At 45.6% G+C, this 57,671-nt stretch carries 58 protein-coding genes and 2 riboswitches (1 of these 60 running past the window's edge); of the genes, 17 read left to right on the top strand and 41 right to left on the bottom strand.

Annotation, left to right across the window (positions count from 1 at the left end):
• The 18 genes from ACHUFZ_RS16495 to ACHUFZ_RS16410 form a co-directional block, all read right to left on the bottom strand.
• Positions 1–157, bottom strand: the start of a protein-coding gene (locus ACHUFZ_RS16495; protein WP_394128000.1) for a DUF6701 domain-containing protein. It extends 3,767 nt beyond the left edge of the window; only the first 157 of its 3,924 coding nucleotides appear in the window; its start codon is at positions 155–157; the stop codon falls past the left edge of the window.
• Positions 154–588 carry an MSHA biogenesis protein MshP gene (locus tag ACHUFZ_RS16490; RefSeq protein ID WP_394127999.1) on the bottom strand — a complete coding sequence of 145 codons (435 nt, stop codon included), beginning with the start codon at positions 586–588 and terminating at the stop codon, positions 154–156. The genes ACHUFZ_RS16495 and ACHUFZ_RS16490 overlap by 4 nt, the downstream gene beginning before the upstream one ends.
• Positions 578–1,306, bottom strand: a complete 729-nt coding sequence (locus ACHUFZ_RS16485) for a PilW family protein (RefSeq protein WP_394127998.1) — start codon at positions 1,304–1,306, stop codon at positions 578–580. Before ACHUFZ_RS16485 ends, ACHUFZ_RS16490 begins: the two co-directional genes overlap by 11 nt.
• Positions 1,306–1,848, bottom strand: a complete 543-nt coding sequence (locus ACHUFZ_RS16480) for a type IV pilus modification PilV family protein (protein WP_394127997.1) — start codon at positions 1,846–1,848, stop codon at positions 1,306–1,308. Before ACHUFZ_RS16480 ends, ACHUFZ_RS16485 begins: the two co-directional genes overlap by 1 nt.
• Positions 1,848–2,303, bottom strand: coding sequence for a type II secretion system protein (locus tag ACHUFZ_RS16475; RefSeq protein ID WP_394127996.1), 456 nt, complete (start codon positions 2,301–2,303; stop codon positions 1,848–1,850). Before ACHUFZ_RS16475 ends, ACHUFZ_RS16480 begins: the two co-directional genes overlap by 1 nt.
• 145 nt (positions 2,304–2,448) lie before the next feature.
• Positions 2,449–2,913: a type II secretion system protein gene (locus ACHUFZ_RS16470; RefSeq protein ID WP_394127995.1), complete on the bottom strand. Its 465-nt coding sequence runs from the start codon at positions 2,911–2,913 to the stop codon at positions 2,449–2,451.
• A gap of 34 nt (positions 2,914–2,947) precedes the next feature.
• Complete coding sequence (locus ACHUFZ_RS16465; protein WP_394127994.1) at positions 2,948–3,514, bottom strand: prepilin-type N-terminal cleavage/methylation domain-containing protein; 567 nt, start codon at positions 3,512–3,514, stop codon at positions 2,948–2,950.
• A 79-nt stretch (positions 3,515–3,593) separates the two neighbouring features.
• Entirely contained in the window at positions 3,594–4,055 is a 462-nt protein-coding gene (locus tag ACHUFZ_RS16460; protein WP_394127993.1) for an MSHA biogenesis protein MshF, read from the bottom strand.
• Position 4,056: 1 nt separating this feature from the next.
• Positions 4,057–5,277, bottom strand: a complete 1,221-nt coding sequence (locus ACHUFZ_RS16455) for a type II secretion system F family protein (protein ID WP_394127992.1) — start codon at positions 5,275–5,277, stop codon at positions 4,057–4,059.
• Between the two features lie 9 nt (positions 5,278–5,286).
• Positions 5,287–7,011: a GspE/PulE family protein gene (locus ACHUFZ_RS16450; RefSeq protein ID WP_394127991.1), complete on the bottom strand. Its 1,725-nt coding sequence runs from the start codon at positions 7,009–7,011 to the stop codon at positions 5,287–5,289.
• Positions 7,001–8,080 carry a tetratricopeptide repeat protein gene (locus ACHUFZ_RS16445; RefSeq protein WP_394127990.1) on the bottom strand — a complete coding sequence of 360 codons (1,080 nt, stop codon included), beginning with the start codon at positions 8,078–8,080 and terminating at the stop codon, positions 7,001–7,003. Before ACHUFZ_RS16445 ends, ACHUFZ_RS16450 begins: the two co-directional genes overlap by 11 nt.
• A gap of 3 nt (positions 8,081–8,083) precedes the next feature.
• The gene (locus tag ACHUFZ_RS16440; protein WP_394127989.1) at positions 8,084–8,923 is read right to left on the bottom strand and encodes an ExeA family protein; all 840 of its coding nucleotides are present in this window, start codon (positions 8,921–8,923) and stop codon (positions 8,084–8,086) included.
• Positions 8,924–8,928: 5 nt separating this feature from the next.
• Positions 8,929–10,587: a pilus (MSHA type) biogenesis protein MshL gene (mshL, locus tag ACHUFZ_RS16435; protein ID WP_394127988.1), complete on the bottom strand. Its 1,659-nt coding sequence runs from the start codon at positions 10,585–10,587 to the stop codon at positions 8,929–8,931.
• Positions 10,588–10,602: 15 nt separating this feature from the next.
• Positions 10,603–10,929 (bottom strand): MSHA biogenesis protein MshK, encoded by a 327-nt coding sequence (locus ACHUFZ_RS16430; RefSeq protein ID WP_394127987.1) that lies wholly within the window; start codon positions 10,927–10,929, stop codon positions 10,603–10,605.
• Positions 10,922–11,572 (bottom strand): type II secretion system protein GspM, encoded by a 651-nt coding sequence (gene gspM / locus ACHUFZ_RS16425; protein ID WP_394127986.1) that lies wholly within the window; start codon positions 11,570–11,572, stop codon positions 10,922–10,924. Before gspM ends, ACHUFZ_RS16430 begins: the two co-directional genes overlap by 8 nt.
• On the bottom strand, positions 11,572–13,011 hold the full coding sequence (locus tag ACHUFZ_RS16420) for an MSHA biogenesis protein MshI (RefSeq protein ID WP_394127985.1): 1,440 nt from the start codon (positions 13,009–13,011) through the stop codon (positions 11,572–11,574). The genes gspM and ACHUFZ_RS16420 overlap by 1 nt, the downstream gene beginning before the upstream one ends.
• Positions 13,012–13,019: 8 nt before the next feature.
• The gene (gene csrD, locus ACHUFZ_RS16415; protein ID WP_394127984.1) at positions 13,020–15,029 is read right to left on the bottom strand and encodes an RNase E specificity factor CsrD; all 2,010 of its coding nucleotides are present in this window, start codon (positions 15,027–15,029) and stop codon (positions 13,020–13,022) included.
• A 173-nt stretch (positions 15,030–15,202) separates the two neighbouring features.
• Positions 15,203–15,739, bottom strand: coding sequence for a single-stranded DNA-binding protein (locus ACHUFZ_RS16410; RefSeq protein ID WP_394127983.1), 537 nt, complete (start codon positions 15,737–15,739; stop codon positions 15,203–15,205).
• Positions 15,740–16,021: 282 nt separating this feature from the next.
• Between ACHUFZ_RS16410 and ACHUFZ_RS16405 the strand changes: the two genes are divergently transcribed.
• From ACHUFZ_RS16405 to ACHUFZ_RS16390, 4 genes are all read left to right on the top strand, one after another.
• Entirely contained in the window at positions 16,022–16,669 is a 648-nt protein-coding gene (locus tag ACHUFZ_RS16405) for a LuxR C-terminal-related transcriptional regulator (protein WP_394127982.1), read from the top strand.
• A gap of 113 nt (positions 16,670–16,782) precedes the next feature.
• Complete coding sequence (galU, locus tag ACHUFZ_RS16400; RefSeq protein WP_394127981.1) at positions 16,783–17,658, top strand: UTP--glucose-1-phosphate uridylyltransferase GalU; 876 nt, start codon at positions 16,783–16,785, stop codon at positions 17,656–17,658.
• Between the two features lie 132 nt (positions 17,659–17,790).
• Entirely contained in the window at positions 17,791–20,613 is a 2,823-nt protein-coding gene (gene uvrA, locus ACHUFZ_RS16395) for an excinuclease ABC subunit UvrA (RefSeq protein ID WP_394127980.1), read from the top strand.
• Between the two features lie 68 nt (positions 20,614–20,681).
• On the top strand, positions 20,682–22,454 hold the full coding sequence (locus ACHUFZ_RS16390; protein ID WP_394127979.1) for a PglL family O-oligosaccharyltransferase: 1,773 nt from the start codon (positions 20,682–20,684) through the stop codon (positions 22,452–22,454).
• Positions 22,455–22,499: 45 nt separating this feature from the next.
• On the opposite strand, the gene ACHUFZ_RS16385 is transcribed toward ACHUFZ_RS16390, so the two are convergent.
• On the bottom strand, positions 22,500–23,621 hold the full coding sequence (locus ACHUFZ_RS16385; protein ID WP_394127978.1) for a pyridoxal-phosphate-dependent aminotransferase family protein: 1,122 nt from the start codon (positions 23,619–23,621) through the stop codon (positions 22,500–22,502).
• A gap of 224 nt (positions 23,622–23,845) precedes the next feature.
• Positions 23,846–24,022, top strand: a riboswitch (Lysine riboswitch).
• Between the two features lie 114 nt (positions 24,023–24,136).
• Between ACHUFZ_RS16385 and lysC the strand changes: the two genes are divergently transcribed.
• Positions 24,137–25,489, top strand: a complete 1,353-nt coding sequence (gene lysC / locus ACHUFZ_RS16380; RefSeq protein ID WP_394127977.1) for a lysine-sensitive aspartokinase 3 — start codon at positions 24,137–24,139, stop codon at positions 25,487–25,489.
• Between the two features lie 129 nt (positions 25,490–25,618).
• On the opposite strand, the gene pmbA is transcribed toward lysC, so the two are convergent.
• Positions 25,619–26,962 carry a metalloprotease PmbA gene (gene pmbA / locus ACHUFZ_RS16375; protein WP_394127976.1) on the bottom strand — a complete coding sequence of 448 codons (1,344 nt, stop codon included), beginning with the start codon at positions 26,960–26,962 and terminating at the stop codon, positions 25,619–25,621.
• A 108-nt stretch (positions 26,963–27,070) separates the two neighbouring features.
• Between pmbA and yjgA the strand changes: the two genes are divergently transcribed.
• The gene (gene yjgA / locus ACHUFZ_RS16370; RefSeq protein ID WP_394127975.1) at positions 27,071–27,598 is read left to right on the top strand and encodes a ribosome biogenesis factor YjgA; all 528 of its coding nucleotides are present in this window, start codon (positions 27,071–27,073) and stop codon (positions 27,596–27,598) included.
• Between the two features lie 231 nt (positions 27,599–27,829).
• On the opposite strand, the gene thiQ is transcribed toward yjgA, so the two are convergent.
• The 5 genes from thiQ to mpl form a co-directional block, all read right to left on the bottom strand.
• Positions 27,830–28,534 carry a thiamine ABC transporter ATP-binding protein gene (gene thiQ, locus ACHUFZ_RS16365; protein ID WP_394127974.1) on the bottom strand — a complete coding sequence of 235 codons (705 nt, stop codon included), beginning with the start codon at positions 28,532–28,534 and terminating at the stop codon, positions 27,830–27,832.
• Complete coding sequence (gene thiP, locus ACHUFZ_RS16360; protein ID WP_394127973.1) at positions 28,518–30,122, bottom strand: thiamine/thiamine pyrophosphate ABC transporter permease ThiP; 1,605 nt, start codon at positions 30,120–30,122, stop codon at positions 28,518–28,520. The genes thiQ and thiP overlap by 17 nt, the downstream gene beginning before the upstream one ends.
• A 9-nt stretch (positions 30,123–30,131) precedes the next feature.
• Positions 30,132–31,139, bottom strand: a complete 1,008-nt coding sequence (thiB, locus tag ACHUFZ_RS16355; RefSeq protein ID WP_394127972.1) for a thiamine ABC transporter substrate binding subunit — start codon at positions 31,137–31,139, stop codon at positions 30,132–30,134.
• A 54-nt stretch (positions 31,140–31,193) separates the two neighbouring features.
• Positions 31,194–31,307, bottom strand: a riboswitch (TPP riboswitch).
• A gap of 142 nt (positions 31,308–31,449) precedes the next feature.
• The gene (locus ACHUFZ_RS16350; protein WP_134835073.1) at positions 31,450–32,076 is read right to left on the bottom strand and encodes a flavin prenyltransferase UbiX; all 627 of its coding nucleotides are present in this window, start codon (positions 32,074–32,076) and stop codon (positions 31,450–31,452) included.
• Positions 32,077–32,084: 8 nt separating this feature from the next.
• Positions 32,085–33,440: a UDP-N-acetylmuramate:L-alanyl-gamma-D-glutamyl-meso-diaminopimelate ligase gene (gene mpl / locus ACHUFZ_RS16345; protein WP_394127971.1), complete on the bottom strand. Its 1,356-nt coding sequence runs from the start codon at positions 33,438–33,440 to the stop codon at positions 32,085–32,087.
• A 311-nt stretch (positions 33,441–33,751) separates the two neighbouring features.
• Between mpl and fbp the strand changes: the two genes are divergently transcribed.
• A complete protein-coding gene (fbp, locus tag ACHUFZ_RS16340) occupies positions 33,752–34,768 on the top strand; it encodes a class 1 fructose-bisphosphatase (RefSeq protein WP_394127970.1) in 1,017 nt (338 codons plus the stop codon).
• Between the two features lie 79 nt (positions 34,769–34,847).
• Here the strand turns inward: fbp and ACHUFZ_RS16335 are convergent, their stop codons facing one another.
• The 4 genes from ACHUFZ_RS16335 to tamA are packed head-to-tail and all read right to left on the bottom strand — an operon-like array spanning position 34,848 to position 41,096.
• Entirely contained in the window at positions 34,848–35,207 is a 360-nt protein-coding gene (locus ACHUFZ_RS16335; RefSeq protein ID WP_394127969.1) for a DUF2799 domain-containing protein, read from the bottom strand.
• Positions 35,208–35,256: 49 nt separating this feature from the next.
• Entirely contained in the window at positions 35,257–35,604 is a 348-nt protein-coding gene (locus ACHUFZ_RS16330) for a gamma-glutamylcyclotransferase family protein (protein WP_394127968.1), read from the bottom strand.
• A gap of 15 nt (positions 35,605–35,619) precedes the next feature.
• On the bottom strand, positions 35,620–39,384 hold the full coding sequence (gene tamB, locus ACHUFZ_RS16325; RefSeq protein ID WP_394127967.1) for an autotransporter assembly complex protein TamB: 3,765 nt from the start codon (positions 39,382–39,384) through the stop codon (positions 35,620–35,622).
• Positions 39,381–41,096: an autotransporter assembly complex protein TamA gene (tamA, locus tag ACHUFZ_RS16320; protein WP_394127966.1), complete on the bottom strand. Its 1,716-nt coding sequence runs from the start codon at positions 41,094–41,096 to the stop codon at positions 39,381–39,383. The genes tamB and tamA overlap by 4 nt, the downstream gene beginning before the upstream one ends.
• 117 nt (positions 41,097–41,213) lie before the next feature.
• On the opposite strand from tamA, the gene msrA reads away from it, so the two are divergent.
• Entirely contained in the window at positions 41,214–41,840 is a 627-nt protein-coding gene (gene msrA, locus ACHUFZ_RS16315; RefSeq protein ID WP_394127965.1) for a peptide-methionine (S)-S-oxide reductase MsrA, read from the top strand.
• A 65-nt stretch (positions 41,841–41,905) separates the two neighbouring features.
• Here msrA and ACHUFZ_RS16310 read toward each other — a convergent pair whose 3' ends face one another.
• Entirely contained in the window at positions 41,906–42,106 is a 201-nt protein-coding gene (locus ACHUFZ_RS16310; RefSeq protein WP_394128039.1) for a DUF1107 family protein, read from the bottom strand.
• Between the two features lie 203 nt (positions 42,107–42,309).
• On the opposite strand from ACHUFZ_RS16310, the gene ACHUFZ_RS16305 reads away from it, so the two are divergent.
• The 7 genes from ACHUFZ_RS16305 (at position 42,310) to ACHUFZ_RS16275 (ending at position 47,755) form a co-directional block, all read left to right on the top strand.
• The gene (locus ACHUFZ_RS16305; RefSeq protein WP_394127964.1) at positions 42,310–42,861 is read left to right on the top strand and encodes a YtfJ family protein; all 552 of its coding nucleotides are present in this window, start codon (positions 42,310–42,312) and stop codon (positions 42,859–42,861) included.
• Between the two features lie 80 nt (positions 42,862–42,941).
• Positions 42,942–43,223: a DUF2607 family protein gene (locus tag ACHUFZ_RS16300; RefSeq protein WP_394127963.1), complete on the top strand. Its 282-nt coding sequence runs from the start codon at positions 42,942–42,944 to the stop codon at positions 43,221–43,223.
• A gap of 82 nt (positions 43,224–43,305) precedes the next feature.
• Positions 43,306–44,037: a zinc uptake protein ZrgA gene (zrgA, locus tag ACHUFZ_RS16295; protein WP_394127962.1), complete on the top strand. Its 732-nt coding sequence runs from the start codon at positions 43,306–43,308 to the stop codon at positions 44,035–44,037.
• A 56-nt stretch (positions 44,038–44,093) separates the two neighbouring features.
• On the top strand, positions 44,094–44,801 hold the full coding sequence (locus ACHUFZ_RS16290; protein WP_394127961.1) for an ABC transporter ATP-binding protein: 708 nt from the start codon (positions 44,094–44,096) through the stop codon (positions 44,799–44,801).
• Positions 44,798–46,057, top strand: coding sequence for an ABC transporter permease (locus ACHUFZ_RS16285; RefSeq protein WP_394127960.1), 1,260 nt, complete (start codon positions 44,798–44,800; stop codon positions 46,055–46,057). The genes ACHUFZ_RS16290 and ACHUFZ_RS16285 overlap by 4 nt, the downstream gene beginning before the upstream one ends.
• Before the next feature lie 2 nt (positions 46,058–46,059).
• Positions 46,060–46,557 carry a DUF3299 domain-containing protein gene (locus ACHUFZ_RS16280; protein WP_394127959.1) on the top strand — a complete coding sequence of 166 codons (498 nt, stop codon included), beginning with the start codon at positions 46,060–46,062 and terminating at the stop codon, positions 46,555–46,557.
• A gap of 301 nt (positions 46,558–46,858) precedes the next feature.
• Positions 46,859–47,755: a TIGR03899 family protein gene (locus ACHUFZ_RS16275; RefSeq protein ID WP_394127958.1), complete on the top strand. Its 897-nt coding sequence runs from the start codon at positions 46,859–46,861 to the stop codon at positions 47,753–47,755.
• 63 nt (positions 47,756–47,818) lie between these two features.
• Here the strand turns inward: ACHUFZ_RS16275 and pgi are convergent, their stop codons facing one another.
• Entirely contained in the window at positions 47,819–49,471 is a 1,653-nt protein-coding gene (pgi, locus tag ACHUFZ_RS16270) for a glucose-6-phosphate isomerase (RefSeq protein WP_394127957.1), read from the bottom strand.
• A gap of 294 nt (positions 49,472–49,765) precedes the next feature.
• Between pgi and ACHUFZ_RS16265 the strand changes: the two genes are divergently transcribed.
• Entirely contained in the window at positions 49,766–50,185 is a 420-nt protein-coding gene (locus ACHUFZ_RS16265; protein ID WP_394127956.1) for a secondary thiamine-phosphate synthase enzyme YjbQ, read from the top strand.
• 45 nt (positions 50,186–50,230) lie between these two features.
• Here the strand turns inward: ACHUFZ_RS16265 and ACHUFZ_RS16260 are convergent, their stop codons facing one another.
• Genes ACHUFZ_RS16260 through ACHUFZ_RS16250 form a run of 3 tightly spaced genes read right to left on the bottom strand, consistent with a single transcriptional unit; the run spans position 50,231 to position 53,912 of the window.
• Positions 50,231–51,409, bottom strand: a complete 1,179-nt coding sequence (locus ACHUFZ_RS16260; protein WP_394127955.1) for a BamA/TamA family outer membrane protein — start codon at positions 51,407–51,409, stop codon at positions 50,231–50,233.
• Positions 51,410–52,486, bottom strand: a complete 1,077-nt coding sequence (gene alr / locus ACHUFZ_RS16255; protein WP_394128038.1) for an alanine racemase — start codon at positions 52,484–52,486, stop codon at positions 51,410–51,412.
• Between the two features lie 13 nt (positions 52,487–52,499).
• Positions 52,500–53,912, bottom strand: a complete 1,413-nt coding sequence (locus ACHUFZ_RS16250; protein ID WP_394127954.1) for a replicative DNA helicase — start codon at positions 53,910–53,912, stop codon at positions 52,500–52,502.
• 174 nt (positions 53,913–54,086) lie between these two features.
• Here ACHUFZ_RS16250 and ACHUFZ_RS16245 point away from each other — a divergent pair, with 174 nt between their 5' ends.
• Complete coding sequence (locus ACHUFZ_RS16245) at positions 54,087–54,851, top strand: DUF481 domain-containing protein (protein WP_394127953.1); 765 nt, start codon at positions 54,087–54,089, stop codon at positions 54,849–54,851.
• A 71-nt stretch (positions 54,852–54,922) separates the two neighbouring features.
• Here the strand turns inward: ACHUFZ_RS16245 and rplI are convergent, their stop codons facing one another.
• The 7 genes from rplI to ACHUFZ_RS16210 all read right to left on the bottom strand — a co-directional run.
• Positions 54,923–55,375 carry a 50S ribosomal protein L9 gene (gene rplI, locus ACHUFZ_RS16240; protein ID WP_004415819.1) on the bottom strand — a complete coding sequence of 151 codons (453 nt, stop codon included), beginning with the start codon at positions 55,373–55,375 and terminating at the stop codon, positions 54,923–54,925.
• 31 nt (positions 55,376–55,406) lie between these two features.
• Entirely contained in the window at positions 55,407–55,634 is a 228-nt protein-coding gene (gene rpsR, locus ACHUFZ_RS16235) for a 30S ribosomal protein S18 (protein WP_000090472.1), read from the bottom strand.
• 16 nt (positions 55,635–55,650) lie between these two features.
• Positions 55,651–55,953, bottom strand: a complete 303-nt coding sequence (gene priB, locus ACHUFZ_RS16230) for a primosomal replication protein N (RefSeq protein ID WP_394127952.1) — start codon at positions 55,951–55,953, stop codon at positions 55,651–55,653.
• 8 nt (positions 55,954–55,961) lie between these two features.
• A complete protein-coding gene (rpsF, locus tag ACHUFZ_RS16225) occupies positions 55,962–56,342 on the bottom strand; it encodes a 30S ribosomal protein S6 (RefSeq protein ID WP_005472655.1) in 381 nt (126 codons plus the stop codon).
• Positions 56,343–56,543: 201 nt separating this feature from the next.
• Positions 56,544–57,026: a bacterioferritin gene (gene bfr / locus ACHUFZ_RS16220; RefSeq protein WP_134835096.1), complete on the bottom strand. Its 483-nt coding sequence runs from the start codon at positions 57,024–57,026 to the stop codon at positions 56,544–56,546.
• Between the two features lie 72 nt (positions 57,027–57,098).
• Positions 57,099–57,287, bottom strand: coding sequence for a (2Fe-2S)-binding protein (locus tag ACHUFZ_RS16215; protein WP_053441728.1), 189 nt, complete (start codon positions 57,285–57,287; stop codon positions 57,099–57,101).
• Positions 57,288–57,595: 308 nt separating this feature from the next.
• The coding region (locus ACHUFZ_RS16210; protein ID WP_446557682.1) for an EF-Tu C-terminal domain-related protein at positions 57,596–57,671 on the bottom strand (76 nt) is incomplete at its 5' end.

The raw sequence follows: 57,671 nt of genomic DNA, 5'->3' as shown, positions 1-57,671 counted from the left end.
CTGGGTTAGAGAAGCCACTTGCATCGATCTGACAGCCTGGATAAAGAGCCGAAGGACGACAATCAACATTAGTTAACTTGCCAAAACGATAGTCAGCAGCACTAGCCGATTGCAAGGCAGCAAAAAATACTATCCCGAGTAGCATTAAGATTCTCATTGCTCTTCCCTCACCCATACTTCTTGGCTGCGCTGTACTTCACTCACCCCTGAACCACAGGTTACTGCTGTTTCCAATCGAAAGTAATTTTCATTACCTAGTGTACCTATCTGAACGCAGCTAATGTCGAGTCCTGTACACTGAGGAATAGTTGCTAAAATAGCTTGAGCACCAACCACAATATCAGCGGCAATAGGATCGCAATTGCTCTCTATATCAAATGGCTGAGTGAGCGGATAAAATTCTGTCAGAATGTATTCATTGATAGAATGACTGGTTAACCAAGCTTGAGTGCCCAATACATCTCGTGTATGTGAGTCATGGTTGGAGTGCTCAATGCGACTCAGCGACACTGCAAGAAATCCCATCACAACCAAAACAAACACAATCACTATGTACAAGCTACCTTGCTGACTTTTTCTACGGGACATTGAGCACCTGTACATCTTGTTGGAAATTGGTCACTTCTTCGTTTTGAGTAAAAGTTAAATTTAACCGCACTACACCATTCATCTGTACGCTGACTGGTAAATAAGTCAAAGTACCGCTCACCTCAAAATCATCCGCTAAGCCATCAGTAAGTCGCTGACGATTCCTTTCCACTCGTCCATTAGTAACGCAGTACTCTACCTCACCATTGTCTGCATCGAAGATATATTGACGATTAGCGATTGAACCACCCACTAGCCTAGTGGCCTGCCCCAACATTTCGAAGTGCGTATCCTCATCGACTAAGTTGCCGTCATCAATAAGTTCATTAAATCCAAAAAAGTTATTCGCATTCGCTAGCGTGCTGGTAGGGTTAATGATCATCGATAAATCTTGTAGTTCAGCTACACCTACAGGAGTGTCCTGTCCAACTATAAAATCAATATCAGCGCCATTTATCTGATAGAAACCCGAATACGTAATGGGATAAAAAGCGATGCAATTATTCTCAGAGGTAAATACGTTCGGTACAGCATGGCGAACTTCGCGTGTTAATTTTTCAACGACAAATTTCGCTTGTGTTTGTAAGCGCTGTCTATCAACAGTATCAACGTAACCACGAGCACCAAGTTCAACAAAGCCTGCAATACCTATAACTAATACGGAACCAACGATCAGTGTCACTACCATCTCAATTAAGGTGAAACCTGAACGATTCATCAGTAGTTCCCCCTAAATGCGGTAAAGGTTAACGGCTGCTGTTGCCCTGCTGAAAGCTGCAGCGTAATAATTTTCAAGTCGGGCACATTGTGGTAATTCACTGCTATATCTAAACGAAAATTAAGGTAGCTTCCATCAGGGTCATTTAAGAGTGTATTTAAATCTTGGCATGTACTGCCAGCATTAGGGCTAGGCTCCCAGCAACCAATAAAGTCATCAACATCATTATAGTTAGGAATTGTTTCCCCATCAGGCCCCAAAATCAACGCAGAACCTGCGGTACCAGAACAAGGGAGAGAGCCAGTATCCATTGAGGAACAGCGAATTTCTCCGCCCGAAAAGTCACTCTGCTGATCAAACCCGCGAGCTAGAATTAACGACATCACACTTTGGCCTAACGCAGCGGCTCGAGTCTGGTAGTGAGGATCGGCGGAGCGGCTGATTTGCGGGACAAGAAAATTGGTGATCGTAATCATCGCTAAACCCATAACAATAATTACAATAACGCTTTCAATAAGAGTAAAGCCTCGATTATTACTCATTAACACGCCCCTCGCGACACATAGCCAATGTCACTGATAATTACAGCCGAGCAAGAGCCGTCCGTTGAACGTATGTTAATGGTTGCCGCACCGTTCTCTGGGTTGCCAAGCAGATCAAATGGAATGGTTACCGTTGGGCTGAAAATCACCTCTTCAAGTGATACCCAATCGCTCTGAGAGTTAACCCTATTTGCACACCCCACTTGAGAACCAACACAGTCGGCGTTCACAACCAAAACAAAATTTGTATTACCAGCAGCGGCATCAACATTGGACTGCATACGTGTTACTTGGACTTGACGAATAACAGAAATGACTTGCTCTTGAGCAACTTGCGCTGCAAAGCTTGCGGTCCCGGCATAGCGGCTTACTGCATAGGCTGAGACTATCGCGATAAGAAGAATCACAACGATCAATTCTACCAGAGTGAAACCTTTTGTTTGCCGAGCGTCCATTGCAAGCCTAAGTAATTAATTTTTCTACTTATACAGTATAAAAGAGAACAGAAATTAAAGGGAATATTTTGCGGTTATTTGGATAGAAATTGGGAGGGGGTCGGTCAGAAAATAAAGGCCAGCATGTGCTGGCCAATACTCTAGATTATTCACAGTCTGCTGTAACAACTTCAGCATTTGCTGGAGTGTTCGCATCTGCTGCCTGGGTATACTTAACGCAGTTAGCTGTATAACCATTAATTCCAAACGTTGCTTCGCTAGGGGTCGCACCACTAACAACCTGAATAAACTCGAAGTCACCATCACCTAACCCTGTTACGATAGCTTCTAAATCAGCTTGAGTTGCTAGAGGGTAACCGAATGCAGTATTGATAGTATCTCCGCTTAACACTACTGAAGCCGAAGATTGGGCTTCTGAACCATCAATGGCAGACTTACCATATACAATGCTCGACGCACCTTGCATCGCGCCTGCAAGGCCTTCTAACGTTGCATTTCGTGCATCATCTTGAAGGTTTAAAAAACGTGGTGCTGCAGTTACTGCAAGAATACCAAGAATAACAATTACCACCACTAGTTCAATTAGGGTGAAACCGCCTTGTCTTTTCATAGTTTAACTCTCTCTATGGATAATATTTGCAGCACTACTGCAACGTTACGGTCACACGACCAGTTTCAATTTCATACACAAACTGATGTTCGCTATTGCCTTCTTGCTGCACATAGGTACAAGTCGAAGCGCCGTTATCAGCTTGCGCAGAGTATTTAATATTCGAGTCCGTTGCCGCATCTGCGACGGTACCAACTCGAGGTGGATTCTGTAGTAAGTTTTCCATTAAATCGATACAAGCTTGATCATCAAGACTGGTTGGAAAACTGCTGTTATCAGTGTTAAGGCCGTACGGGTAACCATCACGGAAATCACCGCCAGTTTGATCTGAACTTGTTAGCCAGAAATCAATACCATCATAGTTAACCGTATTGCGCACTTCGGTATTAATTGTCAGCGATGGTCTTGCTTCGGCTTCCCATTGAGCGCGAGCAGACAGTACTCCTGTCGCATAACCACCAGCAACACCTTCGACACTGGCTTTTTTAGCCTCATCAGTGACGTCTAAAAAGCGAGGCAATGCCGCTACAGCTAACAAGCCGACGACAACAATAACGACCACTAGCTCAACCAAAGAAAAACCAGATTGTTTGTTAAACATAATAATCACTACTCACTATTTAGTACACCGTATTATACGGAATTTATACATTTGCGCTACTATCCAATACGCCAAAAAATCAATTCGCCAAAAATCCGACTTTTGCGGAAAATTTATTATTAATCAAACCAATAGAAATAAATTGATTTTGATTATACAAGTAATTACAACGATAAGAAGAACCAATAAACTCATTTTCAATTGCGACCGGAAAACTGCCTAATACCTCTTTCTCCGGATAAAGAACATCCAGCCAAAAAGCACAGTCTTTTTTCTGCTCACTGTTCACAGGTAACACCCAACCTGAGCCCGTATAAGTAATCAATTTACCATCCAGTTCTAAGGTCTGTTTTTGCCCAGCAAGCAACCACTGCTGCTTGTAGTAACCCGCTTGCTCAATCACACGCTTACTCGCCACCAAAAACGCCGTATCGCTTGCCTCCCGCTCAACCTCTTTCCAAACCAGCAAGAAACTCATCACCAAAATAATGATAACTAGCAACCAGATGACCAAACGCGATCGCTCAAGGTTGGTAATCAAACTAGCCTTTGATGGCATCGAGCATTCCCCACATCGGTAAGAAGATACCAAGGGCCAAAATCAATACCATGCCCGCAACGATCACCAATAAAATCGGCTCAATTCTCGCGGTCAATGTTTTCAGATCATAATCCACTTCACGATCATAAAAATCAGCGACTTCTAACAGCAGTTCATCAATGCGACCGGTCTCTTCACCCACCGAGATCATCTGAATAACTAACGGAGTGAAAACCCCACTGTTAATCGCGGTTGATGAAATCGTGCCACCCGCCTCTATTGAGGACTTCATTTCAAGCAATCTGTTTTCCAAAAACTTATTGCCCAGCGCTTCTGCGGATAAAGCTAATGACTGGTTTAATGGCACGCCAGCCTTAAGCATCAAAGCGAAAGTTCGCGAGAAACGAGACAGTTGGGCTCGATTAATCAACTCACCAACAACCGGCATACGTAAACGGAATTTATCCCACTTTTCACGTCCATTGGCGGTATTGAGCCAAGCTTTAAACGCAAAGCCCATTGCCACCATAGCAACCACCATCATCATCCAATAATTTACAAAAAATTCTGAGGTCGCTATCAATATTCTAGTCGGTAGTGGCAGATCCACACCAAAGCGTGCAAACATGCTCGAAAACTGTGGAATAACTTTTACGTTAAGTATAAACATCGCCACAGTAATAAAGCTGATGACAAAGGTCGGATAACGCATTGCGGTTTTTATTCGCTTGCGAGTTTCCACCTCTTGTTCATAGTAGTTGGCAAGTTGCAGCAACGCTTCATCAAGTCGACCAGTGTTTTCCCCGACGTGAATCATCGATACAAATAGCGGGCTAAACACTTTAGGAAACATCTGCATTGAACTTGATAGACTTCTACCGTTAGTTAGCTCTTGCGTCACATCTTCCAATGCATCTTGTAACTGCTTGTTGGAGCTATTTTGGCTCAGCCCTTTTATCGAACGAAGTAAAGGCACACCCGCTTTGGTTAAGCTGTATAGCTGACGACAGAAGATCACCAACACTTCCAAAGGAACTGCTGGTGTTAGTAAAGCTTTAAGATCGAGATTAAGGGCACTCTTCCCGCCACCAGCCTTAATGCTGATGGGGATAATGCCTTTATTCATCAGTTGCTCGACCACAGCATCTTGTGTTGGCGCGTCTATATGGCCCGAGACGGAAGAACCGTCACTGTTTCGCCCTTGATAATGAAAACTTGGCATAATCTAGGCCTACATATAGATTGCTTGCTCAAAGCCAGATGAGTCACCCTCACCTAAGCTCATCACTTCACTGAAACTCACAACACCTTCAAGAGCGAGTTCCATTGCCGAAGCAAGCAGGGGTTTGTAGTTTTCAGACTGACGGGCAACGCGAGAAAATCCAACCGCATCATTGGCTCTTAGCATGTCCATCATATCTTGCTCCAACTCTAGCAGCTCAAACACACCGACTCGTCCACGATAACCCGTCAAATTACAGTTCTGACAGCCTCGTCCTTTAACAAACTGTCGACCAACTTGATTAGGGAAACGCTGAGCCAGCCACTGCTTACGAGCATCATCAAGCTCTTCTTCGGTCTTACAGTCGGGACATACTTTTCGCACCAAGCGCTGCGCGACAACAGCTCGTACCGCACTGGCAACTAGATAACCGGGTGCCCCCATGTCCATCATTCGTAGGGCACTATCAACGGCGTCATTGGTATGCAGAGTACTTAACACTAAGTGGCCAGTTAACGCGGCTCTTAAACCGATTTCAACCGTTTCTTGGTCACGCATCTCCCCGACTAAGATGATGTCTGGGTCCTGACGAAGGAAGGTTCTTAGCACTGTAGAGAAATCAAGGTCGATTTTTGGATTCACTTGTACCTGACAAACACGCGGCAAGCGATATTCGACAGGGTCTTCAGCCGTGATAATTTTTTTCCCTGGCTGATTGAGTTCACTTAACGCTCCGTACAATGTGGTGGTTTTACCTGAACCCGTTGGGCCGGTAACCAAAATCATGCCATGAGGACGGCGAAGCTGACGACGTAAGCGTTCAAGTAGGTGGTTAGGGATACCTGACTGTTCCAGCTTTCGCACACCCGACGACTGATTGAGCAAACGCATAACCACCGACTCACCATGCTGCACGGGTAACGTCGACATACGAATATCGACCGATTGCCCTTTTGCACGAATATTGAAGCGGCCATCTTGCGGCAAGCGCTTCTCTGATATGTCTAAGTTGGCCATTAACTTGAGGCGTAACACCAATGCCGAGGCGATATTCACCTCATTCAATAAGGTCTCGTGTAGCACCCCATCAATACGTTGGCGTAAGCGTAATACATTGGAGTCGGGCTCGATGTGAATATCTGAAGCGCCAACTTGAATCGCATCTTCAAACAAGGAGTTAATCAGTTTTACAACCGTCACTTCTTCACTGTCATCGCCTTCAATATTAAAATCGAAAGCTTCAGTGACTTGGTGCTCAGCTTGTAACTGCTCCGCAAACGACGCGATTTCTTTGGTACGTCGGTAGTAACGATCGAAGCCTTCCACCAGTTGTTTCTCTGGTGCAATAACAAATTCAATACCATATTGACCTAGCTGACCCAAGAGTGCTTCTTGAGCAAACAGATCCGCAGGATCACTCATCGCCACACGTAAGGTATCCATCTGTCGACCAATCACCAGTGCGCGTAAACGACGTGCGTGTACTTCAGGCAGAAGCTGAACCGCTTCAACATCGACATCAGCGCGGCTTAAATCAATCAAAGGAATATCTAGCTGCTGCGACAAAAACGTCAGCATTTGATGTTCAGAGAGAAAACCTAACTCAATCAGAGCTGCACCAAGCTTCCGACCCGTTGTTTTCTGCGCGTTTAGCGCTTGCTCAACCTGGTGCTCAGTGATGATGCCTTCTTCGACTAATAGGTCACCAAGTCGCTTTCTTAGTTTAATTTTCACTCGGTTGTTCCTCTAAACGGCTAATCAAAGTTAATCGATCACGAATAAATTGCTGGGTTTGACTCGATAAACCAAGCTTGGTTATCGCTTGTTGATAAGAGGTTTTGGCAGAATCGAGATCAAATGCGCGCTCTTGTTGGATACCGAGCCCTAACCACCAGCGTCCGCTTTCCGGCTCTTTCTCGACCAACTTTTGATAACTTTGTAGTGCTAAATCATCCTGCTTGGCTTTTTGTGCCAATACGGCGCGCAGCGACAAGTACTCGACCGACGCTGACTTTGGCAAAGTGCTTAATACCGTCAATGCCGCTTCACCCTGTTTCTCTTTCATCAGCATTTTTGCTAATGAAAGTCGCAATTGGCCATTATCCGGATCAAGCGCAATGCCTTTCTGTAATATTTCAGCGGCTTTACGCACCTCGCCTTTACCGTAATAGAGTGCAGACAAACGCCTACGTACTTCATCATTGGTCGGTGTGTAACGAAGCGCTTCGTGATAATTTTTCAAAGCCTCAGCCAAGTTATTACTGTCTAAAGCTTTCTTGGCTCTCTCTTGTGCCTTTTTAGAGAGTTGCTGTGGCGTAAGCTCAACCTGCTCAATCACCACTTCACCACTCTTCGCTAATGGCGCTGATTTTGCTTTATCTGCGCTATTAACTTGAGCAACCAATATCGGCGCTGGTTTAGGCTTAGCAACGGCTGGAGGAGACTCAGCGGCAATTTCAGCTTTTCGAGCAACAGGCTTAGGTGTAGCGATCGATAACTCTTCGCCGCTTGGCGTTGACTGGTAAATTGGCTGTTGCTCAGTATTTATTTTGCTAGTCGGAGAGACAATCGCACTATGACTTGATACTGGCTCTGGAATGGAAAGCGCTTGCGGGTGGGCAACAACAACCTCTTGCTGAGAAACCGCCCAACCTCCAACAGCTAGACTTAAACCAAAGCTTCCTACAACCCAAGGTAGAATCGCTCTCTGCTTAACAGGCTTCACTTCAGCCTTTACTATGCCTTGTGAGCAAGCAGATTTCTTGTTGGCCAATTCTGACAGTGCATTATTCATCGCACTCATGGTTTAACTCCAGCCCCACAGTCGCGGGCTTTTAAATTTAGGTTTACAACTATCGTAAGTGTCATGGACAGCATCAAATAAGCAAGCATTGGTGACACTTTTCGATTTTTTGCTAAAGGCTAGCACTAGGGCTTTATGACAGATTTGATTGATCAACCTCGGATAACCCTTACTGGCTCGCCATATCGCTTTCTTCTGACTAAGCGACAACAATGACACCTCGCCACCAGATTTAGATAATCGGTTGTCGATATAAGCCACCGCTTCATCCAAGGTTAGTCCTCTTAACTGAGCACTAAAAGTAATTCTCTGACGCAGCTGTCGCAGATGGTGCTGTGACAAGCGTTCATCAAGCTCAGGTTGACCGAATAAGACGATTTGCAACAGCTTGGCTTGCTCAGTTTCTAAATTGCCAAACAGCCTAAGCACTTCTAACGCGTCGTCACTTAGCGCCTGAGCCTCATCGACAAGCACGACCACTTGCAAGCCGCCTCTTGCCAACTCAATTAATCGTCGTTGAATATCATCAACAATCGATGTCACATCTATCGATTCAATTCCGAGCTCTTTTGCTACTGCCACTCTGAGGCGATCGCCATCAAGAGCAGGGTTGGGTAAAAACACCAGCTGTACGTGAGGCTTAAAATACTTAGCCATAACACGGCAAACCATGGTTTTACCCGTTCCTACCTCTCCCGTCACTTTGATCAAACCCTCACCCATTTCAAGTGCGGCATTGACGGTCTGAATCGCTTCGTAATGAGGTGCCAATCCTAGAAACAGCTCCGTATCTGGAGTCAGGTGGAAAGGCAGCGATTCAAAGCCAAAGTGCTCGAGGTACATTTCAATTACTGCTCGTCAGGAAACCACTCTTGTAACAAATCACGTGAACGCTCTAACTCTTTTTGCCACGTATTCACACCAACAACTGAAGGTTTAAGCAAAATCACTAGCTCTGTTTTCTGGGTCAATTGTGTCGTATTGCGGAACAAATGGCCTAAAGCAGGTATATCACCTAGGAAAGGAACCTTTGAAACTTGGTCAATGGTGTTGGACTTCATCAAGCCACCAATCACCACAACATCACCATCTTGTGCTCGAATCACAGAATCTGACTCACGAATCGAGCTACGCGCTAATGGCAGCGTAATACTGGTGTTACCGTAGCCAATCTCTTTCACTTGTTCATCAACATCAATCACCGCAGGGTGAACATGTAATAGCACATTACCTTGGTCATCAATCTGTGGTGTCACATCAAGAGAGATACCTGAGAAGAACGGCGTCAGTTCAACTTCTGGTGAAGGCTCTGAATTATCTCCACTGCCAACGACACTAGAAAGATCGGTCACGTAGTACTCATCGGTACCGACTTTAATCACCGCTTTCTGGTTATTCGATGCCGTCACTCGCGGGCTAGACAGAACATTTAAGTCGCCCTGAGTTGCCATAAAGCTCAATACCGCTTCAAAGCTACCACTTGAAATAACTAGGTTAGATTGCCCGCCAAGTAATGTCCCGATCGCATCTAGGCCAGGTAAAGCGGCTGGAATAATACTGCCGTTAGCATCTTTAACGATCGAACCCTGACCGATGGTGTAGTTGGTACCGTTTGAGCTAAAGGCTTTCGACCAGTTAATACCTTGCTGATAACCATCACTCAACGTGACTTCTAGAATTTTTGCCTCAAGAATCACTTGGCGATGCATGCGCTGCTGGGAAATACCTAAGAAGCTACGTACCTCGCGAATTTCATCAGGGTACGCTCTAACAGTAATGACACTCGCTTGTGGCGTGACAACCACACTTTGCCCATTACCAGAGCCGATAAGCTGTGATACCGCGACTTCTAGCTGAGGCCAGAAGTCACTTTCATTAGTGGTTTCAATTTCAGTACCACCCTTTGCGGTATTACTTGAGCGTGAAGAAGAGCTAGACGACGAATTCGAAGAGTTCGAAGAAGATGAGTCCGATGAACCGGTATCTGTATTGGTAATCGTGCCTGTTGAAATAGAAGTTAAAGAGCGTCCGACACGCTTAAATTGGAGGTAATCAACAGGAATAGTCACGGTACGCAGACCAGCAGGGTAAACTTGGATAACATTGCCCGTTTTGACGATATCATAACCGTACATATCCTGAACCACAGATAGAACTTCATCTAGAGAGACATCAGTCAGGTTTACCGTAATCGCTCCACTAACTTGCGGATGGATCGCTGCACTAAATTGAGTGCCTTTGACTAAGCTGGCAAAAAACGCCTTAGCTTCGACTTGATTTGCCTTAATTCGAAAGCGCTTTATTGTTTGTGTCGTGCCAAGCTCTTCACCATTTAACTCTGGCATCAGGTCAGCTTCTACCGAAGGCGGCAGCGTTTCAAGACTACGACTATTGTTTTCATTGATCGCTTGATTCAATGCACTTTTCGCTTCAACTGGGTCTCGGTGCCCCATTGAGCAACCAGCTAATAGTGATGTAATAGTTATTGCTATAGCGAGTTTACGCATATATTTCTACTGACCTTACTGTTTTACGTCCAGAGTGAACAATTCTAACTTCCACTGCTTACCACTGCGGGATAAGGTGACCACTTCTGGTTCAATCCGATTAACTCGATAACCACTGACGCTCTCGCCAGCTAAGACTACTTTGCCACTTAAGATTGCACGGCAACTCCCCACTTCAGAGCAGACAATGCTTTGCAGACTTGGCAACGGTTTTCTGACTACTTTAGCTGTCGCAGTTGCTTGATTCGGTTGCTGCCAACCCAACGGCGCGGTGGGATCTTTTGACGCCCAAACATTTAGCGAGACGAAAACCGATAAAGTTATTAGCCATGTTTTAGCCACCGATAAACTCCTGCCTTGTGCCTAGGGTATAGACTTCTAATACTAATCGAGCAGTTGGATACTCTTCTACAGAGTACTGAAAAGCTCGCCAATAGTATTTGACTGGTAGACTTTCCAATGTTTCTAAGTACTCGACGATCGCAAAATAGCTCCCGGTCAGCTCAAGCCTAACTGGATGTAAGTAATAACTAGAAAATGATTTATTTTCTTCATTACTAACAATTGACTCAGCACTCATCGACTCTAAAGAGACGAGGCGTAACCCTTTGGTTCCCGCCAACACATCTTCTAATAGCTGAGCCATCTCACTCGGTGCGATTAAGCTTTCAACGATTTCTGCGAGCTGCTGAGAGAGCAGATGACTTTCCGTCATCAGTTGCTTGTACTCAAGGTTCAGCTCTTGATCAGGATCTTTCTTTAGTTTAGCTGTCATCACCAGAATGTCTGCTTCCAGCCTCTGAGTGCTTAGCTTGGTATTTGAGATCTGTTTGTTTAGTGCCTGAGTACTTTTTAATGCTGGCTCCACGATAAAAGTGAACAGACACAAAATAATAATGACAAAGCCACATAGCGTCACGAGCCACTTCTCACGCGGACTCATCTGAGTAAACTTTTCACTCAACTGCTGCCAGTACTGCTGCATCACTTGCTCTCCTGCTTAGTTTTAAGCTCGAAGGTAATCACATCGTGCTCATTTCGACCTATCTTTAATTTCTCAAAGCTACGCCCTACCAGGTTAATTTCACTTTTAAATTGGTTGACCCAATTTGGAATCGATTTCGCTTCTCGTGCTAACCCCTTAAGGTCAAGAGTCGTCGCATCAATAAATATCGAGCTTAAAGAGATATCATCACGGCCAAGCTCAGACAGGGAACGCATCACCCCGGAATAGCCCTGCTGTTGAGAGTCATCAAACTCTCCGACTGCATCTAAAGAAGTACGTTTTGCTTCAATTTCAAGTTTTAGTCGCGCTACAGCAGCAACTTTCGCCGCGGTCGGTTTATGTTTATCTAAGCGCTCTGCCAGACTTGTTACTTGCTGTTTAAACTCTGATTCCTGAGCCCTAAATAGCTGTAATTCTTGCTCTAACTGACTCTTTTGAAACTGGAAGTAACTCGCACTTAACAACAATAATGCTGCAACAGCGCCCCATCCAGTCGCAACATTTTTCAGAGTAAGGTGATCTTTTTTCGGCTTGAGATCGGCAGGAAATAAATTCACCTCGGTATGGTGAAGATCGCTAAGCATGGCGGCTAAAACACGACCGGACTCTTGCTCAGAGTCAGACAAGGCAGCAACTTTAACGTTCAGCCTATCGCTTAGTGCCAATACAATCTCTTGCTGCTCTTCTTCATCACAACAAACTTGCATTTGGTGTAACGAAGCTCCTCTCAATTGAGATGAGAGGTAATCAATAGAGCGCTGCAATTCCAGTGCGATACCATCAAGCTGTAAAACACTGCTTGCAACACCAGTCAATGGCGGGGTTACGCCACGAATGGTACGTTGAAATGCACACTGTTTTTCAACGAAAGCGCTGACACGAAACTGGCCTTTTTTACTGCGCTGGAGCAACAAGAAATTGGACTTGTCGCTAGCAGTATGTCCCCAGATTTCATCTTCAACTAATACCTGGCCAAGCTCTATACCCAATTTCGCCAATGATTCATAGAGACCGACAATGAGCGCGCGAGAAACAACATACACTTGGCGCTTAGTGCTTAATGGTAAAGGAGCCGAATCAGCCACAATCTCGGTAATACGCTCGCTAATAATCTCCTTGAGTAGAAACGGCAATGCGCTAGAGATTTCTTCATCAGGAACGTTCGGTTTCTCAATTTGATAGGTCTGGTACAAATTAGAATGGAGAACGACATCCAGTGTTACATCGGAGATATTTTTGTCGCGGAGGACTTTAATTAACGCCTCTTGCCAAGGAATGTTGTCAAATGGAACCTGTTGCGGTAAGTCATTTCCGACTTCCGACGAAAAAAAGAGTGCACTCGGCTGAACCACAACCCCAATGCGAGCTGCTGTTTGCTTACTGGTTTTAAATTTACCGATCAGGGATTGAATATTCATTTAATTATTTACGTTTTCCGCCAACGATTCCGTCGGCCAATCTGAACTTTATTCGGTGTAGTGACGATACTCTGTTTCACTGTTTGTTTTGGCAATAGCTGCTGTTCTGCTTCTAAATAACGTCCTTGTATACCGTGTACGCCTAACTCAACAACACTTTGATATTCTTGTTTGTTGTCGACACCGACAGCAATCACTTGAGTAGTTAATCCGGCACACGCGCCCAACAAGCTTCGTACAAAAAGCTGGTTTTCATGGCGTTGGTCGATCTTCTTCACTAGGCTTCGGTGCAACTTTAGCTGACTTACTGGAAGCTCTTTTAAATAGTGCGTACTGACAATCGAGCGCCCTGCTTGACCAATAGCAACCTGACAGCCAAGTCCGGCAATCATCTTTATCACTGGGCGCATATAGTCTAAGTGTTGCACGACTTTTGCTTCAGCAAATTCAAAGATCAATCGTACCCGCAGTTCCGACGAAATCTGCAGCAGCTCATCCCTAAACCACTTAAAGTAGTTTCGATCCGCAAAAGGTACCACATGCAGGTTAATTGCGTAACGGTTTGAATCCCTTGAATCTTTTAAATATTGCGTAATTGCTACAATGACCGCTTTATCAAGCACCCCTTCATAACCAACCGATTCAACTGCTGAATTAAAACGCGACGCTTTTATCACGCCATTTTCTGGATCGTTTAAACGCACAAATAACTCTAAGTGATCCACAGACTTTTCTTTCTGCGTATCGAGCATGTAACAAGACTGAGAGAAGAGATAAAGCTGATCCGGTTTCAACACTTGATCAAATAGAGTTCTCCAACGAACACTGCCTCGCTCTTCGGTCTGCGATGTATGTTTTTTAAATCGACTCCAAGTATTATTTCGCTGTAACTGTGCACTTTTCAGCGCCGTTTCAGCTTCATCAATAATTCTAGTTGGACTTTCGCCTTCATGGTACATACTCACACCAACATGCACCCAGTCATCAAGCGCTAAAGGTTGAGGCGGTTGAATTTTTGCTAACTGCTTTAAACATTGAGTCGCGATATTTGAGACTTCTTTACTCGATAAATTCGGTGCAAAAATCGCAAAGTCAGAGCTGAAATAACGAGATAAGATGATATCTGGATAACGCTGAATTACGTTATTAAGCCCTTCTCCAACTTCGACCAAGAAGTCATTGGCAACCTGCTTACCTTGCTCTTCTTCAACATCCTCCCAGTCATTAATTCGCAGCAGCAGCACACCACCTTGCGAACCATGTTCCGAAAGTGCCGACTCTAACTTGCTATCAAACAGGATGCGATTAGCCGTCCCTGTTAATTGATCTAAGAACGTTTGGGTGCGAATAAAGGTATCAAATCGGCTGCGTTCTTGGCGGGCATCTTGCAGCTCTTCAATTAACCGGTCGAGCGCCTCGCTTGCAGTATAAGGCCACTCTTTAAGATCCCCTTTAGCGTATTCCTCGACTCGGCCAGCCAATATCATTCGTCCGCGTTCTTCAAGAAGCTCGGAGCCAATTAATTGCTCTTTCAGCCACTTCAAACCTCGCATTAAGCAAAAGACAATTAACGCGACGGCAAGCGTGATTGACCACAGTGCTTGCATCGAATATCCATAACCGATGTAGGGAGGAACCGCTTTAAAGCGGATACTGTAACCATCATTGCGTTCAAGTATGTATTCGGCTTGGTATAACAGAGAGGCATCGATTTTGGAGGAGGTATCTTTAAAGCGATAAATCACGCCATAAGACGACAGCAATTCCATCTCGACGATATTGGAGGCCTGGAGCATTTTGGGCATCCAGCGCTGCAAAGAGTACGCGGCATCAGGATCTTCCATCTCTTTATCAACGACTTCGACAATCCCTTGCAAAGAGTGGTCGAGATACTCTTGCCCCAAACGTTTAAAGGATAAAGTACCTCCCAAGAATAGGATAAACATGGCACTGATAACGATGACCGTTACAAACGCAACCAAACGCGTACTTAACTTTAAGGTAGGGGTATACCTCATTAATGAAAAATCCTTTTTCTACCACAGATGATTGTTGTCAGGATGGCAACCCATATAGAACAAATATACTACCTAAATAGTAAAACCTATAGTGGGTTTTAGTTATTGAGGTTTATCTTACCTAATATATAAAAAAGCCGCGACATGCGCGGCTTTTTTTCAATAACAGACACTTAGAATGGGATGTCGTCATCAAAATCCATTGGCGGCTCGTTGTATTGAGGTTGAGCCTGCTGTGGTTGAGATTGTGGCTGCTGCTGTTGAGCAGGTTGGTGCTGCACTGGCTGCTGAGGTTGTCCCCAACCACCTTGCTGTGGCTGAGATTGACCCATACCTTGTGCTGGAGCGCCACCTTGAGCACGGCCACCTAGCATTTGCATTACGCCGTTAAAGCCCTGTACTACAACTTCTGTTGTATAACGCTCTTGACCACTTTGATCTTGCCACTTACGAGTTTGCAGTTGACCTTCAACGTATACTTGCGAACCTTTGCGTAGGTACTCGCCTGCAACTTCAGCCAGCTTGCCAAACAGAGCCACACGGTGCCATTCTGTTTTTTCGCGCTGCTCGCCAGTTGCTTTATCACGCCATGACTCAGACGTTGCGATAGTGATGTTTGCCACAGCACCGCCGCTCGGCATGTAACGTACTTCTGGGTCTGAACCCAGATTTCCGACTAATATAACTTTGTTAACTCCACGGCTAGCCATGTTTCGCTCCGTCCAAAATAGGTATTGATGTAGAAATAGCGCAATAGGATAACACGCTTTCCGCTTGGTACAAATCTTCCTACCAACAATGTCCATTTGCCTTCGACAACAACATTATACAGCGCTGATTTTTGGAGAGTGTTCAAATTTTACCTAGCCTGAGTAATCGATAAATTACTTCCAACTATGAAACTAAACGCAAAGAGCACACCTAAATTCGCACTCGAGCGCCGCATGCTCCACCCTATCAAAAAATATAAAACGTCAGTATGCGAGGAAATTATGGCTAAGAACATTTACAGCAGAACTATTTACTTTTTGTGCGAAGACCCCAACACCACTCACCCGGTTATCGAACAGGTTGAACAACAAACTGGTATCGCCATCCCACGAATGGTCGCCGACGATTTATTGCTGGCACTTCAACAGCACAAACACCGTATATTAATGATAGACCACTACGACTATGCAAAAATCAAAAGCCGTATACGAGACTTACCGCTGGCTAATAAATCGTTTGAAACCATTGTGTTTAATGTCAGTCATCGCTTAACTACCGATGAGCTGCTCTCTTTTGGCCATCTCAAGGGGCTGTTCTATCACAAGGACAACATTGACGTGATTGCGAAAGGCTGTGAAGAGATCATTAATGGTGAAAACTGGTTGCCAAGAAAGGTTGCGTCACAGCTGCTGTTTCATTATCGCAATGTTGTCGATACACATACCTCTCCAGCGACAGTGGATCTCACCACTCGCGAAATTCAAATCCTGCGCTGTCTAATGGCAGGCTCTTCGAATATACAAATCGCCGAAGATATGTTTATCAGTGAATTCACCGTGAAGTCTCACCTGCAAAAGATATTTAAAAAGCTATCGGTCAAAAATCGCGTTCAGGCAGCAGCATGGGCAAAGCAGCACATGCGCCCTTAACTGACTAACATGACACAATTTTAACTTCAAACTTGGCGTATTCATTATCTATTCACACAAATCATGGTATGGTTGCGCCAGTTCAAATATAAATAGAAAGTTAAGGTTTAATCATGATCAAAAAGTGCCTTTTCCCAGCAGCAGGCTACGGTACTCGCTTCCTACCAGCAACCAAATCAATGCCAAAAGAGATGATGCCAGTCGTCAACAAACCGCTAATCGAGTATGGCGTTGAAGAAGCAATTCAAGCGGGTATGGATGGAATGTGTATTGTTACTGGCCGAGGCAAACATTCGATCATGGATCACTTTGATAAAAACTACGAGCTTGAGCATCAAATCAGCGGCACCAATAAAGAAGAACTCTTGGTTGATATCCGTGACATCATTGACACTGCCAACTTCACTTATATTCGTCAGCGTGAGATGAAAGGTTTAGGCCATGCTATCTTAACCGGTAAAGCATTGATCGGTGATGAACCCTTTGCTGTTGTGCTTGCTGATGACCTATGTGTCAATGAGCAAGAGGGTGTATTAGCGCAAATGGTCGCGCTGTTTAAACAATTCCGCTGTTCTATTGTAGCTGTGCAGGAAGTACCAGCAGACGAAACACATAAGTATGGTGTCATTTCGGGTGAAATGATCAAAGACGATATCTACCGCGTTGATGATATGGTGGAAAAACCAGAACCGGGAACTGCGCCAAGCAATTTAGCGATTATTGGTCGTTATATCCTTACCCCAGATATTTTCGAGCTGATCGAAAATACTGCACCAGGCAAAGGTGGCGAAATTCAGATCACTGATGCGCTACTAAAACAAGCTCAAGCAGGCTGCGTTCTGGCATACAAATTTAAAGGTCAGCGTTTCGACTGTGGTAGCGTAGAAGGCTACATTGAAGCGACCAATTACTGCTTTGAAAACTTATACCTAAAAGACACTAAAAAGTCTGAGCTAGACAAGCAGCAAACCACCAAAGAACAAGCTTAAATTAATCAATCAGTTATTATCTAAGGGCGACTAACACAGTCGCCCTTACTGTTTTTTTATCCAGTATTTTCTTTGCACATTTGTCACTCTATGTAATACTTAGCCCACTTGATTTTTCATAGAGTGACGAGAATGGATAAGATAGAAGTCCGCGGTGCCCGCACCCATAACCTGAAGAATATCAATTTAACTATCCCTCGCGATAAGCTTATCGTTATTACAGGTTTGTCTGGCTCAGGTAAATCTTCTCTGGCTTTCGACACTCTCTATGCAGAAGGCCAACGTCGCTATGTTGAATCGCTTTCTGCCTACGCGCGTCAGTTTTTATCGCTAATGGAAAAACCTGATGTTGACCATATTGAAGGCTTGTCTCCTGCCATCTCTATTGAGCAAAAATCAACATCGCATAACCCTCGTTCGACCGTCGGTACTATTACCGAAGTCTATGACTACCTGCGTTTACTGTACGCTCGTGTCGGAGAGCCTCGTTGTCCTGAACATCACACACCACTTGCCGCGCAAACCATTTCTCAAATGGTTGATAAGGTTTTAGAGCTACCAGAAGGCTCAAAGATGATGCTCCTCGCGCCTATCGTCAAAGAGCGTAAAGGTGAGCACGTTAAAACACTCGAGAACCTAGCAGCACAAGGGTTTATTCGCGCACGTATCGATGGTGAAACCTGCGATCTTTCTGATCCACCGACTCTAGAACTGCATAAGAAGCACACCATTGAAGTGGTTGTCGATCGCTTTAAAGTTCGTAGTGATCTTCAACAACGCTTGGCTGAATCTTTTGAAACCACACTTGAGCTATCCGGTGGTATTGCGGTCGTGGCACCAATGGACGGTGAAGGCGAAGAAATCATATTCTCCGCCAACTTTGCTTGTCCACTATGTGGCTATAGCATGCAAGAGTTAGAGCCACGTTTGTTCTCATTCAATAACCCAGCAGGGGCTTGTGGCACTTGTGATGGTTTAGGGGTGCAACAATACTTTGATCCTGAGCGAGTGATCGTCGACGACTCATTAAGCTTGGCTGAAGGAGCAATTCGCGGTTGGGATCAAAAGAACTACTACTACTTCCAGATGCTCTCCTCTCTAGCAGAGCATTTTGACTTCGACCTCAAGGTTCCTTTTAAGTCACTGCCGAAAAAAACTCGTGACATTATTCTTACCGGTTCAGGTCGCACAGAAGTTGAGTTTAAGTACATCAATGACCGTGGTGACATCCGCGTTAAACGTCACCCATTTGAAGGTATTCTCAATACACTCGAACGTCGCTACCGTGATACCGAATCTAACGCTGTTCGCGAAGATTTAGCCAAGTACATTTCAACCAAGACCTGTTCAAGCTGCGACGGTAGCCGTCTACGTTTAGAGGCGCGAAATGTCTTTATCGGCGATACCACTCTTCCGCAAATCGTTGAGCTGAGCATCGCCGATGCTCTAGGTTTTTTTGCCACACTGAAACTTGAAGGCCAGCGTGCTCAGATTGCTGAAAAAGTGATGAAAGAGATCAATGACCGACTGCAATTTCTAGTGAATGTCGGCCTTAACTATCTCAACTTATCCCGCAGTGCAGAAACCCTCTCTGGTGGTGAAGCGCAACGCATTCGACTAGCGAGCCAAATTGGTGCTGGACTGGTTGGCGTAATGTACGTTCTTGATGAGCCTTCAATTGGTCTGCACCAACGTGATAATGAACGCTTACTGAAAACTTTGACCCATTTACGCGACTTGGGTAATACCGTGCTTGTGGTTGAGCACGATGAAGATGCTATTCGTATTGCAGACCATGTGATTGATATCGGCCCAGGTGCTGGGGTCCATGGTGGTAATGTAGTTGCAGAAGGGACCATGGATGAGATTATTGCTAATCCTAACTCACTAACGGGTCAGTACCTGAGCGGTAAGAAAGAAATTGCCATCCCTGAGACCCGAACACCTAAAGATAAGAAAAAGGTTGTCGAACTTATTGGGGCAACAGGCAATAACTTAAAAGATGTCACACTAGAGATCCCTGTTGGCCTATTTAGCTGCATTACCGGCGTCTCTGGCTCAGGCAAATCGACACTAATTAACGATACTTTCTTCAAGATCGCTCACACTCAGTTAAATGGGGCAACCACCGCAACACCTGCGCCTTACAAAAAGATCAAAGGCCTAGAGCATTTCGATAAAGTCATCGATATCGATCAAAGCCCGATTGGTCGTACACCACGTTCTAACCCAGCGACGTATACTGGTATTTTCACGCCAATTCGTGAGCTGTTTGCCGGCACTCAAGAGTCTCGTTCTCGTGGCTATAAACCGGGTCGTTTTAGCTTTAACGTGCGCGGTGGCCGCTGTGAAGCATGTCAGGGTGATGGCGTAATTAAAGTTGAAATGCACTTCCTGCCAGATGTTTACGTCCCTTGTGATGTGTGTAAAGGCAAGCGTTACAACCGCGAAACACTAGAGGTGCGTTACAAGGGAAGAACTATTGATGAAGTGCTAGAGATGACTGTTGAAGATGCTCGTGAGTTCTTTGATCCCGTACCAGTCATTGCGCGTAAGCTGCAAACTCTGATGGATGTTGGCCTGTCATACATTCGCTTAGGCCAAGCGGCAACCACCTTATCTGGTGGCGAAGCGCAGCGTGTTAAACTGGCCCGTGAATTGTCTAAGCGTGATACTGGCAAAACCTTGTATATTCTCGACGAGCCAACTACAGGTCTGCACTTCCACGATATCCAACAATTGATGACCGTATTGCATCGCCTGCGTGACCACGGCAATACCGTTGTCGTGATCGAACACAACCTAGATGTGATCAAAACTGCCGATTGGATCGTCGATCTAGGACCCGAAGGCGGTCAAGGCGGAGGGGAAATCATTGCAACCGGCACACCAGAAGATGTGGCCCAAGTCAAAGGCTCGCATACCGCGAGGTTCCTCAAGCCTATGTTAAAATAGCAAATAATTGTAAGATAAACAGACCAGTGCCAATCCACTGGTCTGTTTTTTTTAAGGTGTTGTAATTTATGGCGACTACTCATGTAGCAGGAACGGAACTAGAATTCAAAGCAGCAAAGCCGCCTTTGATTAAACCATTCTTAGTTTCTATAGGCATTGTTTACTTACTCGCAATGCACTTTTTTATGCCTAACCCAGGCGGTTCCGGCCTCGCTCTTGCCTTTAACCCAACCACTTGGCTTGCACTGAGTTTCTCTATCGCCATCGGTCTGTACCAATTCGGTACTCAGGGCAAATTAAGGTACAACAAACTTACCGTCGGCTTGTTTATCAGCTGTGTGATGCTGACTTTGCCTGTTCTCTATCACAATGCCGCCCCTTCTTTGTCTACTGGTAAGCTCATCAGCCTTTGGAGTGGCTACCTACTCTTCGTCGTACTACAACAATTTCGTTTTAGTAATAAACAAAAGCAACGTTTGCTGTGGTTTATCACTATCGCAGTATTCATTGAAGCGCTACTCGGCTGGGTACAATTCTTTATTTTAGAGCCGGGCAATATCTTTGGTTACAATACCGTCAACAATCGCCCTTACGGTATTTTCCAACAGCCCAATGTGATGGCCAGCTTCCTTGCGACTGGTCTAGCACTGTCTGGTTATCTGCTCACCCGCCATCCGACCAAGTATCAACGTAAGGTAAGTGAAGTCGCTCTGCTTTATCTAATGCCAGTGGCGACGATTCCACTGCTGATCTTTTTAGCCTCTCGCACTGGTTGGCTCGCTGGAATACTCTCTGTTGGACTATTACTGCCTTACATCTACAGGTTTGCGACCAAAAAACGTTTCTTTGGTTGGTCACTGGCCGTGATTGCTGGCATCACCATTGGCCTAACTACCAATATGATCTCTGCGGACGCTTCACTTGCCTCACAACGGACCAACTTAGAGAGTCCAAGACAATATACTTTCCCGCAAGCACTCGACATGCTAATTGAAAAGCCATTTACTGGTTATGGCTATGGTCGTTTCGAACCGGAATACATTGTCTACACGGCGCGCCAACATCAGCTCAATGAAGCTTATAAACCTGGCCTTGCAGCGATGGACCACCCGCACAATGAACTGCTCTATTGGGGTGTGGAAGGCGGCCTGATCCCCTTACTTGCGATCTTCCTTGCAGCAATTCTGGTGTTAGTCCGCATCGCGCAGACCACGCGAGGAACGCGTCTAGCTTTGTTTGCTCTGTTTGTGCCGATCGTATTACATAGCCAACTCGAGTACCCTTTTTATCACTCTGCTATCCACTGGATTACTTTTATTATCTTGCTTTACTGGGTCGACCAACGAGCAGCCTCTTACCGACAGATATCATTAAGTTTTGTCTCACAAACACTGTTACGCGTATTCAGCTTGGTGATTCCAATCATTGTGAGCTTCTTTATGCTCACCACGCTACATACTAATTACGTCTTAACCCAGTTTGAACGTTCACAGCCGAAGAACCCAGAGCTGTTGGAACAGGTGAGCAACCCGATTGTTTGGCAGGATAGATTCGATTGGGATATCTTCAGCACCTATCTCAATATCGGCTTGCACCAACAAAAGGCCAAATTTATTCAGCCTTATATCGATTGGTCTTTGGAAATCATCAAAGATAAGCCTCGCCCAGCTTTTTACAACAATTTGATCTTGGCTTATCAAGGACTTGGCGAAACCGTCAAAGCGGAACAGATTAGACGCGAAGCACAGTTTCTCTTCCCTGAACGAGACTTTTCGCAGGTGTCCTATATTCCACCTAATGTTGATGCGTTAAAGGCTCAAAACGAGCAAGAACAACAATAAATAAAGGCGACCATTGGTCGCCTTTATTATTTCAATTCCATAACGCTATTGAGCAAGTGACTCTTCCAGTGCACGTAAACATAACGCAACGTTTTCAGCGCGAGCACCGTAGCCCATTAAGCCAATGCGCCAAGCTTTACCCGCCAGCGCGCCTAACCCTGCACCAATTTCAAGGTTGTAAGTATTAAGCAGATGATTACGTACTTTAGCGTCATCAACACCTTGAGGAATGTAAATCGCATTCAGTTGCGGTAAGCGTGAGTTCTCTTCAACCACAAACTCAAAGCCTAACTTTTCCAAACCTTGTTTGAGTTTGTCGTGCATATCACGATGACGTTGCCAGGCATTCTCAAGCCCTTCATTTTTTAGAATCAGTAGCGATTCATGCAGTGCATAGAGGCTATTCACAGGTGCAGTATGGTGGTAGCTGCGCTTACCTTCTCCGCTCCAATAACCGAGAACTAAACTTTGGTCGAGGAACCAACTCTGCACTGGTGTAGTGCGAGACTGAATTTTCTCAATCGCGGCAGGGGAAAACGTAACTGGTGAGAGACCCGGCACACAGGACAAACACTTCTGACTGCCAGAGTACACTGCGTCGAGTTGCCATTCATCCACTTTCAGTGGCACACCACCCAATGACGTTACCGCATCGACAATAGTCAGCACACCATATTGCTTGGCTAATTTGCCAAGTACTTCGGCGTCACTGCAAGCGCCGGTTGATGTTTCAGCATGGACGAAGGCGAGCACTTTGGCATCAGGGTTATCTTTCAGTGCTTGTTCAACTTTGGCCACCGATACAGGTGCGCCCCATTCGTCATCAACGACCTCAGCAACACCGCCAGCACGGACGACGTTTTCACGCATTCGCTCACCAAACACGCCATTGCGACACACAATAACTTTTTCACCCGGCTCAATCAGGTTAACAAAACAGGTTTCCATACCCGCGCTCCCCGGCGCTGACACGGCAATGGTAAATTCATTCTCGGTTTGAAAAGCGTATTTAAGTAGCGACTTAAGCTCATCCATCATGCCAACAAACAATGGGTCCAAGTGCCCGACAGTAGGACGACTCAAAGCCTGCAGCACTTGAGGAGAGATATCGGAAGGCCCCGGCCCCATTAAAATTCGGTGTGGGGGAATAAAACTTTGAATCGTCATTGGCAGCTCCTTTTGAATAACTTTTTCGTTCTATTTATTTTTGCTTAACCACATTAATGCATATTTTCCCTACCAGCAATTAGCCCAAAGTCTTGAGGTCAAACCAGTGTCACAAGTTTGTTAATTTATAAACGCGATAAAGTTACAAATTCTCGTTGACATAAGTCACAGAAAAACGTTCAATGCTGAGTATGTGGTGAATATTTATGCCGCATAGCAAATTATTTTGCAGAAGAGGAGCACTGCCCAGGTAGATATGTTGTGGAACCGCAAATCCAATACAGCATATTGAGGGGGAGTAGTGCCGAGGTAGATAAAAGTTGTGGCTTGAGTCTATCGGTTGTTAGGGTTGAATCCCTACGACTGTCATCAGCCCAGCCTGATGATGAGCTTCTGAGGTATACCATTCAAATAAACACCTCTCTTTCGCTCAACTCTCTTCATCAAAGTAAAACATTGGATGTTGGTATAGCTACCAAATTATATATTTTCAGGAAGTCGTGGGAGAAAACGCTGTGAGCAGTTTTAATGTAGCTAAATTTGGTGGAACAAGTGTTGCAAATTTTGAAGCAATGAGCCGTTGTGCCGCTATTATTGAAAGCAACCCAAATACCAAACTCGTTGTCAGTAGTGCTTGTTCTGGAGTGACCAACTTACTGGTTGAACTGGCTAACGGTGTACAAGATCAAACTCGTCGTAGCGAAGTGCTGGCTAAACTGGCTGAGATCCATCAAGCGGTTCTGAACCAACTAGAAGATGCAACCCAAGCAGCGAGTGAAGTGTCCGCAATTCTCGATACAGTGGCAGGCCTTGCTGAAGCGGCTTCTATTCAAGCGAGCCATAAACTGACCGATCACCTTGTCGCATGTGGTGAGCTAATGTCGACTCACCTGCTGACGCAATTGATGAAAGAGCGTGGTATCCAAGCCGTTCGATTCGACATCCGAGATGTGCTGCGCACTGACAGCAACTTTGGCAAAGCCGAGCCTCTTTTAGACGATATCAGCAAGCTAGCTCAGCAAAACTTAATTCCACTTTGCCAACAGAATGTCGTGATTACCCAAGGCTTTATTGGTTCGGATGAGCAAGGCAATACCACAACATTAGGTCGTGGTGGCAGTGACTACAGCGCGGCATTAATTGCTGAAGCGGTAGAAGCATCTGGCTTAGAAATTTGGACTGATGTTCCGGGTATCTATACTACCGACCCTCGCATTGCCGCTAAAGCTTCACCTATTCCAGAAATCAGCTTTAGCGAAGCATCAGAGATGGCTAACTTTGGCGCTAAAATTCTTCACCCATCAACGCTACTGCCTGCACTACGCCATGATATCCCAGTGTTTGTTGGCTCTTCAAAACAGCCAGAGAAAGGCGGCACTTGGATTCGTCATCAAGTCGAAAGCTCACCGCTATTCCGTGCACTAGCTCTTCGCTGCAACCAAACCATGGTGACACTCCGCAGCGCGCAAATGTTTCACGCTTACGGCTTCTTAGCTAAAGTGTTCGAAATCTTAGCTAAGCATAAAATCTCGGTAGACTTGATCACTACGTCAGAAATCAGTGTCTCACTCACACTCGATCAAACAGATACGGCTGGTGGTGCTCCACAGCTTCCTGAAGCTGCGCGCCTAGAACTTGAAGAACTATGTACGGTAGAAGTTGAGCACAACCTATGTCTGGTTGCTCTCATTGGTAACAACATGAGTGAAAGCAAAGGTTATGCGAAGCAAGTGTTCGGCACCTTAGAAGACTTCAACCTACGTATGATTTGCTATGGCGCAAGCCCACACAACCTGTGTTTCTTAGTCCATGAATCAGTCTCAAAGCAAGCGATTCAGAAGCTACATACGGAATTATTTGAAAGCTAAAAAACAAAAAAGGTTGATGCGAAAACATCAACCTTTTCTTTTGTTGTCATTCCCGAAAGAGATTCCCTACTCCTTCCTTCGTCAGTCTATGGAATGACAAAAGATACGCGAACGCACAGGATTTACCCTTTACTCACCAGCAACTTTCATCGACTCAAGCAGAATCGAACCCGTTTGAATCTGAGAGCGGGTCTCGACATCATTACCGACTGCAACAATCTGGTTAAACATCTCTTTTAGGTTGCTAGCAATGGTAATCTCAGAAACTGGGTATTGGATTTCGCCATTCTCAACCCAGAAGCCTGCTGCGCCGCGAGAGTAATCACCAGTAACGATATTCACGCCTTGGCCCATTACTTCTGTCACCAATAGACCTGTGCCTAACTCTTTCAACATCTGGTCAAAATCCTGACCAGTCGACTTAACAAACCAGTTATGGATACCACCCGCATGGCCCGTTGGCGTCATGTCCATCTTGCGTGCCGCATAGCTAGTAAGAAGGTAAGTCGCTAACACGCCGTCAGTGATAATTTCACGATCTTGAGTAAACACACCTTCGCTATCAAATGGGCTAGATGCTAAACCACGTAACAGGTGTGGACGCTCTGATACATTGAACCATTCAGGCAGTACTTTCTGACCAAGATGATCCAATAGGAATGAAGATTTACGGTAAAGGTTACCGCCACTGATCGCCATCACTAAATGACCGAGCAAACCTGTCGCCACATCAGCGGCAAACATCACTGGGTATTTACCCGTTTTCAGCTTCTGCGCATCCAAACGACTCACGGTCTTTTCAGCCGCTTTCTGGCCAACTAATTCAGGTGTCCAAAGGTCATCTTTATGACGAGCGACCGTATAGCTGTAGTCTCGCTCCATTTCGCCATTGACGCCTTGGCCAATCACGCAACAGCTGGTGCTATGACGGCTTGACGCATAGCTCGCCAGCAAACCATGACTGTTACCATAGACTTTTAGGCCATAGTGGCTATCGTAGCTGGCGCCGTCACTTTGCTTAATTTTGTCGCTGTACGATAGGGCTTGTTGTTCAGCCGCAATCGCTACTTGCGCAGCATAGTCAGGGTCTGGCGTATCTGGGTGGAATAAATCTAAATCAGGGATATCTTGCACCATCAGTTCTTTCGGTGCCGGACCTGCGTATGGATCTTCAGAGGTATACTGAGCAATATCGAGAGCAGCAAGTACCGTTTGTTGGATTGCTTTTTCACTCAAGTCTGATGTTGAAGCGCTGCCTTTGCGTTGATTGCGGTATACCGTGATACCTAACGCGCCATCACTGTTAAATTCAACGTTTTCTACCTCGCACATACGGGTTGAAACGCTTAAGCCAGTTGACTTGCTGATGGCAACTTCTGCCGCATCCGAGTTCGCTGCGGCCATCTCTAACGCTTTTGCTACTGCGCTTTCTAACTCAACACGTTGTTGAGCTACTTGCTGTCTTACGTCCATATTTGCTTATTTCTTAAGATCAATTGCCATTAGAATAACAAGAATTTCGCTTTCTCCCCACGATTCTTGTTAAAATAGAGAAATAGATGTTCAAATTAAGGCAGAAAGATGGCACGTAAGAATCAAAAAGCGCCATGGGAAGAGGAAGAAGAGATCATTTGGGTCAGTAAGACCGAATTGAAACGCGACATGGAAGAGCTACAAAAGCTTGGTGAAGAACTCGCAAGCCTGAAGCCGTCTGTACTAGAAAAGTTCCCTTTGAGCGAAGACCTAGCAGAAGCAATCAAAGACGCACAACGCTTTAAAAACGAAGCGCGTCGCCGTCAGCTTCAGTACATTGGTAAGCTGATGCGCTTTGAAGAGACTGAACCTCTACAAGCAGCATTAGATAAAGTACGTAACAAGCACTCGCAAGCAACTGCGGAACTGCACAAGTTAGAACAACTTCGTGATCGTATCGTAGAAGAAGGCGATGGTGCGATTGGTGATGCGGTAGAACTATTCCCAAGCGCTGACCGCCAACGCCTACGTCAACTTGCACGTCAAGCGGCAAAAGAAAAGGCGTCTGGCAAGCCAGCAAAAGCGTTCCGTGAGATCTTCCAAGTGCTAAAAGCACTCAACGAAGAAGAGATGTAAGCTAGAAGCTAGAAGCTAGAAGCTAGAAGCTAGAAGCTAGAAGCTAGAAGCTAGAAGCTAGAAGCTAGAAGCTAGAAAAATTAAGGGTTGCCGTGAAAACGTCAACCCTTTTTATGTTCAATTAATTTGTAGAGGATCTCTTCCAGCAAGTCGAGAGCTTTATGAGATTCCCTACTCCTTCCTTCGTCAGTCTAGGGAATGACTAGACTTGTGGCATCACCCTTGCTTAGTTCATTCGCCCGCTCTAACAAATTCACTCAAGATCGAATTAGGGTGACTAGATGATAGCTGACCTATCTCTCCTGCCACTTCGACCTGTCCATTAGCAACGAAGATAAAGTCTGAGCTTATAGCTCTCGCATCGCTAATATGGTGGGTCACCATTAACACTGTGATGTTTCTCTCTTTGGCTAACTTAGCCACCAATGACAACATCTCTTCGCGTAAAATAGGGTCTAACGCCGAAAAAGGTTCGTCCAATAGCCAAATCGCATGCGGCTGAACAAAACAACGAGCCAATGCCACTCGCTGACGCTGACCACCAGAGAGCTGCTCAGGTAATCGGTCTAAGTAATCATCGACACCCACTTGAGCCGCAGCCAGTTCCACTTGCTGTTGTTGAACATTGGTCAACTTAAGGCCTGGGTGCAGCCCCAAACCAATATTCTGCCGCACAGTGAGGTGAGCAAACAAATTGTGCTCTTGGAACAGCATAGCAAAAGGTCGTTGATGAGGCTCTAAGCCAACAATCTCTTTATCTTCAACGCTAATCGTTCCTTTTGCTGGATCAATAAATCCAGCCACCAAGGCTAGTAAGGTCGATTTCCCCGCTCCACTCGGCCCCATCAAGGCGACAATCGAGCCCTGCTCAACCGCCACATCAAAGTGAAACAGCTCATTGTGGTAATAATAATCAACGTTACTCAGGGTTAGCATGTTTGACCTTTTTATTTACTTTGAATAGCGTTTCAATCAAGGTGAAACACCCAACACTTAATAGTAATAATGTCACTGATACCACTGCTGCCGCTTCCATCTGATAGCTGCCTAACAATTGGAAAAGGTACAAGGGCAAGGTACGAAATTCTTGGCTACCAAACAGTGCGACTGCGCTTAAATCCCCAATCGCAAACATAAAACTGATGGCAAACGCATGCGCCAGTGGCTTTCTTAGTGCCTTCCATTCCACCACTTTAAATCGTTGCCAACCTCGCATACCTAAACTCGCACACACATATTGGTATTGCTGCTCGACATGCAACATGGGTTGAGACAAGGTTTTAATCACATACGGCAGGCCCATCAAGGCATTGACCGCCACCACTACCACGAATGCGAGACTGAACACATCAGTAAACGAGCGCAGCAGCAAAAACAGCCCAGTTGAAATCACCAGCCCAGGGGTAACTAAGATGATGGTGCCAATTAATTCGATATGATCGGCACGTTTTACTTTATCACTTAGACGCAGTCGACGGCTGGTGATTAAAATCGCCACCCCAGCCGATAGCGCTAAGATACTCGCCAGTGTCGCAACTTTTATTGACGCCCAAAAAGCAGACCAAAAGCGTGCGTCGGTTAAAACATTAATCACTTCTTTGTTGATGCCACTCAGTATCACCATCAGCAATGGCGGCACAACTAGCAGCACTGCAACGATAATCCACCCCCAGTCCCAACACTTCGACATCCAGCTATCTTTAGACAGAAAAATAGTATGCGATTGACTGCCGCTTGTTACTGAAACTGGCTTAGCAAGCCTTTGAAGACTCAGCGCCATCACACCGCATAACGCCATCTGCCACATAGCTAGCAGGGCGCCTGCTTGTAAATCAAAATCAAACTTGATCGCTTGGTAAATTGCCAGTTCGATAGTGGTCGACTTGGGACCGCCGCCCAATGCCATCACAGTGGCAAAACTGGTAAAGCACAGCATGAACACCAAACCACTCACGTGGGGGAGTTGCTGACGTAAACGAGGCCATTCAATCCAGCGAAATTTGTCCCAATGCCCCATCCCTAGGTGTGCACATAACTTGTGCTGCTCTTGCGGAATCGACTCCAACGCTTGGAGCAGTAATCGCGTTGCATAAGGAAGATTAAAGAACACATGTGCAAGTAAGATGCCGTTCAAACCATAGATTGAAAACGGCAGCTTATTGTCTAGAAATTTAAACAAGGTTGCGAGCAAGCCACTGTTGCCATAAATGGCCAATAACCCAAACACCCCGACCAACACAGGTAGCACTAAGGTGGTGGCAAACAGTTTAAGTAATAAAGTCTTACCGACAAATTGACGGCGAGAAAGCGCATGAGCAACAGGTAGAGCAAAACCGACGCTCAGTAGTGTCGAGAGAAAAGATTGGTAGAAGCTAAACTTAGTCACATGACGATAGTAAGGATCGTTCCAAACTAAGCTGATGTTTAAGGTATCAGCGTTGACCATCAATGCTGCCAGCGCTGAAACAACAAAGGTCGCGATGAAGATCGCGACCCATAAACCAATAAGAGGTGTTTTACGCAAAAGAAAGCCTTAGAAGGTTAATGCACTTTGCCATTCACGGATCCAAGATTTACGATTCTGAGCCACCTCATCAGCGCTAAAGCTGAGAGCTTGGCTAGGCACAGTCAGTGTTTCGAAACCTTTAGGCAGTTCAACATTAGTCACTGGATACATCCAGTTTCCAGTTGGCATTGCTGATTGGAACTCATCACTTAAGATAAAGCTCATGAATTCATCGGCAAGCTTTTCATTTTTAGAACCTTTTACCTTTGCTGCCACTTCGACTTGAGTGTAGTGACCTTCAGTAAAGTCCGCCGCGGCATACTTCTCATCACTTTCAGCAATCAAGTGATAAGCTGGCGACGTGGTATAGGAAAGCACAAGATCAGACTCGCCTTCTAGGAACATAGAGTATGCTTCTGACCAGCCTTTAGTAACAGTGACGGTTTTTTTAGCTAGGTTTTGCCATGCCTCTGTAACATCATCACCATAGACTGACTTCATCCACAGCATTAAGCCTTGGCCCGGTGTTGAAGTACGAGGGTCTTGATAAATCACTTTCAAATCATCACGTGACTCTACTAGCTCTTTTAAGCTCTTTGGTGGATTGGCCAAGGTCTCTTTGTTGTAAACAAAGGCAAAATAGCCAAAGTCATACGGTACAAAAGTCTTGTCATTCCAACCGTTAGGCAGCGTCACTGAGCCAGTATCAACATTGTGTTGCGCCAATAAACCTGTTTCCTTAGCTTCCGCCATCAGATTATTGTCTAGACCAAGTACGATATCGGCTTTGCTATTGCCACCCTCTAGGCGCAGCCGATTTAGAATCGAAACCCCATCATCTAAGGCAACAAAGTTGACGTCACAACCACACTTAGCTTCAAATGCTTTTTCGACGGTTGGGCCAGGGCCCCAATCGGCTGCAAATGAATCGTAGGTATAAACCGTCAGTGTATTGTCTGCTGCACTTACTGAAAATGAAGCTAGAGTAACAGCCGCTAACGTGCTGATTGAAAGGGTATTTAGAGTGTTTTTCACTGCTCGCTCTCTCCTTGTATGAGCGGCACAGGTTTGAGGGATACATCGGTACGAGATAGATCCAAACTCAATTCCTACGCCAGCATTATCTGGTTCAGGTCCACGGGTCCCAAGTCTGGCTTGATCTCAGCTTCATTGAAACAATGAATAGCTCCCCGATGAGTAACGGTCAAATTGTAATAGTTATGAGACTCAATAGCCATCCCCTAAATAGTTGGAGTTGCAGCTAGACGACAAACAAATTCATCCCAATGAACATAGGTGCTCTATTTGATTTGGGTGAATTTGAGCAGTCAACAACGCTGCGACTTCAAATATGACGGGGATCGTAGCCCCAGCGTGGAACAAGGCCCTGCTCTACGCCTAAATGATCAAGAATACGCGCGACCATAAAGTCGACCAAATCCTCAATCGACTTAGGTTGATGATAGAAACCCGGCGCGGCTGGCATAATCGTCACGCCCATCTGAGAAAGCTTGTGCATGTTCTCTAGATGTAAGGTAGAAAATGGCGTTTCACGTACCACCAGCAATAACTGACCACGTTCCTTCATCACCACATCGGCGGCGCGCTCAATCAAATTGTCAGACATACCGTGGGCAATCGCGGCAACGCTTCCCGCAGAGCATGGACAAACCACCATCTGTTTCGGCGCAGCTGAGCCTGAAGCCACCGGAGAGAACCAATCGTCTTTGCCACACACGACTAACTTGTCTGGGTCACAATTAAGATGTTCAACCAAGCTTTGTTTCGCCGTGTCAGGGTTAGCGGACAACTTCAAACCATGCTCAGTTGCTAGCACGACACGCGCAGCCGAAGAGATCAGCAAATAGACCTGATAGTCTGCCGCTAATAAACACTCCAGTAGTCTCAGTCCGTAAGGTGCACCTGATGCCCCGGTAAACGCTAATGTGATCGCTTTTTGTTGTTTACTCATAGTAATAACTATTTTTCGCCTAATTTTTCCAGTAGCTTGCCGTGAATGCCTTCAAAGCCACCGTTGCTCATCACTAAGATATGGCTTCCCGCTTGAGCATGAGAAACGATCTTAGCAACCAGCTCATCAACATCGGCCGAGCTGTCAGCAGGTTGATGACACTGGCTAGCAATATCTTTTACCGACCAATCAATACTGTCAGGTTGATAAAGGAAGACTTGATCCGCCTTAGCCAGTGACGCTGCCAGCGCATCTTTATGTACACCACGCTTCATTGTGGCACTGCGCGGCTCTAACACAGCAATAATGTTATCACTGCCGACTTTATTACGTAGACCGCCAAGCGTCAGTTCAATCGCGGTTGGATGATGAGCGAAATCATCGTAGACAGTCACACCATTGACCTGACCTTTTAATTCTAGACGACGCTTAGTGTTGATAAATTTAGCCAATGATTCACAGGCTAAATCTGGCGTAACCCCAACATGACGCGCGGCACCAATCGCCATTAGGGCGTTATCAACGTTATGGTCACCAACAAGATCCCATTTGACGATGCCGACTTCTTCATCTTGGAAGAAGACTTTAAACTCTGAGCCATCGGCGATCAGTTTTTCAGCACGCCAGTTAGCTTGCTGGCCAGTAAACTCAGTTTCACTCCAGCAACCACGCTGTAGTACATCCTCTAAGGCGATATCTTGTTTTGGCGCCAGTATGCGTCCATTGCCAGGGACAGTACGTACCAAGTGATGAAATTGACGCTTAATTGCCTCTAAATCATCGAAAATATCCGCATGATCGAACTCTAAGTTATTCATCACTAAGGTTCTTGGATGATAGTGAACGAACTTCGAGCGCTTATCGAAAAAAGCGCTGTCATATTCATCCGCTTCGACAACAAAAAACATGCTTTCACCAAGGCGAGCCGATACACCGAAGTTCCCCAGTACACCGCCGACAAGAAAACCTGGCTGGTAGCCGCAATCTTCAAGGATCCAAGCAAGCATACTTGAAGTGGTCGTTTTGCCATGTGTGCCCGAGACCGCCAGTACCCAACGATCATGCAGTAAAAACTCCTGTAACCACTGCGGACCTGATGTATAGCGTAAGTTGCTATTCAAGACGTGTTCAACACATGGGTTGCCGCGACTCATCGCATTACCAATCACGACAAGGTCAGGCGCAGGATCAAGCTGTGAAGGGTCAAAGCCTTCAATAATTTCAATACCTTGAGACTCCAACAGGGTACTCATCGGCGGGTAAACGTTGGCGTCACTCCCCGTCACTTTATGTCCAAGCTGACGAGCTAATACCGCTGCGCCACCCATAAATGTGCCGCAAATCCCCAAGATATGAATATGCATATACTGACCTTGTCCTAGGCAAAAATAAGTTCTTCATTATGGCGATAAAGCCGCCAAAAGCGAACCACTTTGAGTAGGTAAAATCCGCTTTATCTATCTAGTTGCTCACTCTTGCACCAGCTAATAGACCTTCGATGAATAAATGTAAGTAAACCTATTAGTCGACAAATAAATTGAGATCTCAAGCAGTTAGTTCATTACCAATAAAAAGATCTAACTCTTACACTTAACCACGGGTAACCCTAAAAGATCCGCAGAGATCCCTACTACCCATCCCCCTATTATTTAGAGCGACTTTTTAAGGAAAAACCATGTCTGGAATGCGCACCCTTGGCGAGTTCATTGTTGAAAAACAATCGGACTTCCCCCACGCAAGCGGTGATCTATCATCCCTACTCTCTTCTATTCGTCTTGCTGCTAAAATCGTTAACCGCGAAATCAACGCCGCAGGTTTAGGTGATATTACTGGTGCAGTCGGCACTGAAAATGTCCAAGGCGAAGATCAACAAAAGTTAGACGTTTATGCTAACGATAAGTTTAAGGCTGCGCTAGAAGCACGCGATCAAGTGTGTGGTGTCGCCAGTGAAGAAGAAGATGAGGCTGTAGCGTTTAACAAAGAACTCAACAAAAATGCTAAATACGTTGTTCTGATGGATCCACTTGATGGCTCATCAAACATCGATGTAAACGTTTCCGTTGGGACGATCTTCTCTATCTACCGTCGAGTGTCACCAATCGGCACACCACCAACAGAAGAAGATTTCCTTCAGCCTGGGCACAAACAGGTCGCGGCTGGTTATGTTATCTATGGCTCTTCTACCATGTTGGTTTACACAACAGGTAATGGCGTAAATGGTTTCACTTACGATCCATCACTTGGCACCTTCTGCCTATCTCATGAAAACATGATGATCCCTCAAGATGGCAGCATTTACTCGATCAACGAAGGTAACTACATTCGCTTCCCTATGGGTGTGAAGAAGTACATCAAGTACTGTCAGGAAAGTGAGCCGAGTGAGAACCGTCCTTATACTTCTCGCTACATTGGCTCATTAGTAGCAGACTTCCACCGCAACTTGCTTAAAGGTGGTATCTACCTTTACCCAAGCACGCAAAGCCACCCAAATGGCAAGCTGCGTCTGCTTTATGAATGTAACCCAATGGCTTACATCATTGAGCAAGCTGGCGGTGTCGCGTCAGATGGCGTGCAGCGCATTATGGATATCAAGCCAACTGAGCTACACCAACGTGTACCGTTCTTTGTTGGTTCGAAGAACATGGTGAAAAAAGTCGAACAGTTCTTAGAACTGAACCGCGAAGAAAAGTAGCCTAATCGCTAGATCAAAAAAAGAGTCGACAATGTTCGACTCTTTTTTATTGATTCAGATATAAAACTCACGACGATTGCTAAAACGGTGACCCAGCGGTCGAGTTCTTACCGGACACATAATCTTGGTAGAAGAATGGGTCCAATCTTTCACAAATGCCGCGGTAAGGCTTGCCCATCACACCCAACATATAAGCACTTTGCGAACAGTAGGTTTGTCTGCCTTGCTCATAACCATTGTCATAAGCCAGATAAAGCTCTGAATTCAGGTAACCTTGGGAATCTAACTTAGCCAGCTTGCCCTCAGATTGTTTCATAAAACCTTGCTCGGCACGCTGCTGACCATAATCAGCCCAATCACTTGCGGCAGTAGTCATTGGCGTAGGTGCGACCGAACAACCCGCTAACATTAAAGTAATAACGACAAATAGGGTTTTCATAACTTTCTCCTTTTCGAATGCCCGGTGCCGATCACGTATTAGCCCCAAGCTACACCTTAACAGACCAGTCGCCAGAGGAAATGATTACATCCAGCTGGCTGATATCTTGATATATATAGATCCAAGCCTGACCAAAAGGCGTATCAATCAGCTCTCGTCGGTAAGTCACAGGGTGATCTTCCAACAAATCAAGCTGGGCTAATGTCTCTTCATCAACAAGATAGACTTCACCAATGATGGCACTATGCCCTTCTATTACGGCTGGGTAGGCACCAAGATCATAAAGTGAGTAGATTGGCAAAGTAGTATGGTTGCCAAGCCATTGCGCCTGAGACAATAAATGATGATTGCACTCTCCGTGGCGTAACGTGCCATAGACAAAAACCAAATGTTGCATCACGACTCCTTTTGTTTAGTTAAATTCAAACTGATAAAGCAGATCCACTGCGCTATCGACGCCGGTAATTGCTTCAACATAGAGATCTTGCATCAGGCGATATCGAACCGTAAATTCGCCGACAGAGTCAAATATACCGACCCCATACTTCACCTGTAATCCAGGTAACACATAGCCACTCACCGTCACTTGTGAGTCATCACCACTACCAGCGGTATCAAGCTGCAAATCCTGTACACCAAAGGCTTCACCAATTTCACCGACCACTCGGCCACTCTTGGCTAAGCTTAGACCAATCAATGTGGTAGTCATTGAGTTACCACCCGCTTCACCATCGATGTCTTGACCACGCAGCAGATACGAAAGCGCGTTCGCTTGCGGCATCGCAGGATCCGAGAAAATCGTCACCGTTGGCTCACTTGCAGGGCCTGTCACTTTTACACCAGCTGTCACGTCATCTTGAGTGTTGTCAGGATTACGGATCGCTGTGATTTGCACGTATGGCTGATCCGCAGGGCCATTCATTAAGATCTTACCTTCTTGGATCAACAGGTCTTGACCAAAGGAGCTGTACGAACCATCTTCGATATTGATCTCACCAGTGATGAACGGGCCTTTATCTTTCTGAGCGACATTGAGGTTACCGACTAAACCACCTTCAAGTCCAAAGGCAGACAGCTTAAAGTCATCACCAATCTTAATATTGATATTGGTTTCAAGAACGAATGGAACACTGCTCTCTTGGTCGATCGGTTCCAACTGATCATTGAGCAGCACCTGATCCTTCGACACACCAATCGCACTTGGTGGTAACTCTTCGACGACGATTCTTCCCCACGGCAACGAAATATCACCATCAATACGAGCATGTTTCGGCGACGCTGAAATGGTCATATCCGGTTTCACTTTCATTTTGACCATCGGCGGTACATCAACATACAGCTCTTCAGCAAACACACGTACGTTACTGCTCCACGCTTTAAGGTCATGCCAATCCGCATCCCCTGCCACTTCGAGTTTTCCATCAGGAGTGTGAATAGCTGCAGCCAATAACGCTTCATAACCCGTGAAGTCGATGGTCAAACGACCAGAGTCCACTTCGACTGGAGAGATATCCCCTTTCAATGAGATGTTATCGACAAGGAACTTACCGTTTACTTTTGGCTGCATTACTGGGCCACTAAAGTCTAAATCAGTAGATATATTCGATTTCAACTGACTGTAATCGCCAATAATCGGATCGAGGAAGTCTAAGTTGAACGTCGTTAGCTTTAGCTTACCTTCGATCTGTTTATCATCGGTTAGCACGTCAGGGATCATAATCTTACCTGAGACATCGCCATTGTCCGTAATATCCAGCAACCAATCCGCTTGCAGTTTGTTGTCGGCAATCTCGGCGTTGAGCTGTACTTTGTCCCAACCCACCGTCACAGGCTGCTCTAACTTTTGCACCACCTGACCTTTTGGCAACTCAATCGACGCTTTTATTTGCGGCGCTGAATCTGGCGCCCATTTAGCCCACACATTAGCGTTAGTTTGCCCAGTTAGCTCTGTTGCTTGTGGCATAAAGGTTTTGAGCTGTTCAAAGTCGAACTGCTTTAGGGTTAGCGCCGCTTCGCCACTTTGGCCCACCTGAATATCTTTATCCAAACAGAGTGATGAGCCCGCTTGCAACCAACAGTGCGCCGCAACGGACACCTGTTGCGTCGCCATTTCAAAGCCTAATTTGGTCGCCTGATTCAGTCGCCATTCACCTTGCTGTGAACTCAACGTCATTCTTTCTAGCGCGCCCTGCCAAATCAGGTCTGGCTTGTCGGTCAATGAGCCGCTTAGCGCCAAACTGGTCGATGCGACATTTGAAGCCACATCTAAGCTCAGCTTATGCTCTTGCTGAGAGCCGTTAAACACCATGGCAACGCTATCCACCAAGGTCTCTTGGTATTGCGCATTTTGAACTTGTAGAGAAAGACGCCCAGCAGGTACAGGTAGCGGGGTGATGTTGCCGTTTAAAGCGATGTGTTCAACACTGGCTTGCTGTTGCCAATCAATCCCTTGAACATCTAGTGCCACGCCGACTTGAGGTTCTTTCAAGGCACCACGCAGTGAAATGTCACCGGTCGCTTTACCACGTAAATCCGGTACTGTCTTGATCAACTCAGGGAAGTCGATGGCAAGGTCCATACGCCACTCTTTATCAAGCTGGCCCTTCGCTTCGACCTTATTCGGTCCATGGGAAAGCACCAGTCGCGGTGTTTTAAAACTTAAATTACCCTTACCGCTTTTATCTGATGCAGACAATGAGCCTTCAATATTGAGTGGGTACTCTCTGAGAATCCCGTCAATATCTAATATTGGCAATTTAACCTGCCAGCCACCTTGCTCGGTTAGGCTACCTGTTGTCGCCAGTTTACCGCTGATATCACCTTCCGCCTCTGGCCATTGCAGACCCGGCTGAATATGGGAAAGATTTAAGTTAGCCGCCCAGTTAATCGGCGCCTGCCAGTTAGCCATCACATCACCAAAGACATGACCGCCTAAGGTCGCTAAATCGATTTTTTTCAGCTTTATTTGCTTGAGGTCGCCATCACCTTGTAGTGAAACTGCGAGATCAGGGATATCCTTGCCTTTAATATCGCTCGTAAGTTCAAGTTGATAGCCATTTAATGAGCCTTTGCCTTTGAACTTATCAACGGCAACAAAATAATCACCCTTACCGGTTAACGGCCACTGAACATCACCGTCACTTAAGGAAACATCAAAAGGTAACTCTGGTTTTAGTGGTTCGATATAAGCGGCTAATTTTGCCTTGGCTAGCCCACCTAAGGTGGCATCTAAACTCAAGTTCGCCACGCTACCGTCAGCACTCAGTGTTAACGTCTGCCCCGGCGCGAGTTTGTCTTTAACCGTCGCATCCAACGTCAAGGTCAGTGGATAGTCGCCTTGCAGATCAACCTTAGTGACAAGGTCAGCTTGTGCTTGCGGCATATCGAGCTCAAGTGTGTGTACATCCACTGTCGAACCTTTAGCATCCGCACTTAAGCCAAGATGATTCACCACAACGGGTGTCTCTTGTTCCAACTTGAAGTCATGGATATCGACACGTACCACTTCAATCTGCAACGGTAATTCGATATCAGGCAAGATAATCGACGTTGGCTCTTTGTTGACTGGCTGAGGGACTTGCTGCTCTTTAGCGGCTTCATCAGTAGGCGCTAACTTCACCGTTGGAGAGGTGAGCGTAGTCTTGTTTAATCGTAAGCGATTACCCTGAAATGCAACGCCAGAGGTAAACGACTGCCAAGAAATTTGGTTTTGCAAGACATCTAACTCAATATCCGTTAATGCGATGCGACTGACCACAATAGGAATAGGCGAGGTAATCTTGCTGGTCGTTGGTGTCGGTTCTTCTTGCTCAGGCCCATTGCTTGGTGGCAGTTCCGGCATTGAAAAACGTAAGCCATCGATGGCAATTTCATCAACACAGACTCTAGGTTCAGTCAAACAGTTAGCCCTAACGGCTAAAGTTATCGACTTGAGTTGAGTATCGACATTTAAAGAGTCGTCTTTGAATTTGACATTATTCAGGGTAAAGCGAGGAAAAATCGCCCCTTTTGCCGACTCAACTTGAAGCTGAGGAACAAACTTCTCTGCTCCCCATAACGCAAGGTTTAAACCGCTATTGGTAAACAGCAATGTGCCTAGCGCAATGACAATTAGAGCAAGTAAACCTAATAAGAAAAGTGACAGCCACTTTGACCACTTAATTACAACTCGGGTCATAGCTCAGGTCCTAAGGTAAAGTGAATTTTGAACTCATCGCCAGGAGCGGCATCTAGGCCCCAAGCAAAATCAAGACGAATTGGGCCAACCGGTGACGCCCAGCGTACGCCAACACCCGTGCCGCGTTTTAGATCGATCTCATCATTAAAAGCGTCACCAACGTCGTAAAACACTGCGCCCCACCAGTTTCCATAAACTCGGTATTGATACTCAAGCGAACTGGTTGCCATGTATTTGGCACCTGTTAATGCACCACTTTCATCGGTAGGAGAGATCGACTCATAGCCATAACCACGTAGGTTATTATCGCCACCAGCAAAAAAGCGCAGCGATGGTGACAGCTTGGAAAAATCTTCAGCGAAGTTAGCACCACCATCAATACGGAAGATTCCGCGATGATTACTACCAGCCCCACGAATCCAAGTCATGCCGCCAATCAAGCGTGTCACTCGGGTTTCCGACAACACACTTGGATCACCATATTCGATAGTTAAGCTTTGGCGATCACCCCACATCGGCATAGAACCACCGCGAATTCGACTGCGAGTAAATGAAATACCCGGTAATAGGAACTGGGCATTATCATCCTGTATGCCCTGCTCATAGTTCTCAAGCAAGTAGCGAACATATACGGTTCGATGCCAGCCATTATCCAACAGCCAGTGTCTTTCTAACGAGAGGTTCGACTCTAAACTCTTCGTATCACGGTTATCGACGTTCTTTAATCCATATTGAATTCGATAATACTCATTAAGTACATCTTCAAGCGGAATACGGTAACCAGCGGTAATGGTTTGCTCGGGTGCCGAAAGAGAAAAACTACTATCAAAGCTGTGACCGCGACTATTCACCCACGGTTTCTTCCACTTCAAAGAGCCTCGAACCCCGACATCAGTCGAATAGCCAATACCCGTTTCAAGCTGATTGCGAGCCTGTGGAGACAGCGATACCTTCATCGGTAACTCTCGCCCTTGTTCCAACTGAGATAAGTCTGGTTCAACAAATACCGAAGAGAACCAATCGGTATTAGAGAGATTTTGATTATATTCACCAACTTGAGAGACTAAGTAAGGGTCACCACTTTTATAAGGCGACAGTGACGCCACACGCTCTTGGTCGATTTGGCTACCAGTAATGGTACTTTCACCGAAATGGTAACGAATGCCACTGTCGTAATGCAGGCGAATAAAGGCTTGATTTAAGTCTGGCGCAACTTCAAGGCGGCTGAGTTTAAAGTCACCTTCAAAGTAGCCCTTTTGCAGTGCGAGATTGCGAATGCCTGACTTTAACGCGTCATAAACGCTATGGTTGAGAGCATCACCTGATTTGAGGCCACTTTTCTTAATCAAGGCGGCGAAGTCAGGATCGTTTTTCGCTTCTCCTGTAATCTGCACATCCACTTCTTGAATGATGACTACCGGCCCCGGAGTCACATTTACAATCAGCTCACTATCATCTTCAGCGACTGAAAAATCGAACTTGGGGTGGTAGTAACCCAATGCCAGCAATGCTTCGATAATGTTACGCTCTACTCGAGCTTGAAAACGTAGATTGGTTGAATACTCTTCAACTGGGATAGAGGATAGATACACATCAACATTGTCTTGCAGCGCACCCTCTAATCCTTCAACCGAAAGATCGACATCTTGAGCCCATGCAAGCGGAGCTACAGTTAGAAGGGTGATTAGCGCTGGTAAAGACTTTCTGATCATGCTTAATTATCTATATACATCATGTAAGGGAATAATACCGCCAGTAAAAATATAAGTCTGTACGAAAACAGTCAATTAGGCGGTCTATATAATTCTATCTCTAGCAAGGAAACTACGATGCTCAACAAACAAATCCTGATATCGGCCCAAGATGCTTTGCCTGGCCGAGAGACACCACTTGTCATTGATGATACTCATTTCGTCAATCAATCCAGTTTGACCGCACAACCGGCTCAAGGTTGCCAACAAATACTCTTTGGTATGGGCTGTTTCTGGGGTGCTGAGCGCCTATTTTGGCAACTTGATGGCGTCGTCAGTACTTCAGTTGGCTACTCGGGTGGTTTTACCGTCAACCCGACCTACGAAGAAGTCTGCTCTGGCCAAACCGGTCATACCGAAGTGGTGCGCGTAATCTTTGATACTAATGTGATTACTTTGCAGCAGTTGCTACGCACTTTCTGGGAAAAACATGACCCGACCCAAGGGATGCGTCAAGGTAATGACCTAGGCACCCAGTATCGCTCTGCCATCTATGTATTTAGCGAAGAGCAACTACAGATAGCTATTGATTCTAAAGAGGAATATCAGGCCTTATTAGGCAGCGACAACGGTACTATCACCACCGATATCTTACCGGCTGGCAAATATTACTTTGCTGAAAACTACCACCAACAGTATCTGGCGAAGAACCCTAACGGCTATTGTGGAATTGGCGGCACAGGCGTCTGCTTCCCACCTCAATAACGGATTGTAAAAAGTCGCCAGTGGGCGACTTTTTCATGCAACGAAGAACAAGTAACGCTCCACCATTAAATAGGTAGCGTAGCAATCGCTTGATTGATTTCTTTGAAGGTCAGGAGTTTTTGCGGGTCTTTAACGTCAGGTAGTAACACCTTGCCATTATCAAAATTGAACTCACCCACACCTGAAATAACGAATTGACCTTTAAACAAGGTTTTAACAAATCGAGCCACCTGGCGTGGTCGATAGATAGTAAACTCACGTAGCATAACAACTCCAATATCCTTTTGTGATGCTGCCTCGCTGGGCATCATGTTCTATTCCTTAGAACTTGTACGGCATTATATACAACTCGTTTTTAATGTATAGCATTTTGTTAATTATTTGGACTATTTCACTTCATGGCGACTCCTGCCACCACTTTATCTATTTTCGGTATATACTTTTGGCGCTTACCAAAAGGAAGATAACAATGAAAAATAAAACTCTACTCGCAATTGCGATTGCATGCTCTCCAGCACTGGCAATGGCGCACAACATCTCTCTCGGTCAATCAGTACCAAGCGTAGATGTCGCTAGCCATGGTGAAATCGTCTTACAAGGTGACAATACCGCATTCCAAGCGTGGTCGACGCAAAGTATGTTAGGCAAGGTCCGCGTGATTCAAGCGATTGCAGGACGCAGCAGTGCAAAAGAAATGAATGCGCCACTGATGGCAGCAATCACAGCCGCAAAATTCCCAGAGCAAAACTACCAAACAACGTCGATCATCAACCAAGATGATTCAATTTGGGGTACAGGATCATTTGTGAAATCTTCAGCTCAAGACAGCAAGAAAGAGTTCCCATGGTCATCCATGGTGCTAGATGAGGAAGGTTCGGTTGCCAAAGCATGGGATCTCGCCAGTGAGTCATCGGCAATCATTGTCCAAGACAAACAAGGAAAAGTCCTTTTTGTTAAAGAAGGCACATTAAACGAGCAAGAGATCCAACAAGTACTGACGTTAGTTAAAGAGAACATCTAACTCTCGACTGATTGATATCGTGTTTTGCAAGGAATTGTTATAGTATAACAATTCCTTTTTGTTTATCTGATGAGATCGCTTTGTCTCTATTTCGCTTAGTTTCGACACGAACCGCTGTCTGCGCCATTGCACTCGTGCTGTGGCTAAACTTTGCGTACATTGAGCACCAATATGAATTACCGCAGTCACAACACAGTCAGCATCATTGCCAGCTCTTTGCCTGCGCTCTGCATGGCGCCAGTACCTTTGTCGTCACGCTACCAGCGATAACGTCATCCGAAACCCATCGCCTTGAGTCATTTTACTACTTTGTAGAAAGCGTCTTCTTTGCTTACCTAGCCCGCTCACCACCAGCCTCTTGATTACAATATTAAAAATACTGGATTCACAGGCAACCACGCTCTGTGATTATCACTCTGCATTACAATATTTTCAGGAAAGACAATGAACAAGATTACTCCAATCGCACTTGGTATCACTCTAGCAGTAAGCAGCTTTGCTCAAGCAGAAGAAGGTTTTCGTCAACACAGTGCCCACGTCCACGGTGTGGTTGAATTTAATATCGCTCAAGATGCTAACGAACTACTGATGGAAATCACTGCGCCAGGGGCTGATGTGGTCGGCTTTGAGCACGCACCTCAGACTGACGAACAAAAACATCAACTTGAAGCCGCAGTAACCCAGCTGAACGATGCCAATAGTATCTTTACCCTTGCGGCAAGTGCGGGTTGTAAGGTTGAGCACAAGTCAGTGCGTCATACTTTAGGTGAAGATAGCCATAAAGGTCATGATCATCACGATGACCATAAACACCATGACGAGCATAAAGGTCACGATCATCACGATGACCATGAGCACCATGACGACCACAAAGGCCACGATGATCATGAGCATCATGACGAGCATAAAAGCCACGATCACCACGATGATCATGAGCATCATGACGACCATAAAGGCCACGATCATCACGATGACCATGAAGGACACTCATCTTCTCACGGTGAGTTCACCATTGAGTATCACTTCGAATGTAGTGACATCGCAAAATTAGATGAGATTAATACCAACTGGTTCTCTCACTTCCCGAATACAGAAACGATTCAAGTGAATGTATTAACCGATACTAAGCAAGCAGCAATGCAGCTCTCTAAAGGCGAAAGCAAAATCTCACTTTAATGTTTTAAAGTGGCCTAGCCTTATCTAGGCCACTTCATTTGATTCGGACTGCAATTATGACTAAGACAGACCATTCTTCGGTGGTTGAGCTTACTCAAGTCACATTTACCTGGCTAGGTAATGACGCTCCTACGCTCGATATTCCTTCGTTAATCGTCACTCACGGCGAACATCTCTTTATCAAGGGACCAAGTGGGTGTGGAAAATCAACCTTACTCGGACTCCTGACTGGAATTAATACCGCAACCTCGGGTCAAGTCTCTTTACTCGGTGAAGAGCTAACCAAGATGTCAGGTAGCCAGAGAGATAAGTTTCGCGCCAATAATATTGGCTACATATTCCAGCAGTTCAACTTGCTGCCTTACCTTAGTGTGATTGAAAATGTCACTCTTCCTTGCCAATTTGCCCCACAAAGAAAAAAGCAGGTTGAGGGAGATTTAACCGCTAAAGCAACCGAGTTATTGGAAAAGCTGCGTCTTCCGAGCGCACTGCTCAACAAACCAGTGACTGAACTGAGTATTGGCCAACAGCAACGAGTCGCGGCTGCCAGAGCACTAATAGGTAACCCCAAGGTTGTGATCGCAGATGAGCCAACCTCATCACTCGACTTTGACAACCGTAGCGCGTTTATTGAACTACTGCTCGAACAAGTAAACCAAGCAAATTCGACGTTACTGTTTGTCAGCCATGACCCAACGCTAGAGCCTCTGTTTGATCGCACCATTAATCTACAGCAGCTCAATCAAGCCGGAGGTCAATTATGACACCTACCCTTTCTCTCGCATGGAAGAGTGTTCGCAACCGAAAAGTGACGGCTATCCTCACCATTCTGACCGTGGCAATATCCGTGATCCTACTCCTTGGGGTAGAACGAATTCGTAACCAAGCCAAGAGCAGCTTTGCCAACACGATTTCAGGTACAGATTTAATTGTTGGTGGTCGCTCGGGCCAAGTTAACTTACTGCTTTACTCTGTATTTCGCATTGGTAATGCCACCAATAATATCGACTGGAAAAGCTACCAAGAGTTTAGCCAACACAGAGCCGTCGACTGGGCGATTCCTATCTCGTTAGGTGACTCTCACAAAGGGTTCCGAGTTATGGGAACCAACCATAGTTACTTCGAGCACTACCGTTACGGACAAAAACAAAACCTCGCATTTAGCCAAGGTAAAGAATTCAATAGACTGTTTGAGGCAGTAATTGGCGCCGATGTCGCCCGCTCGCTTAACTACCACATCGGCAGTGAAATGGTTATCGCACACGGCATCAGTGATGTTGGGTTTAGCCGCCATGACAATACGCCGTTTAAAGTAGTCGGTATTCTTGCTCCGACAGGTACACCGGTTGATAAGACCGTCCATGTTTCTCTTGAGGCTATTGAAGCGATTCATGTCGGCTGGGAGTCGGGCGCTAACCTAGGCAATAATCCAAGCGCAGAACAATTACTTGAAATGAACTTTCAACCTAAGCAAATCACCGCAATGATGCTAGGTTTGAAGTCCAAGATTCAAACCTTCGCCCTGCAAAGGCAAATCAATACCTACGCAAAAGAGCCGCTCAGTGCGATCTTACCGGGTGTCGCATTGCATGAATTATGGGGAATGATGTCGGTTGCAGAACAAGCCTTAATGGCGGTCTCTGTTTTTGTGGTAATAGCAGGCTTACTCGGCATGCTGTCGAGCCTACTGACCAGCTTACAAGAACGTCGCCGAGAAATGGCCATTCTACGTGCGATGGGGGCAAGGCCGCGCCATGTATTTAGCTTACTGATCCTAGAAGCAAGCGTACTCACCTTTATCGGTTTGATCGTCGGCACTATAGGTTTATATGCCCTACTTGCCGTTGCCGCTCCGCTGATCCAGCAACAATACGGGGTTGATTTACAAATGATCGCTTTATCCCAATATGAGTGGTTACTTCTCGCTGCGGTGCAAATTGCTGGTACTATAATCGGCTTTATCCCTGCATTCAGAGCTTATAAGCAGTCTCTCAGCGATGGTATGACGATTCGAGTATAAATATGAAAAAACTGATCCTACTATTCTTGGCCCTATTTTCAGTTGGCCTTACCACCCACTCAGTCAGTGCAGAAGACACACTGACATTAGATTGGATTGATCTTATTCCAGAGAGCGAACGCAATCAGTTTGATGCCTATGGTATGCCTGCCGTGGATCACTCCGGTGATGTGATGAAACAATCTAAAGTAGGAAGTGTGCGACCAGAGCTGAATGGCAGTACGGTGAAAATCCCTGGGTTCGTCATTCCGCTCGAAGGCGATGAAAATATGGTGACAGAATTTCTACTGGTACCGTATTTTGGCGCATGTATCCACGTGCCGCCACCACCACCAAACCAGATCATTTATGTGAAGTTCCCGAAAGGCGCACCAGTACAAGAGCTGTGGGATGTCATTTACGTGATAGGCACACTTAAGACAGAAACCATTAGCCATGAGCTAGCGGAAACTGCATATGTCATAGAAGGCACTGAAATTGCCGAATATGATGATATGTAGATGTTAACGACTAAAGTAACCTGTTGATTACCTATATTAGCCTAAGTAACTAGATAAATAGCCTAGTACACCAACGTAGACGAGTAATAATAGGGCAATTGACAGGTGCTTTTTTAGTTTATTCTCATTGAAATACTTCATAAGCCCCTCAAGTTTAATGATAACAATTTTAACAACTTGTTATCATTTTTGATAGCAATATTTTTTTATCGGCTGGCTCACAGTCTTTTTCTGGCAGACAATAAGGTTCCGAGGTACATTTAGTAATCAATAGTAAGCATCTGATGGCTAAGGAAATAGCATGTCTGAGACCAGTAAACCCGTTGTCATAGACCAACAAACAGATCATTCTCAACGACAAGAGAAGAAATCCAGTTATATCAAAGACAGCGCTAGCCGCATTCTCAACATTGCGCAAACTTATGGCTTAGATGCCCTGTTACAAAATGAACCTCCACAGAAGACCACCATTGAGCGCGCGCTGATTCGTGAAAAGAAGCGTAAAGAACTGCGCCAGAAGAACTTAGAACAAATCCTCAAACTCGCCCACATCTCATGTAAAGATGAAACTGCTGGCGATCCAGACCAAGATTGGCTGTATCGATTTTTCGATATGGCACAAGAAGTTCACAATCACGCCATGCAGCGACTCTGGGCGCAGGTACTCAAACGCGAAGTAACCAACCCTGGCTCTACCTCGATGAAAGCGCTGAAAGTTTTGCAAGATATGACGCCAAAAGAAGCGCAAATCCTGCAACGTGCCTCATCTCTTGCGTGCAGCTTTGGCGGTGATAGCAGCCGGAAATTGTTGGTGGGCTACCGCTCTCAAGCGGGGATTTTTAGCTTTGGTAAACGCAATACGACCAGCAACATCAATGTCGGTAACTACCAGCTTCCCTACTCCAGTTTGCTGGTCTTATTCGAGCTCGGTTTGATGCATGGTACTGAACTTGAATCTGGTGAGATTGAACTCGACTCACCGCTGCCATTAAGCTATCAAGGCAAACAACTCTCGCTGCAAGCGCACAGCAAAGGCGTTCGCTTACTCTATTACCGCTTCAGCCCTACCGGCAATGAGCTATGTAAGCTATTGGGCAATAAGCCAAACATGCAATATTACGATCAGCTCGTCGCGCTATTGAGTCAGAAGTTCACCGCGAGTACCGAAACCAAATCCACCATTGATACAATGGCTTAAGAGAAAAGAAAACAAAAAACGCCAGCATCTCTGCTGGCGTTTCAATATCAAGTACGACGGAAATTAAGCTTTGAACGCTTTGAACGCATTAATCAAACCGTTGGTTGAGCTATCGTGAGAGCTGATTTCAGACTCATCAGCAAGCTCAGGTAGGATTTGGTTAGCCAGTTGTTTACCTAGCTCAACACCCCACTGGTCAAAGCTGAAGATGTTCCAAATCACACCTTGTACGAAGATCTTGTGCTCGTACATTGCAATTAGGTTACCTAGTGTGCGTGGCGTGATTTGCTTAACTAGGATTGAGTTAGTTGGGCGGTTACCTTCAAATACTTTGAATGGTGCTAGTGTCGCCGCTTCTTCTTCGCTCTTACCTGCTTTAGCAAATTCAGCTTTCACTGTCGCTTCATCTTTACCAAATGCCAATGCTTCTGTTTGAGCAAAGAAGTTAGACATTAGCTTCTGGTGGTGATCGCCTGCTGGGTTGTGGCTGACTGCTGGAGCAATGAAGTCACATGGAATCAGCTTAGTACCTTGGTGAATCAACTGGTAGAACGCATGCTGGCCGTTAGTACCTGGCTCACCCCAAATGATTGGGCCAGTTTGGTAAGTCACTGCATTACCTTCACGGTCAACGTATTTACCATTTGACTCCATGTTACCTTGCTGGAAGTACGCAGCAAAACGGTGCATGTACTGATCGTATGGAAGAATCGCTTCTGATTCTGCTCCATGGAAGTTGTTGTACCATAGGCCGATAAGCGCAAGGATCACTGGGATATTGCTTTCTAGTTCAGTAGACGCGAAGTGGTTATCCATCTCGTGCGCACCGTCTAGTAGCTCAATAAAATTGTCGTAGCCTACAGCAAGAGCAATTGAAAGTCCGATCGCTGACCATAGTGAGTAACGACCGCCAACCCAATCCCAGAACTCAAACATGTTGTCTGTATCGATACCGAACTCAGATACCGCAGGAGCATTAGTTGAAAGCGCCGCAAAGTGCTTAGCAACGTGCGCTTCATCACCAGCAGACGCTAGGAACCAATCACGAGCACTGTGTGCATTAGTCATGGTTTCTTGAGTGGTAAACGTCTTAGACGCAACTAGGAATAGCGTTGTTTCTGGGTTTACTTTCTTCAGTGTTTCAACGATGTGCGTACCATCAACGTTAGAAACAAAGTGTAGGTTTAGGTGGTTTTTGTATGGTGCTAGCGCTTCAGTCACCATGTAAGGACCTAAGTCAGAGCCACCGATACCGATGTTTACGATGTCAGTGATCGCTTTACCTGTGTAGCCTTTCCACTCGCCGTCGATAACGCGGTCAGTGAACGATTTCATTTTCTCTAGCACTGCATTAACTGCAGGCATCACGTCTTCGCCATCAACCATCACTGGCTTGTTGCTGCGGTTACGCAATGCAGTATGAAGTACTGCGCGATCTTCTGTTTTGTTGATCGCTTCACCGCTGAACATCGCTTCAATTGCTGCTTTTAGCTCAGTCTCGTTTGCTAGAGCAAATAGGTGCTTTAGCGTTTCTTCGTTGATTAAGTTTTTAGAGTAATCAACTAGGATGTCTGCACCGAAACGTGTAGAGAAGTTGTCAAAGCGAGCTGAATCTTGAGCAAATAGTGCTTTTAGATCCATATCTTGTGCAGATTCGAAGTGCGCAGTTAGCGCTTTCCAAGCTTGTGTTTGCGTTGGATTGATATTTTTCAACATGGTGTCTATCCCGATGTTCAGTAGGTTTTATTCCATACAGTCTAGCGAAAACTGGCGGAATCCCCGATTTAGCAAAATAATAATATTAGGTATGTTAGGGCAAATTGCCACAAAACAAGACTTTGTAATTTTTTTTCAGGCCAGCATTATGACTCAGGCGGCTCTCACCCACATTGAGTTAGGTCACGTTACCTGGTTCAAATTTGAACAAATCCGATGCTAGCTTTATGAGTTTACCACCAAGCTAGGTTAAGCTTAACGTTTGGTTAACGAAATCTCGATTATAGGCATTGTATGTGGCAGCAAAAAGTCATCCATTTAAACGCGCGTCAACGTGGCTTTCATTTAATTACCGATGAAATTGAACAACAATTACCACAAATAGCTGACTATTCTGTCGGATTATTACAGCTATTTATCCAGCACACCTCAGCCAGTTTAACCGTCAATGAAAACGCCGACCCTACGGTAAGGCACGATATGGAAAAGCACTTTAACAAGTTTGTGCCTGAGCGTGCGCCATACTACAAACACACCTATGAAGGCGATGACGATATGCCTGCACACATTAAAGCCTCGACGCTCGGCAGCAGTATCATGATTCCAATTAGCAACGGACGACTTGCTTTAGGCACTTGGCAAGGGATTTATTTAGGTGAGCACAGAGATCACGGTGGCAGTCGCCACGTGATTGCGACACTTCAAGGCGAATAAGACGAAAAGGGAGTCAATCGGCTCCCAAAGTATCATATTATGTGCTTAAAAAGGTTGATTAATCATCACGCGGAAAGTGCCTTCATCTGCCCCTTTCGCTAACTCGGCGCGTACCACAATACCTTCGACTTGAAAGCGTACTGCGCCGCCAAGGTTCCACTGCATATCAGTGTGGAGTGTTTTGGCATCATACTCATCAGCGACACGGCCTGCTTCAGCAAACACCACCCACTGCCACCACGGCAGATCGTAGTAATTGATCACTGGAATATCATCGAGCGGCTGCCAGTCTGGCAACACTCGGTATTCTGCAGAGTAATGCACTGCAGAGCGTCCATGATAACGACCGCTAGTGTAGCCTCTGAGTCGATACAAGCCGCCCAAACGCACTTGATCTTGCTCTGGTGGCTTAGTGCTATCCCAACTTGGCGTATCGGCGGTATAAAAGTCTAACGCAACGACTTGTTGATCAAACAACTCACCCAATGGCCCAAGCGCAAAATACTGGCTATTTTGAAACTCCCATTTGGTCCAAATCTCATCACTTTGCCAACTTTCACCCGCAACCGTGAGTTCAATGGAGGTGTGTGAGCCTTTGGTTGGGTTACGCACGCTATCGCGGTTATCCCAGTCTAATGTCAGTTCAAGCCCTGTCGCCTTTTCTGGCTGGCTATAAATATCTAATTCACGCGATGAGAAGAACGGCGTCATTACCAACGACGTCACACCAGAGTCTAACGGCGTGGCAAAGTCGACATCTCTTACTGGCATGAAAGCCCCCATCAGGCCGTGTTTTTCAACATTGCCCCAAGGAAGGAGATATTTAAACTCAAATTGATAGTTCTGCTCAAAGCCATCGGTAACGGTTTTATCACCTGTCACCGAGCTATTATCGCCTTGCTCACCTAAATAGTACGGGTTTTGATTAAACTGAGCCTGATACATTTGGGTGCTGAACAGCAAGCTGTCCGACAAAGCATAATTAAATGCAGAGACAAAGCCGACATAACTGTCTTTATCAGAGTAAAGCGCCATACCAAAAAGCGCGGCCTGAGGCTGGCCGACACCCTTAGCAACACCCGCTACGCCAAATGTATTACCCAAAGTTTCAGTACTAAAATAGAAAGGGACAAATGCAGAATCTTTTTCTTTTGCATTAACTTGGCCGCAAATAAAAAGGCTGGCACATAAGACCAGCACTTGTTTGATGTGGTTTCGCTTCATTTACTTGGAGTATTCCATATCAACACGAGATGTCAGCTTAGTCACCAGTTCATAGGCAATAGTTCCTATATGGCTCGCGACTTCTTCTGCAGGAAGCTGGTTGCCCCACAGAATCGCTTCATCGCCGACCTTATCGGTGGCATCCGGTCCGAGATCAACAGTAAGCATATCCATCGATACTCGCCCAGCAATCGGCGCTTTACGGCCGTTAACCAAAACTGGCGTGCCGTTCGGTGCCGTTCTTGGGTAACCATCCCCATAACCAATCGCAATTACCCCAACCTTGGTATCACGCTGGCTGGTCCAAGTGCCGCCATAGCCGACGCTTTCACCCGCTTTCACATCGCGCACGGCGATTAAATGCGACTTCAATGTCATCACTGGCTGATAGCCTAAGTCCTGAGCCGTCTTATCATTAAATGGAGAAACGCCGTACATGATAATACCCGGGCGAACCCACTCTAACTGACTGTCTGGCCAAGCAAGTAAGCCAGCGGACGCCGCTAACGAACGCTCACCTTCACAGCCTTCGGTTAAAGAGAGGAACAGCTCTGTCTGTTGATTGGTTGTGCTTTTATCTAGCTCATCGGCGCAGCCAAAATGACTCATATAACGCAGTGGCTTAGCCACATTACGGCAAGCTTTAAGACGAGTGACAAATTCGCTGTACTGCTCTGGTCGTACGCCTAGTCGGTGCATACCACTATCAATCTTTAGCCACACCACAACAGGCGTTTCTAATTCCGCTTGTTCCAGTGCCTCCAACTGCTCTTCACAGTGAACCACTGTTTGAATATTGTTGGTGACTAAAACAGGCAGGTCGCCTTGAGAGTAAAAACCCTCAAGCAATAAAATCGGTTTCACCACACCACAGGCTCGTAACTGTAATGCTTCTTCGATACGTGCGACACCAAACGCATCCGCACCTTTGGCATGCTTAGCGATATGACGTAAGCCATGGCCGTAGCTGTTGGCTTTCACTACTGCCATTACTTTGCTGTGTGGCGCCTGTTGCTTAATCTGCCCTAGGTTGTGCTGCAAAGCCTCAAGATTAATGTAGGCAGTGGCTGCTTTCATGTAGCTCATTGGCTTACTCATCGTCCATATCAAACGCAGGGCCTGCGTAGTTGTCAAAGCGAGACCATTGACCTTGGAAGGTGAGTCGAACCGAACCGATAGGACCGTTACGCTGCTTACCTAGGATGATTTCTGCTGTGCCCTTCATTGAGCTATCTGGGTTATACACTTCGTCGCGGTAGATGAACATGATCAAGTCGGCATCCTGCTCGATAGAGCCTGATTCACGTAAGTCCGAGTTTACCGGGCGCTTATCAGCACGTTGCTCTAGGGAACGGTTAAGCTGAGATAGCGCAACCACAGGTACATTCAACTCTTTTGCCAATGCTTTTAATGAGCGAGAGATTTCAGCAATCTCAAGGGTACGATTATCAGACAGCGCAGGTACACGCATTAACTGAAGGTAGTCGACCATGATTAGTGATAAGCCACCATGGTCACGAGCAATACGACGAGCACGCGAACGAACTTCCGTTGGCGTCAAACCTGAACTGTCATCGATGTACATGTTCTTCTTCTCCATAAGAATACCCATGGTCGAAGAAATACGCGCCCAGTCTTCATCATCAAGCTGACCAGTACGAATCTTAGTTTGATCAACACGCGAAAGCGACGCGAGCATACGCATCATGATCTGTTCTGCTGGCATCTCTAGCGAGAAGATAAGCACTGGCTTTTCTTGCTCCATCGCCGCGTTCTCACACAAGTTCATCGCAAAGGTAGTTTTACCCATCGATGGACGCGCTGCGACAATGATCAAATCCGAGCCTTGTAGACCAGCGGTTTTCTTGTTCAGGTCAGTGAAACCTGTGTTTACCCCTGTTACACCGTCTTGCGGTGATTTGTAGAGGATCTCGATACGCTCTAATGTTTTCTCAAGAATGTTATCGACGTTTTGCGGGCCTTCATTCTCGCTAGTGCGTGACTCTGCAATGGCAAAAACTTTACTTTCAGCAAGGTCTAGCAGATCTTCTGAGTTACGTCCTTGAGGGTCATAACCAGCATCAGCGATTTCATTAGCAACGCCAATGAGGTCACGAACCAATGCGCGCTCAGCAACAATATCTGCATAGGCGTTGATGTTAGCCGCACTTGGGGTGTTCTTAACTAAGTCAGCAAGGTAAGCAAAGCCACCGACATCATCCAACTGTTCACGTAGCTCTAAGAACTCGGATAGCGTGATTAAGTCGAGCGGTTTGTTTTCTTCGAGTAGAGTCTTTACCGCTTCAAAGATTAGGCGGTGAGGTCGGCTGTAGAAATCTTTGGCAACAACCCGTTCAGATACCGTATCCCAACGCTCATTATCAAGTAGAAGGCCACCAATAACGGACTGCTCCGCTTCCAGTGAATGAGGCGGGACTTTGATCGCATCGACTTGTGCGTCTCTAAACTTTTTATTTCGATTATCTACTTTGGTTTCGGCCATGGATCTGCTCAACAACTTTGCTTTAGATCGCTAATTATAACGAGAATGTCGCCATTGTCTGTACCAAAGAGAGACTTTGTCGAGTTCTAATGTAGAATTAACTTCTTGCTGACGGTATTCGCTCAGTTTGAATCTACTATTGCGCCATTCGTTTCATCCATATAGAGGTAGTGAGTGTCTAGACTTTGGCTTATAAGTTTCAGCCTAATGGGCTCTATGCTCGCACACGCTGACGATACTGGGCAAAACGACACGGATATTGAACTGCCTTCCCCATGGGACACCGAAATAGAGTTTGGCTATCAGGCCCACTCAGGTAACTCAGACTCGCAATCACTCAACTCACGCCTTAACGCAACCTATGTTGAGGGTCGTCACCGTACCAGCGGCGAATGGAAATACTATTTGCTGTATAAAGATGGTGAAGAGGATAAAAGACAATCAACCTATACGGCGCAAAGTGACTATAAATTAGGTCCTAAAACCTATCTGTATGGCAGCTTTAAAGGTGTCGACTCTCGCTATAGTGCATACTTCAAAGATTACACACTATCGGGTGGTTTAGGTTACCAGTTCTCAAATACCGATAAGTTTGTGCTAGAAGTCGAAGTAGGTCCTGGTTTTCGTTATCAAGAGCCTAACTTAGATGAAATAGACGATGATGACATCATCTTCCCTGAAACGGTTCAAGAAGGGATTTTTCGTGGCAACATTAACACTTCTTGGCAGGCGTTAGATAACTTAGCTTTCTCTGCTGATGTGACAGTGGTTTCAGGTAGCAGTAACACACGTACCGATACCGACCTGAGTGTGACGAACAATATCACCGAAGATATCGCCCTCAAGCTGACTCACTCTCGCCAATACCACGATAAGGTGCCAGAAGGTCTCAAGAAAGCTGATAGTATCTTCTCAGTCAATCTACTGTTTATCTTCTAAAACCTTTCCTGACTTCAGATACAAAAAAAGCACCTCTAGGAGGTGCTTTTAAAATACGTCTTGATACTGAATTAGTCAGCAGCAACAACTTGTAGGTTAACTGTAGCGAAAACTTCAGAGTGAAGTTGAACGCTGATCTCGAACTCACCAGTGTTACGTAGTGCGCCTTCAGGAAGACGAACTTCGCTCTTAACTACTTCAACGCCAGCTGCAGTGATTGCATCAGCGATGTCGCGAGTACCGATAGAACCGAATAGTTTACCTTCGTCACCAGCTTTAGAAGCAAGAACAACTGCTTCAAGAGCGTTAACTTTCTCAGCACGTGCTTCAGCAGCAGTTAGTTGCTCAGCAACTTTAGCTTCTAGTTCAGCACGACGCGCTTCGAACATTTCAACGTTAGATTTAGTAGCCATAACTGCTTTACCCTGAGGGATAAGGAAGTTACGAGCGTAACCAGATTTCACGTTTACAGTGTCACCAAGACCACCTAGGTTACCGATTTTATCAAGTAGAATAACTTGCATTGTTTAATTCCTCTTTTTAAAAACGAACCGATTACTGATGCTTGTCAGTGTACGGTAGTAGAGCTAGGTAGCGAGAACGTTTGATCGCGCGAGCTAGTTGACGTTGGTACTTAGCGCTTGTACCAGTGATACGGCTAGGTACGATTTTACCAGCTTCAGTGATGTAGTTTTTAAGAGTTGCTACGTCTTTGTAATCAATCTCTTGTACGCCTTCTGCAGTGAAACGGCAGAATTTACGACGACGGAAGAAACGAGCCATGGGCTATCTCCTGATCTTAAATTTGAGTAATGTTGTCAGCATGAAGCACTAATTTACCTACGCCATTTCGGCCGGTCTGGTAAGTAACAAAGCCACTTACCTTAATGCTACTGCCTTGTACTAAATTCTGAGTGTTTGCTTGTGACCTTTGCCCGCTTACTACTACCGGCATACGACAATAAACTTGTCTCGGTAGTTCAGCTTCGATAACAGTAGAGCGATGCTCTAACCAAAACCGACAGTGTTCAATGCCACCAGGGCTTTTACTTCGAATGGGCGGCTTGGCAATGGTGCCAGATAGCTCCATTCGATTGGTCATAAGAAAAATTACTCAGCAGCTGCTTCTGGCTTAGCTTCAGCACGCTCTTCGCGACGAGGAGCACGCTCTTCTTTCTGCTTAAGCATGATAGATTGCTCAGTGATCGCTGTTTTAGTACGCATGATCATGTTACGTAGAACTGCATCGTTGAAACGGAAAGCAGTTTCTAGCTCATCAATTACAGCTTGGTCAGCTTCAACGTTCATTAGAACGTAGTGAGCTTTGTGAAGCTTGTTGATTGGGTAAGCCAGTTGACGACGGCCCCAGTCTTCTAGACGGTGGATAGTACCGCCAGCTTCAGTGATTGAACCAGTGTAACGCTCGATCATGCCAGCAACTTGCTCGCTTTGATCAGGGTGCACCATGAATACGATTTCGTAATGACGCATGGGTTGCTCCTTACGGATTATTCAGCTTCCACAAATGGCCCGGTCGTCCAGAGGAAGCAAGGAACTAAAGATAATTGACCGAGTTTAAGGAGCACGAATAGTACAGAAAGAAACCAGTTGAGGCAAGAAAAATGTGATGGTGAAACTAAAACAGCCTACTGAACAAAATAGGCTGTTGTTTGGATGCTCAGAGGGGCTAGATTAATCATCATCCTCGTCGACATATTGTGCTTGTAGGTAGTTCTGGATACCCGTCATATCGATCAAGCCGAGTTGTGTCTCTAACCAATCAACATGTTCTTCTTCATCTTCTAAGATATCTTGGAACAAGTCGCGAGAGACGTAATCATGAGTATCTTCCGCGTAAGCAATGGCGTTTTTTAGATCCGGTATTGCGGCCATTTCAAGTTTTAAATCACTCTCAAGCATTTCTTTGGTGTCTTCACCAATCATAAGTTTGCCGAGATCTTGTAAGTTAGGAAGCCCTTCCAAAAATAGAATACGTTCGATCAAATGATCCGCATGTTTCATTTCATCAATAGATTCATGATACTCCTTCTCCGCTAGGTGCTTTAAGCCCCAGTCTTTGTACATTCGAGCATGAAGGAAGTATTGATTAATTGCGACGAGCTCGTTGCCAAGCACTTTGTTGAGATGTTGAATGATGATTGGATCGCCTTTCATTATAAAGCCCTCCTCTTTGGCTTCTTTAAACATAGAAGCAAATAGAAGAGTGTCAAAAAGGCTAAACCAGTGTTAACTGGCTTGTTTTAGTCGAAATGGCTCTGTTTCAGCGAGGATTTCTTTCGCTTGCTTAACACACTTACCACATTGGCTACCTAAGGCTGTGCATTTGCGAATGCCACGAATGTCCGTAATACCTTCATCAATCGCTAACTTCTTAATTTTCTTATCTGAAATGCCATGACAAAGACAAACGTACATACCCAACTACCAAATGACGACTAACACAAAGTAATATAAACAAGAACAACTCTCATTACCAGTTGCATTTAATCGATTTTAAGAACAATTTGTTATATCGATTTTTGGCCAGGCAACCAGATTCAATGAGTTAGGGAGTCGGTGAGTTAGAAGGGTTAAAAGGAGGGGATCTTGTACTTTTAATATCAGTACATTAGGGAAGAGATCTAGAAAGATCACTTATAACAAAAAGCAAAAAGGGAAGCCGAAGCTCCCCTTTTCAGATGCATGTTCTTCTAATGAAGAATGTGCAAGATATCAACTAAATATTAGTCGAAGATCTTAGCAACAACACCAGCACCTACTGTACGGCCACCTTCACGGATAGCGAAACGTAGGCCTTCA

Origin of the sequence: Vibrio hepatarius (assembly GCF_043642085.1) — a bacterium.
Classification (GTDB): domain Bacteria; phylum Pseudomonadota; class Gammaproteobacteria; order Enterobacterales; family Vibrionaceae; genus Vibrio; species Vibrio hepatarius_C.
The sequence above is the reverse complement of the archived record's forward strand: the minus strand, read 5'-3'. Positions and strand labels throughout refer to the sequence as shown.

Bases quoted from the DNA above. Each gene is read 5' to 3' on its own strand.
- ACHUFZ_RS16490 (WP_394127999.1), bottom strand. From the start codon at position 588: ATGTCCCGTAGAAAAAGTCAGCAAGGTAGCTTGTACATAGTGATTGTG.
- ACHUFZ_RS16485 (WP_394127998.1), bottom strand. From the start codon at position 1,306: ATGAATCGTTCAGGTTTCACCTTAATTGAGATGGTAGTGACACTGATC.
- ACHUFZ_RS16480 (WP_394127997.1), bottom strand. From the start codon at position 1,848: ATGAGTAATAATCGAGGCTTTACTCTTATTGAAAGCGTTATTGTAATT.
- ACHUFZ_RS16475 (WP_394127996.1), bottom strand. From the start codon at position 2,303: ATGGACGCTCGGCAAACAAAAGGTTTCACTCTGGTAGAATTGATCGTT.
- ACHUFZ_RS16470 (WP_394127995.1), bottom strand. From the start codon at position 2,913: ATGAAAAGACAAGGCGGTTTCACCCTAATTGAACTAGTGGTGGTAATT.
- ACHUFZ_RS16465 (WP_394127994.1), bottom strand. From the start codon at position 3,514: ATGTTTAACAAACAATCTGGTTTTTCTTTGGTTGAGCTAGTGGTCGTT.
- ACHUFZ_RS16455 (WP_394127992.1), bottom strand. From the start codon at position 5,277: ATGCCAAGTTTTCATTATCAAGGGCGAAACAGTGACGGTTCTTCCGTC.
- ACHUFZ_RS16445 (WP_394127990.1), bottom strand. From the start codon at position 8,080: ATGAGTGCGATGAATAATGCACTGTCAGAATTGGCCAACAAGAAATCT.
- ACHUFZ_RS16440 (WP_394127989.1), bottom strand. From the start codon at position 8,923: ATGTACCTCGAGCACTTTGGCTTTGAATCGCTGCCTTTCCACCTGACT.
- mshL (WP_394127988.1), bottom strand. From the start codon at position 10,587: ATGCGTAAACTCGCTATAGCAATAACTATTACATCACTATTAGCTGGT.
- gspM (WP_394127986.1), bottom strand. From the start codon at position 11,572: ATGCAGCAGTACTGGCAGCAGTTGAGTGAAAAGTTTACTCAGATGAGT.
- ACHUFZ_RS16420 (WP_394127985.1), bottom strand. From the start codon at position 13,011: ATGAATATTCAATCCCTGATCGGTAAATTTAAAACCAGTAAGCAAACA.
- csrD (WP_394127984.1), bottom strand. From the start codon at position 15,029: ATGAGGTATACCCCTACCTTAAAGTTAAGTACGCGTTTGGTTGCGTTT.
- ACHUFZ_RS16410 (WP_394127983.1), bottom strand. From the start codon at position 15,739: ATGGCTAGCCGTGGAGTTAACAAAGTTATATTAGTCGGAAATCTGGGT.
- ACHUFZ_RS16405 (WP_394127982.1), top strand. From the start codon at position 16,022: ATGGCTAAGAACATTTACAGCAGAACTATTTACTTTTTGTGCGAAGAC.
- galU (WP_394127981.1), top strand. From the start codon at position 16,783: ATGATCAAAAAGTGCCTTTTCCCAGCAGCAGGCTACGGTACTCGCTTC.
- uvrA (WP_394127980.1), top strand. From the start codon at position 17,791: ATGGATAAGATAGAAGTCCGCGGTGCCCGCACCCATAACCTGAAGAAT.
- ACHUFZ_RS16390 (WP_394127979.1), top strand. From the start codon at position 20,682: ATGGCGACTACTCATGTAGCAGGAACGGAACTAGAATTCAAAGCAGCA.
- ACHUFZ_RS16385 (WP_394127978.1), bottom strand. From the start codon at position 23,621: ATGACGATTCAAAGTTTTATTCCCCCACACCGAATTTTAATGGGGCCG.
- pmbA (WP_394127976.1), bottom strand. From the start codon at position 26,962: ATGGACGTAAGACAGCAAGTAGCTCAACAACGTGTTGAGTTAGAAAGC.
- yjgA (WP_394127975.1), top strand. From the start codon at position 27,071: ATGGCACGTAAGAATCAAAAAGCGCCATGGGAAGAGGAAGAAGAGATC.
- thiQ (WP_394127974.1), bottom strand. From the start codon at position 28,534: ATGCTAACCCTGAGTAACGTTGATTATTATTACCACAATGAGCTGTTT.
- ACHUFZ_RS16350 (WP_134835073.1), bottom strand. From the start codon at position 32,076: ATGAGTAAACAACAAAAAGCGATCACATTAGCGTTTACCGGGGCATCA.
- mpl (WP_394127971.1), bottom strand. From the start codon at position 33,440: ATGCATATTCATATCTTGGGGATTTGCGGCACATTTATGGGTGGCGCA.
- fbp (WP_394127970.1), top strand. From the start codon at position 33,752: ATGTCTGGAATGCGCACCCTTGGCGAGTTCATTGTTGAAAAACAATCG.
- ACHUFZ_RS16335 (WP_394127969.1), bottom strand. From the start codon at position 35,207: ATGAAAACCCTATTTGTCGTTATTACTTTAATGTTAGCGGGTTGTTCG.
- ACHUFZ_RS16330 (WP_394127968.1), bottom strand. From the start codon at position 35,604: ATGCAACATTTGGTTTTTGTCTATGGCACGTTACGCCACGGAGAGTGC.
- tamB (WP_394127967.1), bottom strand. From the start codon at position 39,384: ATGACCCGAGTTGTAATTAAGTGGTCAAAGTGGCTGTCACTTTTCTTA.
- tamA (WP_394127966.1), bottom strand. From the start codon at position 41,096: ATGATCAGAAAGTCTTTACCAGCGCTAATCACCCTTCTAACTGTAGCT.
- msrA (WP_394127965.1), top strand. From the start codon at position 41,214: ATGCTCAACAAACAAATCCTGATATCGGCCCAAGATGCTTTGCCTGGC.
- ACHUFZ_RS16310 (WP_394128039.1), bottom strand. From the start codon at position 42,106: ATGCTACGTGAGTTTACTATCTATCGACCACGCCAGGTGGCTCGATTT.
- ACHUFZ_RS16305 (WP_394127964.1), top strand. From the start codon at position 42,310: ATGAAAAATAAAACTCTACTCGCAATTGCGATTGCATGCTCTCCAGCA.
- zrgA (WP_394127962.1), top strand. From the start codon at position 43,306: ATGAACAAGATTACTCCAATCGCACTTGGTATCACTCTAGCAGTAAGC.
- ACHUFZ_RS16290 (WP_394127961.1), top strand. From the start codon at position 44,094: ATGACTAAGACAGACCATTCTTCGGTGGTTGAGCTTACTCAAGTCACA.
- ACHUFZ_RS16285 (WP_394127960.1), top strand. From the start codon at position 44,798: ATGACACCTACCCTTTCTCTCGCATGGAAGAGTGTTCGCAACCGAAAA.
- ACHUFZ_RS16280 (WP_394127959.1), top strand. From the start codon at position 46,060: ATGAAAAAACTGATCCTACTATTCTTGGCCCTATTTTCAGTTGGCCTT.
- ACHUFZ_RS16275 (WP_394127958.1), top strand. From the start codon at position 46,859: ATGTCTGAGACCAGTAAACCCGTTGTCATAGACCAACAAACAGATCAT.
- pgi (WP_394127957.1), bottom strand. From the start codon at position 49,471: ATGTTGAAAAATATCAATCCAACGCAAACACAAGCTTGGAAAGCGCTA.
- ACHUFZ_RS16265 (WP_394127956.1), top strand. From the start codon at position 49,766: ATGTGGCAGCAAAAAGTCATCCATTTAAACGCGCGTCAACGTGGCTTT.
- ACHUFZ_RS16260 (WP_394127955.1), bottom strand. From the start codon at position 51,409: ATGAAGCGAAACCACATCAAACAAGTGCTGGTCTTATGTGCCAGCCTT.
- alr (WP_394128038.1), bottom strand. From the start codon at position 52,486: ATGAAAGCAGCCACTGCCTACATTAATCTTGAGGCTTTGCAGCACAAC.
- ACHUFZ_RS16250 (WP_394127954.1), bottom strand. From the start codon at position 53,912: ATGGCCGAAACCAAAGTAGATAATCGAAATAAAAAGTTTAGAGACGCA.
- rplI (WP_004415819.1), bottom strand. From the start codon at position 55,375: ATGCAAGTTATTCTACTTGATAAAATCGGTAACCTAGGTGGTCTTGGT.
- rpsR (WP_000090472.1), bottom strand. From the start codon at position 55,634: ATGGCTCGTTTCTTCCGTCGTCGTAAATTCTGCCGTTTCACTGCAGAA.
- priB (WP_394127952.1), bottom strand. From the start codon at position 55,953: ATGACCAATCGAATGGAGCTATCTGGCACCATTGCCAAGCCGCCCATT.
- rpsF (WP_005472655.1), bottom strand. From the start codon at position 56,342: ATGCGTCATTACGAAATCGTATTCATGGTGCACCCTGATCAAAGCGAG.
- bfr (WP_134835096.1), bottom strand. From the start codon at position 57,026: ATGAAAGGCGATCCAATCATCATTCAACATCTCAACAAAGTGCTTGGC.
- ACHUFZ_RS16215 (WP_053441728.1), bottom strand. From the start codon at position 57,287: ATGTACGTTTGTCTTTGTCATGGCATTTCAGATAAGAAAATTAAGAAG.